Raw genomic sequence first — 57,671 nt, forward strand, 5'->3', positions numbered from 1 at the left:
GTTAATTTATTCTTCTTCGTTAGTTGCAACTGGTGCAGCTACTTCAGCTTTTTTCTCAACTTTCTTTTCAGTTGTTTTTACTTCTTTTTTTGCTGCTGGTGATTTTTCACTTTTAGCATCTTTTTCAGCTTTGTCTGATTTTCTTTCAGCTAAACCATCAGCTACTGCAGAGGTTACTACAGACATGATGCAGTTGATAGATTTAGAAGCATCATCATTAGCAGGAATTAAGTAATCGACTTCGCGAGGATCGGAGTTCGTATCCACCATAGCGAAGATTGGGATATTTAATTTCTGAGCTTCTTTGATAGCGATGTGCTCACGTTTGATATCGACAACAAATAAAGCACCTGGTAAACGTGTCATATCAGAAATTGAACCTAAGTTCTTTTCTAATTTAGCACGTTGACGGTCTACTTGTAAACGTTCTTTTTTAGAAAGCGAGTTGAATGTTCCGTCTTTCTTCATACGATCAATCATAGCCATTTTCTTAACAGCTTTTCTAATTGTTACGAAGTTCGTTAACATTCCACCAGGCCATCTTTCAGTAATGTAAGGCATGTTTACATTTCCTGCTTTTTCAGCAACGATGTCTTTAGCTTGTTTTTTTGTAGCAACAAATAAGATTTTCTTTCCAGAGGCAGCAATTTTGTGAAGTGCTTCTCCTGTTTCTTGAATTTTTGCTTGTGTTTTGTAAAGGTTGATGATATGGATACCGTTACGCTCCATATAAATGTAAGGCGCCATGTTTGGATCCCATTTTCTTGTCAAGTGACCAAAGTGTACACCTGCTTCAAGTAAGTCTTTTACTTCTACTTTTTCCATGTTGTAATTGTTTACGTTCTATTAAATTAGCAATGATCAAGTGGTTGCTCTCGAAAATCGAGATTCAATTACTTCTTTAGTTGTATTGAAAGTAACTTGCTCGCCTTCATCATTTAGATGCTAAACTGTACCTGAACTCGTTCCAGGATTTTTTTATTGTAAAGCTGTTCTGAAATAATACTTCAGAACAGCTTTGAGATTTTTATATTCCGAAGAAAATTCAGAATAATAAAAAAGGTAAGGATTAACGTTTCGAGAACTGGAATTTTTTCCTTGCTTTCTTCTGACCGAATTTCTTACGTTCAACCATTCGAGGGTCTCTAGTTAATAATCCTTCTGGCTTTAATATTAGTCTGTTTTCTGCATCAATCTCACACATAGCGCGAGATAATGCTAAACGGATCGCTTCGGCTTGACCTGTAATGCCACCACCAAAAACGTTTACTGTAATATCAAAGTTGCCATCGTTGTTAGTCATAGCTAAAGGTTGGTTTACTTTGTACTGCAATGTTGCAGTAGGAAAATAAGCCGCTATGTCCTTTTTGTTAATCGTGATCTTGCCTTTTCCTTCAGCAAGGTACACACGTGCAACAGCCGTCTTTCTACGGCCGATTTTGTGAATTACTTCCATTAGTTAACTTTTGTTAAGTCAATTGTTTTCGGTTTTTGAGCCTCATGTTTGTGCTCAGAACCTACAACAACGTTTAAATTACGGAATAAATCTGCACCTAATTTGTTTTTAGGGAGCATTCCTTTTACTGATTTTTCCACGATTCTTGCTGGATCTTTCCCAAACAATTCATTCGCAGTTAAACTTCTTTGACCACCTGGATAACCTGTGTGACGAATGTACGTTTTGTCATTCCACTTGTTTCCTGATAAGTTGATTTTTTCAGCATTGATAACAATTACGTTATCGCCACAATCAACATGTGGTGTGAAGTTAGGCTTGTGTTTACCTCTTAAAAGTATTGCTACTTTAGAAGCTAAACGACCTAGCGTTTGATTTTCAGCATCAACTAAAACCCACTCTTTGTTAACAGTAGCTTTGTTTGCTGAAATCGTTTTGTAGCTTAATGTGTCCACACTTATTAATATTAGTTGCCTGTACACGACAGACGGTTAAACTTTCTCTCTCGAAAAGAGTTTGCAAATTTACGATTAAATATTTGATTACCAAATCCTAATTAGGCATAATTTTATAAAGACTAAAAATAACTGTAGTTTGCTAACTTAGTGATGTTTAGCGCATGCATCAAAATTTTACTTAACCTGATCTGTATTATTAAAATTTATGTCCGAATTTTTAAATCTGAAAACAGGTCCTTAATCCAGATGTATAATTGTTTTGAGTTTAAAATCAGGTGATTACATTCGTTGCTTACGTATTTATACGCATTTTGATATTGCGGCATAAACTCTTTATGTACTGCTCGACTCCTGTATTAATTTTACAATGAATTCATTATCAAGTTATTCTGAATAAAGAATAGCATACAGAATCTGTAGAAAAAAAGGGAGGTATCCGAAAAGCCTAATTAAAAAAGAGTAGGGAAAAAATATTAAAATTATGGAAGCTCAAGTATTAAATTTTCATTTGGTTGTTCCTCAGGAACACTTATTAAACGTTGGCGAGTATGCAATCCAGCAGCATGGTAAACTTCAAGCTTATAGTGGTACACAAGCTATTAAGCAATTTGGAATTGATGTCGAAGGTTCTGGTGCTACTGCCAAAGGGCATTTAAATGGTAAAATTACCTGCTACGATTACAAAGCCATATATAAAGTATTTCAGTTAGACGATTCTGAATCTGCAGATTATTGGTTTGTAACTTACAAGAAAAGTACAAGTCATGACGAACTTAAGCTCGTCAACAGTAATACAACGACAACAACTGTAAACTACGATTTAGATTTTACTTTACAAGGAAACGATTGGGGACAAACTGCTGTTTATATCACTTACAAAGTGATTAGATTAACCGTAGATGGTGTCAATAAAGATTATGTGGTCACTAATAACGCAAGTGCAGGAGCCAATAATTCTGATGGTAGCAAATACCAGGGTGGGTTTAAAGCACAATAATTACTACAGCTCCTTATATATTATATAGCAAAAAAAGGCCAATTATATTGGTCTTTTTTGCTTATTTACGCTCTCACAGTCGCGCGTTGTAATCTGTCGTTGATTGATTTTCCTAATCCGAAATCAGGAAACCGTTCTGCGATGATAATGTCTAAATCGTGTTTATCCAGCTGGTGTAAGGCATCATACAATTTTGAAGCCGCTTCCTGTAAGTCGGTTGCTTCTGATAGTACAATTTGAAATGCAATACCATCATCTTCGGAAGGGCTGTTAATTGCTAAAATACCAATGCGTTTGTCTTTGTGTTTTTTTATCGCTTCGGAAATATCATCCACCAAAATAGTTTCCGTTTTAGGTGCATAATGGCGATCTAACATTCCAGGCGCATCAGGAGCGATTTGCTTTCTGTTTTTTACTGAAATAGGCCCAACTATATTTTCAATTGCTTCAACAGAGGTCGAGCCTAATCGATAAATAATTGGTTCGTCGTTTTCAAAGCCTATAATAGTCGATTCAATACCGCGTTGACATGGTCCGCCATCAAGTACCATCTCTATCTTGTCTTTAAAATAATCATTGACATGTTGTGCTGTGGTCGGACTGATACTTCCAAAGGGATTAGCGCTTGGTGCAGCTAAAGGAAAGTCTAAACGTTGAAGCAATTCTAAAGCTACAGGATGATTCGGAATACGAACAGCAACCGTATCTTTTCCTGCGGTTATGATATCAGGAATTCCTGAATTCTTTTTTAAAACTAAAGTTAAGGGTCCAGGCCAAAAAGCATCAGCTAATAGTTGTGCTTTTTCAGGAATGTAGCTTACAATGTCTGGTAATACATCAACCGAAGGAATATGCACAATCAACGGATTAAAAAATGGACGTTGCTTGGTTTCAAAAATAGACTTAATTGCTTTTTCGCTAAAGATATTTCCAGCGAGTCCATAAACAGTTTCTGTAGGAATGGCCACTAAGGCATCCTTATTTAAAATAGCAATTGCTTTTGACAGGTCTGTTGATATGATACTCATATTAGGTTTTTCACTGCAATATTAGTTCAAAAAAATGAAATATTAATTTGAAAAGACGAATGCGCTTTTACTAGTTTTGCAACTTTAAAAGAAGAACGATGATTTCAGTAGATAATTTAGCAGTAGAATTTAGTGGTCATACCTTGTTTAGCGATGTATCTTTTACCATAAATGCCGATGATAAAATTGCCTTAATGGGAAAGAATGGTGCCGGAAAATCGACCATGATGAAAATTATTGCTGGTGTTCAAAAGGCAACGCGTGGTCATGTAAGAACGCCTAAAGATGCCGTTATAGCATATTTGCCTCAGCATTTATTAACGGAAGATAATACGACTGTTTTTGATGAAGCCTCTAAAGTTTTTAGTCAGGTGTTTGCCATGCGTGATGAAATGGACGCCTTAAACAAGCAGCTGGAAACCCGAACCGATTATGAATCGGAGGATTATATGAAAATCATCGAACGCGTATCTGATTTAGGAGAGAAGTATTACGCTTTAGAAGAAGTGAATTATGATGCCGAAGTTGAAAAAGCCCTGAAAGGACTAGGGTTTAAGCCAACCGATTTTACCAGACCAACCAGCGAATTTTCTGGAGGCTGGCGTATGCGGATTGAACTGGCCAAAATTTTACTTCAAAAGCCAGATTTGATTTTGTTAGATGAGCCTACCAATCATATTGATATTGAATCGGTAATCTGGCTCGAAGACTTTTTAGTGAATAAAGCCAATGCTGTTGTTGTCATTTCGCATGACAGAGCATTTATTGATAGTATTACCAATCGTACGATTGAAGTCACTATGGGACGCATTTACGATTATAAAGCCAAGTACACTCATTATTTACAATTGCGTGAGGAGCGTCGCGCGCACCAGATTAAAGCCTATCAGGAGCAGCAAAAGATGATTGCCGATAATATGGCATTTATCGAACGTTTTAAAGGTACGTATTCTAAAACCAATCAAGTAGCATCACGAGAGCGCATGCTTGAAAAATTGGATATTATTGAAATAGATGATATTGATACTTCGGCTTTAAAGTTACGTTTTCCGCCCACACAACGTTCGGGAGATTATCCTGTAACGGTTAAAGACGTGTCTAAATCCTATGGCGATCATGTGGTGTTTAACGATGCGAATATGTCGATAGCTAGAGGCGAGAAAGTCTGTTTTGTAGGTCGTAATGGTGAAGGGAAATCGACCATGATTAAAGCCATTTTAGGTGAAATCGATGTGGAAGGGACTTGTACCTTAGGACATAATGTAAAGGTTGGGTATTTTGCACAAAACCAAGCCGCTTTATTAGATGAAAGCTTAAGCATTTTTCAAACGGTTGATGAGGTTGCTAAAGGCGATATCCGAACGCAAATCAAAAACATCTTGGGACGCTTTATGTTTAAAGGTGACGATATTGATAAAAAAGTAAGTGTATTGTCTGGAGGTGAAAAAACCCGATTAGCGATGGTGAAGTTATTGCTTGAACCTGTGAATGTATTGATTCTCGATGAACCAACAAACCATCTGGATTTAAAATCGAAAGACGTTTTAAAAGAAGCGCTTCAGGATTTTGATGGCACACTGATATTGGTGTCTCACGATCGTGATTTTCTGCAAGGTCTGGCTAACAAAGTTTTTGAGTTTAAAGACAAGCGTGTGATTGAACACTTTGAAACGATTGATGCGTATTTAGAGCGTAATAAAATTGAGAGTATTAAAGCGCTTGATTTGTAGTTTTCTTCTTTTTTCTATTCATTTTGCCTTGATGCAAATTGCGAAGCACATCATGAGCTCCATAAAATGAGTATAGGCGAATAAACGAATCAAAAAATCAAAACGATTTATTAGGAAATTACTCATTGATTTTTATTGTGTAATATGGTATTCGTGAATACTTTGTATTTGCTAAAGCATCATTCGTTTTTAAAGCTACATGCCTGAAGCTGCGCTTCGCACTTCCGCTTTTTCACTCATTATTTCTTAAAATCGTTGTTTCCGACTGTGTCGGAATTTGGGACATCCACCTATATGGTGTTTGTGTCTTACCAATGGTAATTTCTATTTTATTAACGACTTACTGCGTTAGCGATTGCAGCGTAAAGCCCACAGTGAGGTACGAACGAGGACTTGCAGTGGAAAGCGCGACCTAAGCGATCCTGCAAGGTTTTGAAAACCTTGTAGGGATGAGTGTGGTAACGCCCAACACATAATCTTAGTTAATTCGCGTCATACAAATAACTAAGCGCCAATTTTTTGACTACTTTTGCAAAGTCATGCAAGAAGAATTAAGACTTTCGAGTTGGTTGCCTACCACAAACAAAGAGGTGAAAATACGCGGATGGGAAGCGCTAGACGTTATCCTGTTTAGTGGCGATGCCTATGTAGATCACCCTACGTTTGGTCCGGCAGTTATTGGGCGTTTACTAGAAAGTATGGGCTTGCGTGTGGCGATTGTACCACAACCGAATGTCAATGATAATCTTCAGGATTTTGTAAAACTTGGTCAGCCACGCTTGTTTTTTGGTGTGACAGGCGGTTGTATGGATCCGATGATTAGCAATTATAATGCTAATAAAAAGCGTCGTGATAAAGATGCTTATACGCCTAATGGTGATATAGGTTTTAGACCTGATTATGCTTCAACGGTGTATTCTAATATTTTAAAGGAAAAATGGCCAGACACACCAGTTTTAATTGGTGGTATTGAAGGTTCCTTACGTCGTGTGACGCATTATGATTACTGGAGTGACAAGCTTATGCCAACCATTCTGGAGACGTCTAAAGCTGATATGCTGGTGTATGGAATGGGCGAACAACCGCTTCGTGAAATTGTTCGTTTGCTGGAAAAAGGCGTGCCGTTTCAAAGTATCAATACGGTAAATCAAACGGCAGTACTTTTAGATAAACACGATAAAATTCCGAAAAACAGCAATTGGGAAGATGTTGAAATTGCGTCTCATGAAACCTGCTTAAAGGATAAAAAGCAATACGCTTCTAATTTTAAAGTCATCGAGCAGGAATCGAATAAGCTGGCAGCGCGACGAATTTTTCAGAAAGTAGGTGATAAGACCTTGATGATTAATCCGCCCTATCCAACCATGACTGAGGCCGAAATTGATGCCTCTTTCGATTTGCCATACACGCGATTGCCGCATCCGAAATACAATAAACGAGGACCAATTCCTGCGTTTGAAATGATTAAGTTTTCTATCAACATTCATAGAGGCTGTTTTGGTGGTTGTAGCTTTTGTACGATTTCGGCACATCAGGGAAAATTTATTGCATCCCGAAGTCAGGAGTCCATTTTAAAGGAGGTTGATACGGTTGCAAATATGCCCGATTTTAAAGGTTATTTATCTGATATTGGTGGTCCGAGTGCCAACATGTATCAAATGAAAGGGAAGGTACAATCGATTTGCGATAAGTGTGTGGCGCCGAGTTGTATTTCGCCAGTAATTTGCAGTAATCTCGATACGTCTCATAAACCGCTAACCGAATTGTATCAGGCGGTTGACAGTCACCCGAAAGTAAAGAAATCGTTTATCGGTTCTGGAATTCGTCACGATATGCTGGTACCAGAATTTAATAAAAATGCCGACCCGAAAGAGCTGGACGATTATACCGAAGAGGTGATGACCAAGCATGTGTCTGGTCGCTTGAAAGTGGCGCCAGAACATACCAGTGATCCGGTGTTAAAGCTGATGCGTAAGCCGTCGTTTACCTATTTCCATAAGTTTAAGGAGCGCTTTGATAAGATTAATATTAAGAAGGGGTTGAAACTTCAGTTGATTCCGTATTTTATTTCGAATCATCCGGCTTGTGAAGTTGAGGATATGGCGAATCTCGCTGCCGAAACCAAAGATATGGGCTTTCAGTTAGAGCAAGTGCAAGGCTTTACACCAACACCGATGACTGTAGCGACGGTGATTTATTATAGTGGGTATCATCCGTATACGCTTAAAAAAGTGAACACGCCAAAAACGCGTAAGGAGAAAGATGAGCAGCATCGTTTTTTCTTCTGGTATAAAGATGAAAATAAGGCGTGGATTAGAAAAACCTTAAATAAATTGGGTCGCCAGGATTTATTAGACGTTTTACTTCCTGCCAAAACCGAAAAATGGCGTAAAAATAAACCGAAAGGTGAGGCTAAAAACACCTTTAATGATGCAGTGCCTTTTAATCAGCGGAAGACGAAGGTAAAGTATAAGGGAAAGAAGAGGAAGAGGAAGTAGTTATAATTTTATCTTTTTTAAATAGATTTCATCCCTTACATAACTTGCATTAAACCAAAAACAATGTTTTGTGTATTCAGTCAATCCTGTCAATTTATCTGTAACAGGTAAATCATAAGTATCTGCTGCATTTCTAGCGTGAGGTCTAACGTGGCTTATTCTGTTTGCACTTTTCTTTGGAAAATAAGTTTTTCTTACTCCTTTTTTAGTTACTTCTTTTACGATTTCTCCACTTAAAACTGTCTTTACCATTTCTTGCCAAACTTTTTTTGCTTCAACAATATCAGAGTAGGGCATATTCCAAAACTTCACTTTTCTTAAAATCAGATTTTCTCCCTCAAATTGATAAAACACGAAGAAAAACTTACTTTCCAAAATGTTCTTAAAATCTGAATCTTCCCAATCTGTCTCTACAAGTTCTTGATATTCAAATGTTGGAAATGAAATATCTTCTTTTGGTAGATTATTTTCTTTAAGTCGGATAGTTTTTACTTGAATATCGGCTTTTTCAAATTCCTCAATTTTTTGACCGAGTTGAAGTCCAAGGATTGCATTTGTAAGATTTGCAAAATAGCTTTTTGCATTTTGATTTAATTCTAAACCCAACTCTTTCTCTATTTGTCCTGCTGATTTGCCATAAAATGGATGAAATTTTAAAATTACTATTTCCTCAATTGAGCGAACTTTGTCTAAAATTTCAGGTCGTTCAATTATTTTTCCATAAACTGCAGTTTCTTCTTGAGCAATGTTTGCAATTATGTGATTTACATATCCTTGTTTTAAAGAATATGCTCTTTGTTTTGCTTGTTCTTTATTAAACGGTTGGTCTCTAAACGATTTTAGAGCAGTTGAACCTTTTGTACAAGCTCCAAGATAGAATGTGTCTCCTTCTGATAATTCGTGAGCTTTTCCGTCTTTAATTTTTTGATTTATTAATTCCCAATCTTGTTTAATAATTTTTAAGTCTTCATTGGGATATTGCCAGCCTTGAACTAATTTTATTATGTAATCAAGTAAATCTAAATCTCTATCGTGAAGATAAAATACCAAAAGTAAATGTGCGTTTTTCTTCCAAAACGAACTTGTTTCAAATTCTTCTTTATGAACTTCTAAATAGTTGATAATGTTTAAGACCAGCCTTTCTTTTGAACGATATTCTCCGTTTTTGAGAGTCTTTAAAGGACTTGTTTTTAATTCAAGACCAGCTTCCAAAAAATCAGGTTCTGCATCAGAATTTGGTTCGTAACCAAAATAGAATTTCTCTAATATTTGACCAAAATTTCCTTTTCCTTTATAACCGTGTTTTTCTATTTCTGAACCACAAGCTTGTCTTAAAGTTTGGTTTTTAAGTTGTTTTGCAAATTCAATAATTGAATCAGCCGAAGTTATATCAAGCATATTCAAATTGGTTTATCTGTTTATAAAGTTCTTCTCCAATTTTTTCAATTACTCCAACAACTAAAGCATTTCCCATAAAAAACGCTCGTTTTGTATCTGTAATCCCCTCCAATTTGGTATGATTATCTGGAAACATATTTAACCTTTCTAACTCTATTGGCGTTAATCTTCTCAAACCTCTATCAGAAACAATTACGTGCTTAAATCTTGAAGGTGATTTTCCACCTTCTCCTGTTATAATTGTTCTTGAAGCATTGTCTAAAGCATCTGGATAAATCATTCCACCTTCTGAATATTTGTAAACAAAACCATCTGGTGATTTTCGTTCAATGGTTTTTGCTCCTTTTAAATATTCCCATTTTTCTTTATCTTTTTCATCAATGAAAAATTCAGGTGTTACTTCTCCATTTTGCAATACATCTGCTAAAACGGTTTTCTTTCCATCATAATTTGGTTCTGTTTTGGTAGTATAAACTTTACCTTTAATTAATAAACCCGTATTTTGAAAAGGCGACAACTTTCCGTTTTTATTAAAATTGTTAGTTATTTCTACTAAATCTCCTTTTAATTCTAATTCTTGAATTGAATTTGTTTTAGCAACAGGAAAAGCGTTTGCAATAGTTCCTTCTTCTGTTAGCCAATTTGTTTTATTTGATTTTTGAAGTCTTTTGTAAATTTCTGTTGATTTATGATAGCCGATAAAGAAAACCCTACGTCTTCTTTGTGGCATTCCGTATTCAGCTGCATTTATAACACGCCATTCTACAGCATAACCTAAATCATTTAAGCTTTGAAGCATAACTGCAAAATCTCGACCTCTTTGTTTTGCAGGAGATTTTAAAAGTCGATCAACATTTTCTAAAAACAAGTATTTAGGTTTGTTCTTCTTGTTTTCTAAAATTTTATGAATTGACCACCATAAAACGCCTTTTTTACCTTTTAGGCCTTTAGAATTATGTAATGTAGTGGCAACAGAATAATCTTGACAAGGAAATCCACCAACCAATAAATCGTGATCCGGAATTTCCTCTACATTTCTTGTTACAACTTCATTTATGTCTTCGTTTGAGTGATTTTCCTTACCAAAACGAGCTTCATAAACTTTAGAAGCGTGTTGCATTTTGGTTGAAGGTTCCCATTGATTGCTCCAAACAATTTCGTAGTTACTTCTTTCAAGTCCAAGACGAAATCCACCAACTCCAGCAAATAATTCTGCAACTTTCATTATCTTATTTTTCATTTTCTTGAGCTTTATAATATTTAATTTTTTCTTCTGCCACTTTCAGTATTTCGGAAGTAGATTCCGTATATTTTAGTTCGTCTGCAATTTTTTCCGAGTACCAATTTATTATTAATTCACTTTCGGGAAGTCCATAAAAATTGGCGAGTCTTACGATTTGTTCCATTGTCGGTTTTCTTTCGTTTTTCTCGAATTTGCTTATCAGAGATTGGTCAATATCTACTTTAGCCGCAACTTTTCGAAGTATCAATTCTTTTTCCTCTCTGGCACATTTTAGAGTGTCGCCTAGTGTTTTCATTGGACAAATTAATTTTAGACAATAATTGTCCAAATATATGTATATATATTTAATTTATTAAGGTTAGTGATAAAATATTTATTCAATGGATTATTTAAAAAGATATTCTAGCCTTATTTGGTAGTAAAAGTAAATAAAGAATATTCTTTGGTGGTCAATTTAAATTAACTTTAAATAGTTTATATTTTTGAACAAACACTTAACTTTAAGAATACTGCTAAATTATATGGGTCACACAGCTAATATTATAATTAACGAAATCTATAATCTACTAAGAGAAAAAACTATAAAAGATATAATTGATTTAGAAACCGATAATATTTATAATAAATCTGCAGTATCAGTAATAATAAAAAGATACATAGATAAAAATTCAATATATAATTTAGATGTATTAAAAGATTATAAAATTGTTGTGAAGTTTATTCCGGTTGATTTAAAATATAATTGTTTTGAAGCAATGTCATTTTCTTCTACATCATTATATAATATTCTCTTTGAGAATTGGGATAGCCCAGATGTTTTAGAAAGAGCCTCATTGAGAAATCAATTAAATTTTAATTATCTTTTTATTCCAATAGTAAAAATTAAAATAAAAGGTGTTTATAATAATTACTATGATTGGGAAATTGGTGATTTTACTTTTTGGGAGCCAACTAGGAATGAATTAAATTTGATTAGCGCAGAATGGAATCAAGTTAAAGAAGTAATAAAGAACGGTGTAGTCTTGAGAAAAGTTAAATATGGAAAATCATTTAGGACAACTAATAATTTACCTAAACAATCGAAAACTAATTTTATACATTTAAGACCACATGCTAAGAATAGTTTTGATTACGATATACCATATTTGAAGTATACAAATGGGGCTGTTGAAATAACTAAGCAATCCTTTTGGTTAAATAAAAAATTTATTAATCAGTTATTAGAAAAGTACAAATGGAAAAAGATTTTAAAGGAAGAGTGATTTTTTCTGACAATTATAAAACTACTATTGATTCAATAAAATTAATTAATAAATCGTTTACGAGCCGTGCTAAAATAGTTAAGTCTAGTGCAGAGTCATTTGATCTTTCTGATAGTTCTGACATTAGAGTAATTGAAGGTTATGAAAATGTTACTCAAATATTATCAGAAAATTTAAAACAAGCAGAGATTTTATGTGCTTATGATGAATCTATTTTAGAACTTAATTCTTTAGAGGGGAAAGTAAGATGTACTGTCCATAATTCAGTAATACAAAATAATGAAGAATATATTCCTGCAGCTTATGTTACTTTAAAATTTTTCACTAAATCTAATCTGATTTCTGGAAAAGCAACAGAATTTTCAGATATAATTAGAACCGATGACGTAGCTGTAGATTTAGCAAAGGAATATGTTAAAGAACGAGCATACTTTTTATCTAAAGCTGCTCCATCTAATTCTTTGATTTTTATAGATGGTTCAATGTTTTCTGGTGCTTCAACTAATGGCAACTTTTTATTAATAGATTACTTGCTTTCAAAGGACTGTAGACCTGTTTTTTTTGTAAAGAATAGTGAGAGTACAATTATAACAGAACGATTTGATTTTGCTAACGGATATAATTCTGATTTACATTGGGCATATGTAAATCTTAAACCAGGTAATGTTTCACCTGTATTTGCATATACCTCTAAAGAAGGAAGAAGTAAAGCAATGTGCTTTATGAAAGTTTTCGATAACAGAAGTCCAGTGCGAATAGAATTCCCTTTAAAAGCCTTTGAAGAAGGCTGGTATGGTGATGAGGTGTTTGATTTTATCTATTATCAATATCTAGCTAATGGAAGCTCTAATAACGTTCAGCCAAGAATTATTCAAGTTTCCGAAATGTATGCTAGAGAAATATTGAAATCAACAAATCTATATAAGGAAATTGAAAGAATGGGATTAACAAAAAGTATGAATGAGGAAAGAGATATGTATTAGCCCATTAATTCCTCTATAATATATTTATTAATTAAAGCAGGCATTTCTCCTAAATCACTAGATATTTTAAAAGAAAGATCTTTTAAAACATTATAAAATATTTCATTAGCTATAAGCCGTTGTTCACCTTTGTAATTATCTAAAATTAAATCTAATAAGTATTTTGCATTTTTTCTTTTGCTTAAATCTAAATAATATTGATAAGATCCTTTTTTAAAATATAATGAGGTTTTAGGTAAGTCGACATTATTTGTAATAAATTTTCTGAAAACAGAGTCTTTGCCAGTTGTCCATCCTACTTTTTTACCTAAACTAATATCTTTTTCTTCCATTTCTTTTTCTATAGAAATAAAAAATTTATGATAATTGTTTAGTTTTTTTGTTGATAAACCTTCTGTATTAAAGCTATTCTCAAAATTATCTGCACCAAAAAGCACTAAGAAAACGCACCAGATTTTTTCTTGAGTTTTTAGTGATAATTCCTTTCCTAGTTTAAAGTTATTAGTGTCAAATGCTTTGAACACTTCCTGAATATTATAATTTTTAATTGAATATAGCTTAAACATTCCATTGGCGCCTATAAAGACTTTATCATTATTTATTAAGTTTCCTTTTATGATATAATTGGATTTAAAACATTGATCGATAAGTTCTCTAGTAAAAAGGTATTTTAATTCATCCATTGAAATGGAACCTTCTAGCATTAATTTGTTTAAATCATTATTGTTTTTTTTCAAAAACATCAAAGTTTTAAAAACATCTATTCCTTCACTATTTTCAAAATGGTAAATTTCTTTTGTTTTTAAATTTTCTTTAAATGCAGAGCTAAGACTATTGAATAATTTAACTAATAATTCTTCCATTAATATTCTATAATTTTAATACCATTTGAATTTGGTCTAGTAAATACAGCTAAAACTAACCTATTTTGATTTTCAAGTTTTTTAATTGATTCAATTACTGTATTCAATGCTCCTTGAGCCATGTTTCCGATTTCGTCAAGTAAAACAACGATATATTTACCTTCAACATTTTCTATTCTTTGTTTCAAATAATTAGCACTAGCTAATCCAGTTGACACATCATCTTTTTTTATAATGATATCTTTTTCGCAATGGAATTCTTGTTTAATCATGTCATAAAATTTTAATTGAACAAATCGACCATCAGCTCTTAATAATTTGTTGTCCATAGAGTGTGCTATTATTTTACCAGCTAATTCTATGAAATTTACATCTTCAATTGCTGTAAACTTAGACAGGTTACCGGTTTCTATTTCAGAGATTAATTCACCATAGGGACCTAGGTTTGCATTGATTCTAGTTAGCATAAGTAAAAAATTCTTTATTTTGTTTTTTTGGATATCATTATATCTTGATGGTTTTTTTGCTTTTTCCATCCCTAGCGACCTTTCTTTTAATCTATAGTCTGAGTCTAAATCATTTAATCTATCATGTAAATCTCTTAATTTTTTTAAAATATCCGTTTTAGATGAGCCTAAATTTTCCATCAATTGTGGATTTGCAATTTTAGTTTTAGCGTTATATTGTAATGCAGATATTTTATCGAGAGAATCAAACCTACTTAAATCTGATATTTGTAGGTCATTAGCACAAGTTGCACAGGTTAAATCGAAGCTATTTTTAACTGATTTTAATGTCTGTTTTAGTTCTTTTAACTCAGCTTCAGATTTATAATAAGTACTATCATCATCGTTAACAAGTTTCTTTTTGTTTTCTTTATTAAGTTGAGTCTTAATCCTCATAAATTGGCTGATATAACCTTTGATAGGTTTTAAATCTAATTTTAAAAATGATTTCAAGGATTCATAATTTTTCACTTTATGTTCATTAATAATAGATTCAAGACTTCGCTTTAGTTTTTTCGAGTCAACTGAAGTAGCGTTCTTCAGAAAATGATCTATTTCATTTGCCATTAACTTTTCTAGTAAATCAATTAAATCTTTATACGAGTTGTGAATTATATAAGCTTTATCATTCTTTTTTTCCGAAATAAATCGAAGTATTGTGTCTTTGATGTACTCAATACTTTCGCTGAATTTATTTTGCATTTCAACGTAATCTACTCTTTGAAAAATATCATTAATTTCAGTTTCTTTAATCAAATCATAATGCCGTACGTTGATTTCGTTATCAACAATTAATTTTTCTAATTCGGAATCGCTATTGATTTCTGAGATTAACTTATATATTTTTTCTTTAAAATTCTTCTCTAAAACTGCTAATTCATTGTTTAACTCTTTAATTTTTAATTCATCTTTTTTTTCTATTTTAGACGGTTTTTTTAGGAGCTTAAATGCTTTTTGTTTTTTTAATATTTTAGATTCTAGTTCCAATTGTTTTTTACAATATAGACTTAGATTATTTAGATTGTTATATCTTTCTAATTCAGTTAATATAGATTGCTTGGATTTAATTCTTTTTTCAATATTTTTTATTTTCTCTTTGATTTCCTCAGTATCTTTTTCTAACTTTTTAATTTTATCATCATTTCTAACACTATCAAATTCTTTTGAAATATCACTAAAATATTTTGCTATTTTAATAATTTTTACTCTTAACTTATCATTCCAAACACTTAAGTCTTTTATTACTGCGTTTAATCTTTCACTTGGATTTGTTGGAACATCATAAATAACAGTGAGGTCTTTATGTAAAATTTTATAATTAATTGGAGCTCCTTGGTCTATCTGAATTATTTTACCTCTTCCTTTTATTTTGGATAGAGATAGCTCTTTATTGTCTGGTAATTTTAAATTAATTTTATAATTTAATTTATAAGAGGCTTCATCATCGTAACGGGATATAGCATCTTTAATAGATTTTAAAATTCTTTCGTCATCAAGTTTGTCAGCTTCTAAGGCATAAGCTAATAGATTTAGAACAAATGTTTTACCGTAGCTATTGTCTGCTGTAATCTCAAAAATCCTCTTTTTTGAATTTACAATTGGTTGAATGAACTCTTCTCGAGGATTATAGGTTTTTTTCTCACCTAATATTTCTAATGTGTAATCAATATTATTCATTACTAGTTAACTTGTCTAGAATTTCTTCCGCATTTATATTTTCTATGTCTGCTAAAAAAATTTCTTTTATTAATTTTAAAGTTAGTTCATCATCTGAAATTTCTTCAAGGTCATATTTAAAAAGTTCAATCAGTTCTTTTCTATATTTATCTTCTTTATCTATCATAATACTCCTGATTTTGAGAGTGGAAATTTTGCTAATTTTAATTGGGGTAATCCATGGATATTTGTGACGCAATATCCAGCTTTCATTGACTGTATGTCATCTGGGCTAATACCATTAGTTTTTTTGTTAATCTCATCAGTTTTAAACATAAATTTTGTGTTAATTACTGATGTTAGGCCGTTTGGAATGTCATTAATATTTTGTGAAGAAAAAACTACCCCTATTTTTTTACTCCTACCAATCCTACAAATAGTATCTAAATCTCCTAACGCATTTCTAGATGCAGATGATTTGTAAAATTGATGGACTTCATCTATAATTATCAGAATAGGTATATCATTATTGTTTTCAGTCTTTTCAACTACTATTCTATTTAATAAATATCTTAAAACTATAGAGCCGAATTCTATGCTTCGCGCTACATCTATTACTGTCATTTTACCTTCCTGTAAAATCGAATCAGCATCTATTTCATTTCCTTTCTCATTTTCAAAATATTTATTAGCATTTTTCAATCTAGATATCATAGCATTTGCTGTACCTGGGTTTAATCTAGTAGTTCCATCTCTTTCTGCTACATCTCTTGTGTTGAAGTTATAATCTTGCTCTTTACAATCCTCTAAAAAATCTAAAAATTGAGAAAAACTTCCATTAGGGTAGTTTCTCTGCCAATATCTAAAAACATCAGGAAGAGCTTGGGTTGCTAATTCTGTTAAATTTTCTACTATTCCAAGTAAAGACTCTGGGTCAATTTTACTAGCATTAAGTGTTATTGGTGTGCATAAATCTTCGCTAACCCCTTGAGAAATTAAATTATTTAAATTTTCATGAGCACTATATAGAATCTCGTAATTTTGAATGCCTTTAGGTTCAAAGTTTAATGAAGTCCACTCTCTCTTCGCTTCCATATTGCTGGTTTGAGTTTGTTTATCCATATTAAGGAAATCTACATCCTTAACGTTGATAGCTAAAACACAACCATATCGATTAATTTCATCAGCTGTAATCTTATTCTCAATAAAATGTTGTGCCAAATATTTGGTGGCAACAGTTTTTCCTGACCCTGTTTTTCCAGTTATTTGTATTTGATGCCAGTAGACATCTTCAGGAATTTTTAGTTTTACAGGTTGGCCATTCACATCATTTATTTTTTGACATCTTGAGGTGTGAACCGTTGCAGGAAATAAGAATGGACCATTATTGTTTCCTGCATCTGTTGCTTTTAATATTTCTTCTTCAGTAGAAAGTCTTGCAAGAGCTTGAGGTTTAATATAATCAACCAATCCATCTTCTCTTTGAGTAATATCGTAAACTCTATGAGCAGTAATTTGATTTTTGCATTCCCTATCTGCTTCTTGTAGACCTAAGTTTAAATCAGCAAGAAGGGGGCTAGGTGAATATATAGACGTTTGCTCACTTTCTTCAACTCTGAGGACAAATTTCCTTTTGTCTTCTGTGTCTCTGTTGTTATCCTCTAAATCTCCCTTGAGTGTCATATCTACTGTTAGATAGCTTCCCTTTGGTAATAGCCCAGAATTAGAATTCTTTTTTGATGTTAGGACAATTTTTCCTGATTTTTCATACAATACAATCCAATTCATATTTTTTTAGAAGTTTTTTGTTATAATGTTTTATTTATTTTAAAGATAGAAATAATAGTTAAATTAACTTTCTTTAAAATGGATTCAAAAAAGGAATTTTTATAAGTTAAATGTCTCCTAATGCGCCTCCAACCAATTATCACCAATATCTAAATCGACATCTAAAGGCACCTCTAATTTGTAGGCATTTTCCATTTCGGTTTTGATAATGGTTTTCATGGTCACGAGTTCGGGTTTGTAGATGTCAAATACCAGTTCATCATGGACTTGCAGCAACATTTTTGATTTATAATCGCCTGCCTGGAGCTGTTTATGAATATTAATCATCGCAATTTTGATGATATCGGCAGCGCTTCCCTGGATTGGTGCATTCACAGCATTTCGTTCGGCAGCACCACGAACCACAGCATTTCGCGAATTGATGTCTTTTAAATAACGACGCCTGCCTAAAACGGTTTGTACATACCCATGGTCTCGCGCAAAATCAACCTGCTCATGAATATAACTACGTAGCTTCGGATAGGTTTCATAATAGGTGTCGATGAGTTCTTTAGATTCACTACGCGATAAATTGGTTTGATTGCTTAAACCAAAGGCAGACACGCCATAAATGATTCCGAAGTTGACGGTTTTGGCATTGCTTCGTTGCTCGCGAGTGACTTCAGAAATAGGCACGTTAAACACTTTTGAAGCCGTCGACGCGTGAATATCTTCCCCATTTTTAAAGGCTTCAATCATGGTTTCTTCCTGACTTAAGGCTGCGATGATTCGGAGTTCTATCTGCGAATAATCGGCAGCGAGTAAGGTGTACTCGTCGTTTCTCGGAATAAAAGCTTTTCGAACCTGACGACCACGTTCGGTACGTATCGGAATGTTTTGTAAATTCGGATTGTTACTACTCAGTCGTCCCGTTGCAGCAACCGTTTGCATATAATCGGTATGTACACGTCCTGTGTGTGCTTCAATCTGTAAAGGCAAGGCATCGACATAGGTGCTTTTTAATTTTGACAAGCCTCTGTAGTCTAAAATTTGCTGAATGATTGCATGCTCCTTTGCCAAATAACTCAGTACATCTTCTGCGGTTGAATATTGTCCGGTTTTAGTTTTTTTAGGCTTATCGACCAGTTTTAATTTTTCAAATAAAATAACACCCAATTGCTTTGGTGAGGCGATATTAAATTCTTCGCCAGCAGCTTCATAAATACTTTTTTCAAGGTTGGTAATATCTGTATTGAGTTGCTCTGATAATGAATGTAGAAAATCCTGATCCAGATTGATACCTTCCAGTTCCATCGTCGCTAAGACACGAAGCAACGGAATTTCAATCTCGTCAAACAATTTTTGGGTATTGGCCTCACCGAGTTCTTTTTCGAAATGCTCTTTTAATTGAAGTGTAATATCGGCATCTTCAACGGCGTATTCGGTTTGTTTTTCTAAGGGAACCTCACGCATCGACAGTTGGTTTTTGCCTTTTTTTCCTAAGAGTTCGGTAATTGAAATCGGTGTGTAATTGAGATAAGTTTCAGAAAGCACATCCATATTATGTCGCATATCTGGATTGATGAGGTAATGCGCTAACATGGTGTCAAAGAGTTTGCCTCTGACTTCAATATTGTATTTAGCGAGGACTTTAATATCATACTTTAAATTCTGACCAATTTTTTCGATGGCTTCATTTTCAAAAAATGGTCGCAGGATTTCTATGAGTTCTTGCGCAGCCTCTTTGTCCTCCGGAAATGGAACATAAAAGCCTTTTCCGGCTTCCCATGAAAAGGCGATACCAACGAGTTCAGCTGTGAGCGGATTAAGCCCTGTAGTTTCGGTATCAAAACACACCGATGTTTGATTCATCAGGTTACTGACAAACAATTTGGTTGCCATTCCTGGTGCGATACTCTGGTAAAAATGAGCGGTGTTTTCAGCCGTTTTACGAGTATATTCTGAAGCAGTTTCAGGAGTTGCCGAAGCATCACCTCCAAACAATGAAAATTGTCCGGCTCCAGCCGATTGTTGTTCTTTTGGTGTGGCTTTTGACTTGGTTTCAGTTTGAGAGCTTGTCGTGGTTGCAGCATCAGGAACTTCAGTAGCAAATGTTTTTAAGAAATTATCGGTTAGACGTCTAAATTCTAAATCGGTAAAAATTTGCTTGACTTTTTCAACATCAGGATGATCGAGTTCAAAATCTTTCGCATTAAATGTCACAGGAACATCCAGCATAATGGTTGCCAGTTTTTTTGAAAGTAAACCAAGTTCGCCATTGGCTTCAACTTTTTCTTTCATTTTTCCTTTAAGCTGGTCGGTATTGGCTAATAAGCCTTCCATACTTCCAAATTGAGCGATGAATTTTTTAGCCGTTTTTTCACCAACACCTGGAAGTCCCGGAATATTATCACTTGAGTCGCCCATCATGCCTAAAAAATCAATGACTTGCATGGGATCGGTCACTTCAAATTTCTTCTGTACTTCAGGAATACCCCAAGTTTCGTAGCCACCACCAAAAACAGGTCTGTACATAAAAATGTTTTCGGTAACGAGTTGCGCAAAATCTTTATCGGGAGTAACCATATAGGTTTTATAGCCTTCTTTTTCGGCTTGACGCGACAAGGTGCCAATCACATCATCGGCTTCGTAACCTTCTTTGACCATGATTGGAATGTGCATAGCTTTAAGAATTTCACATATATACGGAATTGCAGTTTTAATGCCTTCTGGAGTTTCATCACGATTGGCCTTGTAGGCTTCAAACATTTCGACGCGGTCTGCGCTTCCACCTTTATCAAAACAAACGGCTAAATGATCTGGTCGCTCACGTTTGATGACATCGAGCAAGGAGTTCATAAAGCCCATAATGGCTGAAGTATCTTCGCCTTTGGAATTGATTCTCGGGTTTTTTATAAAAGCGTAATACCCACGGAAAATAAGGGCGTAGGCATCGACAAGAAATAAGCGTTTTTGATCTGACATGTTATATCATATTTTATTTAAGTAAGCTTCAAAAAACGACCTTTTTTCAGTTCTGATTCAAAATAAAAATGAAACCTAACTAGGGCTATGTTTAATTTTTCTTTTTTACATAATCTAAAACATCATCATTTTCACCTAAGCTAACCTAAACAAAAAATGATATTGAGGATTTTTTTGAAGTTTATAAAATTACAAAACTTAAATCTTGATATGAAACAATGGTTTACTAAATAATAAACGAAAAGAAAGTCGGTCCCTACTCCGACTTTCTTTGCTCAAAAATATAATTGAAGACAATCCAATTATGTTATAAATGTGATGCCATGCCGACCACATATTTCTGAAACCTTTTTAAAGTCTGGAGGACCAGCGGGTAAATCGGCTAATTCTTTAAACATCAGTTCAATTCCGGCAGGAAAGGCACTAGTTATCATTTTGGCTTTTTCTGTGCCTACGACTTTCCAGGAGTGAGGTATATTTTTTGGAGCATAGGCTGTATCACCAGCTTCTAGGACAGTAGTACTACCATTTATCATGATTTCTATTTGACCTTTAATAACTCTAAAAATTTCATCTTCTTTGGTATGAATATGAGGCGGAATGCCAACACCTGGTTCTACATCGTCTACCCATTCTACGATTTGATTGTTGGTTTCACTGCCCATCAACTTATGAGTTTGTATGTCACCTATGACATTTAAGAGTTCACCTTCTTTATCTCTGATGATTTTTGATTTTAAGTCGCCCTTAAATTTGGATGGTATCTTAGCAAAAGCACTTTGAGGTAGTAAAGTTAAAATGCTTAAGCCACTTAGTGACTTTAAAAAATGTTGTCGTTTCATTGTGTTGTGATTTTTATAATTGTTCAATTTCAAAAAATGTTCCTCTACCATTTGCCAATATTGTGGCACCTGCTGCTGGTCTAGAAAAAGAGACGTCTAGAGTTTGTCCGGCTGTAAGGTTTATGATTGAGGTTACCTGACGAACTACCTGTCCATTACCATGATGGTTAAATTCTTGTCTGCGTTCTTGAGTTCCATTTACACGGATTCTTACGGCGAATTGGCCAGTTCCTGTATTATCATCCATAGTGATTTGTGAAGTTACACGATATAGACCAGTGGTTGGTACTGTAAAACGATCTGTTGTGGTATTAAAATTTCCGTTAGTATCGAAATCTACGGTGTCAAAATTTACTTTTACAGTCCCACTTCCTGTTTCAGTTTGTGCTGTACTCATAGTGATACGAGCAATAGATTTAGTTGGGTTAAGGCTAGATAGATCTACGGTTTGTGGCACTTGGCCGTCATCTTCTATTTCAAGGGTTAAGATATTAGTAGACGAGTTGAAGTTGAATGTGTCTATATGTTGGTTGTCAGTATTTACAGTTTGAAGACTGGATAGATCAACTGTTTGAGCAGGTTGTCCATCGTCTTGTATTTCAAGAGTTAGAATATTACTAGATGTATTAAAACTAAATGTGTCAATTTGTTGATTGTCTGTATCGATTGTAGGATTTTGAAAAGTAACATTACCTGTACCATCCGTCGTCATTACTTGACCATTTATACCATCTATTAGTGGCATATTGTATTGGTCATTAATATTCATTAAACCACTTTTGTATATAATAAGGGCATTTCCACGTGCTAGATCTGAGGTTCCATTGCCGATACTAAAGAGCCTATCATTATTATTTGCTGCTGTGCTATTTACAGGAACATAAGTAGTATTATAATGTCCTATACTGGTTTCAGCATAAGATGGTGCTTCAGTCAAATGTCCCATAGCTGTTGACAAACGGCCTGAAGCTGTTGTTGAGCGACCCAATGCTGTAGAAGTATCTCCAGATGCATCTGTGTTATTTCCAAGGGCAACACTATAATTGCCACTAGCCTCAGCGCTATTCCCTATAGCTACGCTTCCAATGCCTATAGCTCGAGTAATTATACCCATAGAAACACTATTTTCACCTGAGGCGAGCGCATTTAAACCTGCTGCAAAGGAATTTTCGCCAACATTAGCTTCGTCCCATACATTTGAATTGAATAAGCCAAAGTTTCCTCTCACTTCACCCACTCTAAAAGCAGACTTATGTGGATTAAAGAACATACGAGAACCATTACCTGACAAAGTTATTGGGTCTCCTGCTCCATTGGTGCCAGTAACTTCAAAGCCATCATTACCACTAACTCTAACGGCTCCATTAGTAGCGTTAATTATTCTGCCATTTCCAAGACCACCTTCATCATAAGCTTGGTCTAATGTGTTTTGGGTATTTCCATCTTGCAAGCTAGATAAATCAACAGTAGTTGTATTGCCAGCTTCAGTAATTTCTAAATCTGTTCCGTTTAATGTTGCTGCAGTAATTACTTCATTACTCGCATCTGTATCATTATCATTAGCGATATGATTATTTATTGCAGTAGTATTACTCGCAACAGCCGTAGATTGATCTAATGCTGATAAATCTACAGTATCAGAATTACCATTTTCAATGTCAACAGTTAAAATATTACTACCATTAAGACTCAGGTTTTCTATGTTTTGATTGTCTGAACCAGTGCCATCTTGTAATGCTGATAAATCTATATTAGTTGTAGTACTAGCCTCAGTTATTTGTAAGGTAGTTCCACTGAGAGAAGCTGCAGTAATTACTTCATTACTCGCATCTGTATCATTATCATTAGCAATATGATTATTTATTGCAGTAGTATTACTCGCAACAGCCGTAGATTGATCTAATGCTGATAAATCTACGGTGTCAGAATTACCATTTTCAATGTCAATAGTTAACATATTACTACCATTAAGACTCAGGTTTTCTATGTTTTGATTGTCTGAACCAGTGCCATCCTGTAATATTCCCAAATCAATAGAAGTTCCTGTACCGTTTTGAATCCCTAAATTTAAAGTTGTGCCTGTTAATGAAGCGGCTGTTAAATTCTGATTGTCTGTATTTGTGAAAACTGTACTAGGATCAACCCAGTTAGCATCACCATTAGCATCAGTACTTAAAATGTAACCTAAAGTTTCATTTCCATCGGTATAGCGAAACGTTGAAGCTACTTCTAATAAATCATTGACATATACATTACCCGAACCATTATTACCTACAATACCAAAATGACCTGCCCAATTGATTGTTCCTCCAGTAGCAGTAGCTAATACACCAGTATTAACGATACCACCTGAAGTTGCAGTAAATAAACCACCTATATTTTCATCACTGGCACCAGATACTGTGGCATAGATGCCTGTGTTATTGTCACCACTACCACTAACTGATGTAGAAACCCCAATATTATTATCTCCATTTGCAGTATTTGAAAGCGATGCGGCAATTGATGTTGATGATGAGTTTGAATTTTGAACTATTACAGCAGAACCTATGATGGCAGATGTACTTGATGTTTCTGCAGTGATATATTGCCCATAACCACCAGTTGAAGAGGTTTGTGAATAATCTATATTCATACCACTAACTTGAGCGCCAGAATAGTTTATGTCTAATGCAGCAATTGGTGTAGTATCACCAATACCAACATTACCTTGAGTAAATATATTGTCATTTATATCATTTGGGTTTGCTGAGGTACCTTCTTCATGCCAATCGGCATCACTTGTTTGGTTTTGAAAACTAATATTACCAGCACCATCTGTGGTCATGACTTGTCCAGATGTTCCATCAGTTAAAGGCATGTTATATGCATCGTTAATATTCATTAAGCCATTTTTGTATATGGTTAGAGCGTTGCTTCTGAGGGTATTTGATGTACCATTTCCTACTACAAATAAGCGGTCATTTGCATTAAAAGCAGTTGATGAATTTTCAGTATAATTGGTATTGTATAATCCAAATACGGTTTCAGCATAGGATTCGGCATTTAAATAAGTTCCCATAGTTACAGAATTAGCTGCATTTGAGTTGGAGTATTCTCCAAAGGCAAACGAATAGTCAGCATTAGTAGCATTTTGTGAACGACCAAAGGCAAAACTATAGTCACCTCTTGCAAAAATATTATTACCAAAAGCAAAAGATCTATCTCCATAGGCTCCAGAATTATTTCCGCTTGCAAAGGCATAATTTCCGTTAGCATCATTATCTAATCCAGTGGAAAAACTATAGTTTCCTGTAGCTGTAGATTCAATACCAAAAGCTATTGCATAATTTCCACTAGCTTGGGTGTCATTACCAACTGAAAAGCTGTAATCACCAATATTGGTATCATCCCAGCGTCCTCTATCAGCAAAACCAGCTCTAAGTGCACCTTTTCTAGGATTAAAAAACATACGCATACCATCACCAGTAATTTCATCGTCTATAGTATTTCCTGACCCATAAGTTCCTGTAATTAATAAGCCGTCTGTTCCATTAATTGTCACTGCTCCATTGTCTGCCATAATATCTTTACCAACACCAGCACCACCTTCATCATAGGCTTGGTCTAAGGTATTTTGGGTATCTCCATCGCCAATTACATCCTGAAAAGTCACATTACCGATACCATCAGTAGTCATGACTTGGCCATTGGTGCCATCTGTTTCTGGCAATATATAGCGATTGGCATTACCTATTCCAAATGAAGTTTTACCTATGAAATAACCAGCATAGCCATTGGTGTTTCTAACGTCTGAGTACATACCATAATGAGTACCAGAAAGGGGTGAAGCGATTAGTATTCTATAACCATACTTGTCTCCTGTATTTGTGTTAGACCCTACAGGAAAACTGATATTCGCCCCATAAAGATCTCCTGGTCCTGACACACCTCCAAAATTTCCACTGTAAAGATTTAAGTTGCTATTAGCATTAATATTAATGGCATTAGCTCTAAATAGATAACTGAAATCATTAATGTTTCCAGTAATTTGACTGTAAATTCCAGTTACTCCAGCTGTCCCAGATCCATTTAATGTTAATGAAGATGATAAACCTCTTAGGGAACCTGCATTATTTGTAATATTTAAAGGTCTAACTAAGGAGATTCCATTAATGTTTGATACATTTTCATCTACTACTAAAAGTTTGTTACCACTAATATTAGGATTCCCTATTCCAACCCTTCCTTGTCTATAGATATTATCATTGATATCATAAGGAGCTGTTGTAGAGACTCCTTCATACCAATCTGCATCTTCTGTATGGTTTCCAACTGTTATCCAAGATGTGGCTCCATTATCCCAATAATAAAAACCTTTAGTCGGAGTTCCGTTTCCGGTAACAAACACCATCATGCCATCTTGATCTACTGTTGGGTTTGTCGTTGGGAAATTATCTATACGAGGTATTAATATACCATCAGCATTGGTTGGACTTGCCAAATTAGACGCACTGACATCTAAAGTCGCTTTTGGGTCTGTATTACCAACACCAACTTGGGCAAAACTTGGTAAAGAACAAAGTAGTAATAGTAGGGAGAGTTTAATTGTCTTCATAGTAAAATAATTTTGAGCCATTAGCAGATTAAAGTTTTACGTCGACATCAAAGGCATTTCTAACATCTCTGATTATAGTGTGGACGTAGTAGGTAACTGCAAGAAAAAGTTCACTTCCGCCTAGAATAAATGGGTTAAGGTTTCCCATCAACTGAATGGATACATGACCTGCCAAAAAACTTGAATTAATAATTAATAGGGAGACGAGAAGCGTAGACGTTTTCATCTGAAAAATGGTTTATGATTAATAGCATCACAAACCTATTGCTAAACGCTAAAAATGGTCTTGATTATTTTTTCAAAAGCAAGGAGTATTTTGTCAAAATGATGAAAAATGACATGGAGTATTTTATCAAATTAAAAATAAAATACTGAAAATCAGTTAATTACGAAATTCAGACGGACTTTGCTCAAATTCGTCCTTAAACGCCTTAGAAAACCAGTTGGGATCGTTAAATCCTGTGGAATATGCAATTTCAGAAACGGATAAATCTGTGGTTTTTAGTAGTTCTTTACCTTTTTCTAATCGTACTTTTCTAATAAAAATTGCTGTGCTTGTATTAGAGACAGCTTTGAGTTTGCGGTAAAGCTGTGAGTCACTCATTGCCATAAATTGTGCTAATTCGGTAGCTCCAAATTTGGAGTCATCCAAATGTGTATGAATACCTTCAATGACTTTATTTAAAAAGATGATATTTTTATCACTAGCTTCCTTTTTATGTTTTGTTGTTTCAACAATTGTTTTTACCGAATAGCGCTCTTGGAGTTGCTTTCGTTTGGCAATGAGCATGTGGATGCGTAGTCGTAATTCTTCTTTTTGAAAAGGTTTGGTCAAATAGGCGTCTGCACCACTGGTAATTCCTTCTAATTTATCCTCTTGCATGGCCTTAGAGGTGAGCATTACTATTGGAATGTGGTTGGTATTAGTATTGGCTTGTAGCTTTTGTGTTAATTGAAAACCATCCATAACAGGCATCATTACATCGGTTATAACAATGTCTGGGATGGTTGTTTCAGCAAGTGTTAGGCCTTCTTTACCATTTATTGCATAACTTACTTTGTAATCGGGCTGTAAGCAGGAGGCGATGTAACGTGCCATATCAGCATTGTCTTCAACAATAAGAACTGTATTAGAATCATCATCTGAAATGGTTTCATTGAGTTGAGGCACAACAGTACCTAATGGTATTTGATGATCACTCAGAGTGATATGTTCTTTAGGTGCAGAAGTTGTTATTGGCAGTGTGATTGTAAATGATGTTCCGATATCTAGTTTTGATTCAACAGTTATGATACCATTGCACAATTCGACGAGTTCTTTTGTTAAAGCGAGTCCGATGCCTGTACCTTGCGATACGCTATGTTCGTTGTTTTCTACTTGATAAAACCGATCAAAAATATGAGGCAAAGCGTCTTCAGAAATTCCGAAACCTTCATCAGTTATTTGAATTTGTAATGTTGTAGGGTTTAACTTATTTACAGAGATTTTTAGTTCAGAATTTTCCGGAGAAAACTTTAAGGCATTAGAGATCATATTCGTTAGAATTTGACGCATTTTCTCGGCATCAAAATCCATCATTATTTCATCTTGGTTAGTGTTGAAATGGATGCTAATATGTTTATCTGTAGCAATACTCAAAAAACCAGCTACAATATGATTAGAAAATGCAACAATATCATTTTGAATAAGATTTAAATTAAGCCGACCCTTTTCGAGCTTTGCTAAATCCAGCATTTGATTGACCAGATTAAGAAGGTTATTGCTGTTTTGTTCTATGGTATTTAGTGACGTATTAACATCTTCTGTATCAGAAAATCGTTCTTTTAAATTACCAATATAACCCAGAATAATGGTTAACGGTGTTCTAAATTCGTGCGTGATGTTAGTAATGAACCGAGACTTTAAATTGTCTAAATCTTGTAATCGTTTAGATTCCTGACCAGCAATTTGGCGTTGGAGACTAATTCTGTAAAAGGTGTAAACCAAGCTTAAAAATAATGCTAAGTAAATGAGGTAAGCAACATTGCTTTTATACCAAGGCGGAGTAACATTGATATGTAATTCTAAAGGGTGTTTTTGCCATAAGTCGTTTCTCGATTTACCTTGTATTTGTAAAGTATATGATTTTGAAGATAAATTTAAAAGCTGAATACTATGTTTGCTGTTTAGGGTATTCCATTCTTTATCATCTGGCAAAAGTTTGTAAACATATTTGATATTACTATTAGGTCTGAAATCTAACGCCGAAAAATCTATATTTACAGGGAAATCATTGTAATTTAAGTTGAGACTTTTGGAATTAACGATACTAGTTGATAATGCATCTGAAATTCCAGGAGACATATAATGGTCTTTTATTTTTAAGCTGGTAAATTTTATGTTTCCTTCCTGATCTAATTCTCCAATTCGATGTGGATTAAATATGTTTAAACCATTTATACCACCAAAATACAAATATCCATTGCTTTCATTTTTAAAAGTTGCACCAAGATTAAACTCAGTACTTTGAACGCCATCCTTTGGGTTGTAATTTGTAAATTCTTCGGTGGTTTTATTAAACTTAAATAAACCGCCATTTGTTGATAACCAAAGGTTCCCTAAGTCATCTTCATTGATATTATATACAAACGTATTACTTAGTCCTTCGCGTTTGCCGTAAGATGTGAAACTATCGGTTTCAGAATTGTATTTATTTAGTCCTTTTCTGCTGGCAACCCATAGTGTATTGTCTGTATCAATAAATGAACTCAAAACACCTCTGGTAGCTAGACCATTTGACTCGTCATAATTTTTTATTGCGATTAATTGGTCAGCTTCAAAGTTAAGTTTTGACAATCCTTTTTGGGTAGACATCCAGTAATTATTGTTATGGTCTTCAACCATCGAAAGTGTAAAAACTGAAGCCAGTTCATTTGAACTATAATTTTTAAAACTAAAATCAGAATTGGCAACATTGCCAATAAATTTGCAAAATCCAGCATTAAATGTTGTCACCCATATATCTCCAGATTTATCTTTGAAAATATGCCTTATATTTTCTGATGGTAGTTTTGAATTGTCAGAAGCATCAATAGGAACTGCTATTATTTTAGGATTATGGATGTCTAGATTTTGTAAAGGAATTACAAAAACACCTTTATGATTCACAAACCAGACATTGTTTTTAGTATCTCTGGTAATTCCTCTAATACGATTATGACTGTCAATTAATTTGAATTGAGATTTGTCATTATTATTTGAAATAATGAGTCCGCTTGAAGACCCAATAAACAAATAGTCCTTAGTGTCGTAAACAGCAAATACTGAAGGATCATCTAATGAAAAGTCATTTGTTGGCTGCTCAAAAACATTTTGGGTTTCAATGGCAGTAATGTCGAGATTAATATTTCCTATAAATAGTAAATTATTAGCAATAAATAATTCATTAATTGTATCAGAATTTATAGTCGAACTATCGTACTTTTTGTTGGCCTTATAATGGTTAGAAATTATGAGACTATCATTTGAGTACTTAGCAATATAAAGTCCGGATGATGTCCCCAAATAATAGATATCATTTTTAAAGGTTAAAGTATTTATATGAAGGTTAATAAGGTTTTTGTCCTTAACAACTGGAATCATAGCTATTTCAGATGTCTTATGATTCAGTTTGTAAATACCGTTGGTAGAAGCCACCAAAATCTCATCGTTTATGGTTTTAAGGTTTGTAATATTAGTATCGAGTTTGGTAAGTAATTTGAAATTTAAATCGATTCCAGAATCCATTACATTAGTTAATGAAGCACTGTAAATATGACCATCATGAGTGCCTACATAAAGTTTGTTTTCAAAGGTTGTGATACCGGTAATTCGAAGCGGAAGTTTGTCAAGGCTATCATTAAGATAATAGTAGTTTGCCCCATCAACTATAACTAAGCCACTATTGTAATAGGCAGCAATCACTAAATTCTTGTGCTTTATGATCCTTGTACAATTGGTATTAGTTTCACCAATATGACTTATAGACTCGTCAAGCGTGTTGTATCTAAGCAAGCCATGTTGTCCAGTGCCAATGTGTATGTCATTATCATTGGTTAAAATAGCACCAATTCTATAACCTGCAATATCTAATCCAGAAGAGCTGTCTGGCTGAGGTGTAAAAAAAGCATGACCATCATACCTGACGACACCATCAGAAGTCCCTAACCAAATAAAACCATTGATATCTTCGTCAATACAATGAATGGTTTCTTGAGGTAAGCCTTCATCTAAGCCAAGATGCGAAAAGGTTAACTTTTGAGCACTAGAAATTAAGCTGACTAAACATAAAAGCAGGAAAAGGTTAGTTGTACTTAATCTAGAAAAATAAATATGAATTTTATTTGTCATCAACGATTATAGTCAAACACTAAAATACTAATTCTTTAACTTATAGGGAAATACTTACTATTAATTGATAAGCAATTTGTAATTTTCCGAAGTAAAAAAAGAATGCATGAAAAAGTTTTCGATAGCCATTCATGGTGGTGCAGGTACCTTAGTAAAAGGCATGATGACCCAAGAATTAGAAGCTAAATATAAAAGTGATTTAAAAGCGGCTTTAGATCAAGGTTATGCAATTTTAAATGAAGGCGGAACGGCTTTAGACGCTGTTGAGGTTGCGGTAAAAATTTTAGAAGATTCGCCCTTATTTAATGCAGGAAAAGGTTCGGTGTTTACAGCAACCGAATCCCACGAAATGGATGCGAGTATTATGGATGGAAAGACCTTAAATGCTGGTGCCGTGAGTTTAATTACCGGAATTAAAAACCCAGTGAGCCTAGCGCGTGATGTCATGGAACAAAGTGACCATGTGTTTTTAGCAGGTGAAGGCGCTATGAAATTTGCAAAAGAGCTAAATTATACGCTCGAAGACGATACATATTTTTATGATGAATTTCGACACAAACAATGGCTGGAGATAAAAGATACCGATCAGTTTCAGCTGGATCATTCTACCAAAAAAGATTCTAAATTTGGTACTGTTGGTGCTGTTGCCTGTGATCAAAACGGAAATATCGCTGCAGCGACATCTACAGGCGGCATGACCAATAAAAAATGGGGACGCGTAGGTGATAGCCCGATGATAGGCGCCGGAAATTATGCCAATAACAAAACCTGTGCGATTTCATGTACTGGCAGTGGTGAGTTTTTTATTCGAGGTGTTGTTGCGTATGACGTGGCTTGCCTCATGGAGCATAAAAACATGAGTTTACATGACGCTTCTGAAGAAGTCATAAATAAACGAATTCTTGAAATTGGTGGTGATGGTGGATTGATTGCTGTTGATGCCAAAGGCAATATTGCAATGCCTTTTAATACTGAAGGTATGTATCGTGCAAGTAAAACTTCAGAAGGAGAAGAAGCTATTTCTATTTATAAATAAGTCATGACTGTTAGACATTTAGGACATACAGATTTTAATACGATAATGTCGTGTTTTCTATCGGCGTTTGAAAACTATTTTGTTCCAATGCCTACAGATTATAATTTTTATAAGAAGCGTTGGGAAGCGGCTAAAGTTAACTTTAATTGGTCTTATGGGATGTTTGATGGTAATACATTAGCTGGTTTTATAATTCATGCCATAGATGAACGCCATGGAGAACATATAGCATTTAATACAGGAACAGGTGTCATCCCAGAATACAGAGGACAAAAAATTGTAAAATCCATTTACGAGTATGCTATTACAGATTTAAAACGTCATGGAATTACCAAAAGTGTACTTGAAGTCATTACCAAAAATGAAAAAGCTATAAAAGCTTATCAAGGTGTTGGATTTAATATTAGTAAAACGTTTAAATGTTTTGCAGGTAATTTATCAATAGATGAAGCTCAGATAACGGTTAAGAAAGTGCCTTTTTTTGAGATTGACTGGGATCATATTCCAAATCAAGATACCTACTCATGGGATTTTCATTCTAGGTGTTTAGAACATGGAAACTCTGATTATTATTACGTGTATCATGATGATAAAATAGAATCATTTTTTGCAATTAATGCAGAAAATGGAACTATTAACCAACTCGAAGTTCTAATAAATCAAAACGAAAATTGGAAAAGATTATTTCAGGCTGTTCAGTCCATTAGAAAACAAGTCAGAATTATTAATGTTGATGACAGGCTTGAAGAAAAACTTCGTGCTATCGAAGATGTAGGTTTATTAAATACGGTAAATCAATATGAAATGGAATTGTATTTAAAGTCATAAGTTTTAGATCTAATCTAAACTGAAAAAAACATCAAAAAAACTAGATAAAAGGCGCCTCTATAGGTAGAACCGTTACTTTTCTGTTTTTTATATCGTATTGATCACCATTAGAAAGGACATGAACTGTAAGATTGGCCATGGTCATAGGAGTTCCCTCTTGAAGTACTTTTTCGTTGTTATGAGTTAAACTACTACCATCAAAAACAATCACCATTCCCGAACCAATAACTGTACAGTCATTTCCATTTTTGATGATAAGACCAGTGTCTTCTGCAAGACCTAAGCCAACTAAATCAGGATGTTTTGCAATAGCTTCACTTTGTCGTCCAAAACGACCACGTCTTATAAAATGGGTATCAATAATTAAACTCGGAATTAAACTTAAGCCTTTATACATTGTCACTGCGCCTTTAATAAAAGATTCAGCGGCACTTCCACCAGCAATCATTTCATTAGACATCGCCATAGCACCAGCACTTGTACCAGCAATGACGAAGCCTTCATCATTTTTATAACGGTCAATGAGAATATTATGAATACTTGTGCCTCCTATTTTGTTTGTGATTTTAGACTGGTTTCCACCAGAAAACATCACGCAATCGGCAGACGCTATAAGATCAATCGATTCTTGTTTTTCAGAATCTTTTTTACTTCTAATATCTAATACTGTAACGTCAGAGCAGCCCAAAGTTTTAAAAGCTGAGAGGTAATTATCTCCAACCTCTTTAGGTATGCTCGATGCAGTTGGGATAACCACAATTTTAGAATCAACACCACCTGCCTCTTTTACAACATGATATAAAATTCCTTCATCAATGAATTCTAAGGTGTATAATTCATTTTCTTCTAGCCCTTTATCTTCGTTTCCTCCAATAGGAATAAGCGTTCCTTTAACCTTCTGCATAAAACTTTTCTGTAGATTGAATATTGGACAAAAATAAACTAATTTTTTTATTGAAAAATGTTATATTTATAATCTTTCACTTAAAAATCAACCTATGGATATACGCAGTATAAATGCAATGAGAGGACCAAACTACTGGTCTGTAAGACGACATAAATTAATTGTCATGGTTTTAGATCTAGAGGACATGGAGCAATACCCCTCAAATAAAGTCGATGGTTTTTATGAACGTCTTAAAACAATGTTCCCAGGAATGTATGAACATCGTTGCTCTGTGGGATCTCCAGGTGGTTTTTTTCAGCGTGTTGAAGAAGGCACTTGGATGGGACATATCATCGAGCATATTGCATTAGAAATCCAAACCTTAGCAGGAATGGATGTTGGCTTCGGAAGAACTAGAGGCTATGGTGAAGAAGGGGTTTATAATGTTGTTTTTGCTTACATGGAAGAATCTGTAGGTCGCTATGCAGCAAAAGCATCAGTTAGAATTTGTGAAGCTTTAATTTCAGGTGAGGACTATGATTTATCTGAAGATATTCAGCAAATGCGCGAATTGCGTGAAGCCGATCGTTTAGGACCAAGTACAGGCTCTATAGTAGAAGAAGCTGAATCTAGAGGCATTCCTTGGATTCGATTAAATAAATATTCACTGTGTCAATTGGGATATGGTGCTAATCAAAAGCGAATTCAGGCAACAGTTACAAGTGAAACGAGTAGTATTGGTGTAGAATTAGCTTGTGATAAAGAAGATACAAAATACTTACTGGAACAAGCCGAAGTTGAAGTGCCTAAAGGTGATATCATTCGTCGTGAACGTAGCTTAGAAGAAGCATGCCGCTATGTTGGCTATCCTTTGGTTATTAAGCCTATTGATGGCAATCATGGTCGTGGTATCACAGTTGATATTCAAAATTATGAAGACGCGCTTCAAGCCTTTCATCATGCTAAAGAAAGTTCTAAAAGCGGAGCGATTATCGTTGAAAAGTTTATTAAAGGTGAAGATTATAGATTATTAGTCATAAATAACAAATTAGTGGCTGGAGCTATTCGTACGCCTGCTCATGTTATAGGTGACGGAACATCTACGGTACAAGAGCTTATAGATAAAGTCAATAGTGATCCCAGACGAGGTTTTGGGCATGAAAATGTTCTGACGCAAATCTCTGTCAACGAACTGACCAAAACCATTATTAAAGATGCTGGTTATACTTTAGAATCTGTAATTGCTGAAGGCGAACGCCTGGTTTTAAAAGATACGGCTAATCTTAGTACAGGAGGAACAGCCGAAGATATCACAGATATTATTCATCCAGCAAACGTGAGTATGGCTGAGCGGATTTCCAAAATTATAGATTTGGATATTTGTGGTATTGATATCATGACTACCGACATCTCTAAACCACTATCTGAAACTGGTGGTGCTGTTTTAGAAGTTAATGCTGGTCCTGGATTTAGAATGCATTTAGCACCAACAACAGGTTTGCCTCGTAATGTAGCTGCTCCTGTAATTGATAAATTGTTTCCTCAAAAAGGAGATACAGGACGTATTCCTATCATCGCCACTTCTGGAACTAACGGAAAAACGACTACGACACGTCTTATTGCACATATCGCCAAAATGAAAGGCTATCGTGTTGGTTACACGACAAGTGATGGTGTTTATATACAAAATAGATTACTCATGACTGGTGATTGTACTGGTCCATCGAGTGCCGAGTTCGTACTTAAAGATCCAACTGTGAATTTTGCCGTTTTAGAATGTGCACGAGGTGGTTTATTACGTGCCGGATTAGGGTTTAAAAAATGCGATGTAGCTGTTGTCACCAATGTAGCTGCCGATCATCTAGGTTTAAAAGGAATTCATACCATAGAGCAGCTTGCTAAGGTTAAAGCGGTTATTCCAGAAACTGTTTTACCCGATGGCTATGCCATATTAAATGCCGATGATGATTTAGTATATGATATGCGACGTAATGTCGAATGTAATGTCGCTTTATTTTCTATGGATGAAAATAACCCAAGAATTAAAGCCTTACAACGTCTTAATGGTATCACTGCAGTGTATGAAAATGGTTATGTAACCATATGTAGAGGTGAATGGAAAATGCGTTTGATGAAGGCTGAAGATATCCCATTAACCTATGGCGGAAAAGCGAAGTTCATGATTCAAAATGTACTAGGTGCTGTGCTTGCGGCTCATGTTCAGGGTATTAGTATCGAAGATATGAAAGCGGCTTTAGAAACCTTTATTCCTTCGGCTTCGCAAACACCAGGACGCTTAAATCTATTTAAGTTTAACGACTTTAGCATCTTATTAGATTATGCGCATAATCCTGCAGGAATGAGAGCCCTTCAAAAGTTTACCGACGAATTAGATGCCACTGTAAAAGTGGGAATTATTGCAGGAATTGGCGACAGACGTGTTGAAGATAATAACGAAATGGGATCGATTGCTGCCGAAATGTTTGACGAAATTATAATCCGTCAAGACAAACGTTTAAGAGGGAAAACAGAAGAAGAGTTGATTAAAATGCTCAATGATGGCATTCAAATGAAAGATCCGAATAAGAAAACAACGATCATTCCTTCTGAAAAAGAAGCCATAACCTATGCTGTGAAAAATGCAGTTAAAGGCTCTCTGATTATTTTGTGTAGTGATGTGATTCCTGATGCTCTAGATCTGGTAAAACAATTTAAAGAGCAAGAAGCTAATGGTACATTGACCTTTTCATAAATGATATGAACTCTAAACAAAAAAAATCCGAAACTCAAGTTTCGGATTTTTTTATGATTTGTATGTTTTGATTAGCAAAGCTTAATTGTTTTTACTTTAATCTGTAAACTTTTTCTATACGCTTTAATGCTAATAATTTCAGATGTTTTCTTTCTGTTTATTTTTAATAGTTGCGCTTTAGCAGCAGAACTTGAAGTCGTCTCCTTTTTAATTTTTGGAGTTTCTACCTTATTTTCAATAACAGTTTCTACAGTATCGTTATTTTTGATATCTACATTAGTTTCCTGTCCCATTGAAAGTAAAGGTAATAATGTAAAGGCTAATATGGTTAATACTTTTTTCATAATTGTTATTGTGGTATTTTGTTTTAAACTCAGTTCAAAGAAACACAACATTCGAGGCGAAAATGAATATATTAGATAAAGCGGGCGATTTTTAGTTAAGATGAAAACGACCGCAAAAAACATCGATGAAATGCACAAAAACGGCTTGCAGCCCAATAAAAACGTTACGGATTAAATGACAGATTATTCAGATAACAGGTATTTTAAACTATTTGAGAAGCAAAAATCTCATCAGTTTACTATAGGAAATACATCCTGTAAAACACGAATTAAAAAATTAAAAAGCCTAAAGCATGCTTTAGAAGTAACTTATAAGGATTCAATTCGAGAGGCTTTGTATACCGATTTTAAGAAACCTTATCTTGAGACCGATCTCACTGAGATTTATCCGGTTATTGATGAAATTAATTTTGTAGCCTCTAATTTAAATACTTGGTTAGCTAAGCAAAAGGTTGATACACCTATTGCTTTATTAGGAAGCTCTTCGTGGATTAAAAATGAGCCTAAAGGGGTTTGTCTTATCATATCTCCATGGAATTTTCCTGTAAATCTCACTTTCGGACCATTAGTATCTGCTATTGCAGCAGGAAATACAGTTATTTTAAAACCAAGTGAGATGACACCTCATACGTCGAAAGTAATGAGTGATATAGTAAATGACATTTTTAATGACCATGAAGTTGCTCTTGTAGAAGGAGAGGTTGAAGTCTCTCAAGAACTTTTAAAACTCCCTTTTAATCATATCTTTTTCACTGGGTCGCCACAAGTGGGTAAAATTGTGATGAAAGCCGCTTCAGAGCATTTAACTTCGGTAACTTTGGAGCTAGGCGGAAAGTCGCCAGTCATAATTGATGATACTTCAAATTTAGATAAAGCGGTTAAGAAAATTATCTTTGGAAAGTTTCTCAATGCAGGTCAAACTTGTATTGCTCCCGATTATGTGTTTATTAACGAGAGTATTAAAACTGAATTTATTCAGACTTTTAAAACAACACTTAAAACGTTTTATTCGGAAAAGCCTTCCGAATCTGATTCCTTCGGAAGAATTGTAAATCAGAAACATTTTAAACGATTGAAATCCTACTTAGATGATGCATCCACAAGAAATGCAAGTATTGAAGTTGGAGGAGTTTCAGATGAAAAAGACAATTATATAGAACCCACTTTAGTGTTTGATGTTTCCGAAGACAGTGAACTGATGCAAAATGAAATTTTCGGACCCATACTTCCTGTAAAAACCTATAAAGCGATTGATGAGGTCATAGATTATATCAATTCAAAAGAAAAGCCTCTGGCACTTTATATTTTCAGTAAAAATAAAAAACGTACAACACAAATTATTAATAATACTAGAGCAGGAAGCACATGTATTAATCATAATTTGTTGCAATTTCTCAACCACAATTTACCATTTGGAGGTTCTAATAATAGTGGTATTGGAAAATCGCATGGCTATTTTGGGTTTTTAGAATTTTCGAATCAGCGCTCGGTTTTAAAACAGCATACACTTGGCGCAGTGGATTTATTGATGCCGCCTTATAACAATTTCAAGCAAAAAATTGTCGATTTAACGATTAAGTGGTTTTAATAAAAAAAAGCCGCTCCCTACAAACGACTTTTTCTTCTCAAAATATAATTGAATTACATTTTCAATTAAAGATTATGGATGTGGGTATTCAATATTTTATACAATAAATGACAGTAATATTGACAGGTCTGTTTTCGGTTGATCCTGTGAGTTCTGAATTAAATGTTGGCATATTTAATTGATGATTATGATTTCCATTAGCATTAGTGTTAAGTGAGGGTATATTTATAGAATGATTATGATTTCCATTAGAATTAGTATTAGAAGCTGGAATGTTAACAGTGTGGTTATGTCCACCAGAACTTAATGTATTCATAGTTTCGGGTCCTGTATTATTTTCATCTATTAGAAATGCATCATCTGATCCAAAAGTTGACGTATTTGCATTCACACGCTCTCCTCTGAGCATATGGGTATGAGATGAAATATAATTTGTGGTTGCCGAACTTCCTGGTATATTGTGATAATGATTACCAGAAGTATTTGTGTTTAAATTTGTAGTATAGGTATTATGCGAATGACTGCCATCGGTGGTTGATATCACACTAGGTGGAACATTTTCGTGAAAATGACTAGACATTTCATCATCTTGAGTGGTTCCAACATAATCACCAGTTGTTCCATCACCTCTATCTTGTCTGCTTGCAGCATCAGGATCATTTCCTGCACCATTGTCGTAGCCTCTTAAAAACTGACCTCTATAGTCTGGTAAGTTAAATGTGGTAGAGCCATTACCAGCGCCATAGGTAGTGCCTAAAACGGCAAACAAATCTGCATAATTTGTTCGGCTTACAGCACTGCCATCACAAACTAAATAGCCTGTAGGTATGGTCGCCATTGGAAATGTAAATATCGACCCAGTTGGTATGGCATCTTTCGATTCTTTTAAAGCTCTATCCCAAGACCCAAGCGTCGAATCATAATAATAAAATCCTTTAACATCATCGGTTTGATAAACCATTAATCCATCAGCTATTGGAGTTGCAATAGTTAAACGCTCCGAAGCTGTCATTCTTGGGATTAAAATACCTTTGTCTGTAGAGACAACATCTAAAATAGAGGAAACATCCGGATTTGTGGTACCAATACCAACTTGTGCGAATGAACCATAGTAGAGTGTCATCGCTAATAAACCTAAAAGAATTGACTTAGTTTTCATAACGTATATTTTGAGAGATACCAGTAAACTCTTAAAAGGTTGTGTAAGGAAACGAGATTACCAGTATTATAATTAATAGCTGTTATAAAACTAATTTGCAATTAGTGTTTTACGAATATATTTTTAGTGAATACAAGCGTTTTTTTAGTAGAAACAGATAATCTTAATTATCTGCCCTTTAATTTGCTTAGCATTAAACTTTTTTGTGAGGCACTTATTGGAATGGATGTTGTTTTTATAATTAACGAATTACGATCTAAGGCATCTACATGGTTGATGTTAACCACATACGAACGATGACACTTCTTAAATATGTCCTGATTAAGTTTTTCACTTGTGTGTTTTAAGGTATGAGGTACCAAATATTGTTTGGTAGTTGTGTGAACATAACAGTAATTATCAAAGGCTTTGAGAAAAAGAATTTGATTTTGATTGATTTTATGTAGCCTGCCTTCAGACTTAATCTCTAATATATCAGAATGTTCAGTTTGATAGTTATGCCATGCCAATTCGATATTCGTCTGAAGCCCATTTTCTGTAAATGGTTTTACAATATAACCCAATGGATTGGTTTGTTTTACTCTGTTTATAGTGCTGGAATCAGTTTGCGATGAAATGAATAAGTAAGGTAATTCAATTTTATCAAGTTCTATGGCTAAATCGATACCAGTTAAATCACCTTCTAATTGAATGTCAATTAATACCAAGTCTGGTTCGGTAAGTAAAATTGAATTTTGAGCCGACATAACGTCTTCGGCATCTCCAACCACTTGATATCCTTTTTTACGCAAGGCAACTTCTATAGTTGAGGCTATTAGTGGTTCATCTTCTACTATAAAAATTTTTAAACTTTTCAATTGACTTTAATTATAATTCGTTAAATTTTCTAATGGTTAAGGTTGCTGTAGTTCCGAGATTTACAACAGAATCATAGTCTAAAGTCGCTTTTAATTTTTTTGAAAGCGCTTTCATTAAGACAATTCCAAAGGAATTACTATCGATTTCACCTTCAAAACCTTTTCCGTTATCAGTGACTTTAAGAAGTAAAATGTTATTCTTTTTGTAAAAAGAAATTGTGATTTTATTTTCAGGTAAAGCCTCTGGAAATGCATGTTTCAACGTGTTAATTATAAGTTCGTTTAGAATTAATCCAATAGGAGTTATGGTTTCAATATCTAATACTATAGCATCAACATCTAAGTCGTATGGAACAGGTTCAGATTTAAACTGATGACTTTCAAAAAGATCTCGCACTAAATCATGAAAATAATCTGAAGTATTAATCCCAACTAATTCGTCTTTATTATAAAGCTTTTGATGAATCAATACCATAGAACGCACTCTGTTTTCAGCTTCTTTAATTGCTAATTTAGCTTCCTTATCTACTGCATTTTCAGATTGTAAGTACAACAAACTTGATACAATTTGAAAACTATTTTTAACACGATGGTGGACTTCTCTCAACAAGATGTTTTTTTCATCAACTGTTTTTTCAAGAAGAGACTTTTGTTTTGCTAAAACTAAATTTCTCTGTTTATTCTTGTAACCAAAAAAGCCTAAAAGTCCTGCAATACATAATCCAGCAATGGCCAAGATAATGTAGATACGATTTTGCTGTTCTTTTTTTTCGGTTTCAACTTTTAATAGTTTGAGTTCCGTGTCTTTTTTTTCAGCTTCATATTTTTGCAGTGCCTCAGAAAGGTTTTTATCTTTTTCATCTGAAAATATAGAATCTGTTAGTTTTTGATATTGATTGGCAATTATTAACCCATTTTTGTATTGACCATTTAGTTCGTATGCTAAGATTAAATCAGGCATGGTCGCTAATGCTTCGTCAAAAAAACCAGAGGATTTTAATTTTCTATATGCCTTCTCCATTTTTTTCAATCCTTCTGAATAATTGTCTCGTTCTAGTGCAACATTTCCCAGTCCCCTTAATGATGCTCCGTATATGTATATGTCATTAATGGTATCTACAGTTGTGAGAACTTCTTCAAATAGTAGTGTGGCATGGTCATAATCTTTCAGTTCTACATATAGGTTAGCAAGATTTAATGTTAACGAGTGGATATATTGTAATCGATTAGTGGTCTTGATTTGTTCTACAGCTTGTTCCATATGCAGTTTTGCATTAACAAGGTCGTTTCGGTATTTGTAAATGTTTCCTATGTTCGTTAGCGCTATGGCACTACGTCTTAAATCTCCTATTGAAAAACTAATTTCCTGGGATTTTTTAAAATATTTCAACGAAAGAGAATCATTACCACTGTTTTCATAGGCAGCACCAATACCATTAAATACTGAACTGAGTCTCGCAGAATCTTTTGCCTTCTCAAAATAATTGGCAGATTTTAAATAATGATTTAAAGCAATTTCAAAGTTACTTGAAACAACATTGGCATTTCCTAGATAAAAATTTCCTAACGCAATATTGAAGGAATCTTGAACTTTTTTGGCTGTTTCTAAATATTGCTCAGTATAGAGTTTAGATCGATTTGGATTAGAATAATACGTCGCTCTTCTTAAATTATTATAGGTTAGCATCTTGATTGAATCATTCTTGGTGGATTTTATTACTGCTAATAAACTATCCACTTCAGAACTATTCTGAGAAAAACTTACAAACGAAATGAGAATAAAAAAGCTAAGTAATAGTGTTTTCAAGAGGCTATAACAAAATTTTCTTCGAACAAGATAAGTATTTTAAGATTTATGATAGTAATTAGATTGTATCTGCTCATTAACACCATTTTGAAATTTAGTCATACTAAACCATTGGTGAATCGCGTAACTTCCTGTTTCTCCTTTTTTGTTGACAGCAATGTATCCAACCTGAAAATTTTTATAGTCACTGTTAGGTTTGTTTACAATCCTACTAATTGCTTCCTCACAAGCTTCTTGAGGCGATTTGCCTTGCCTCATAAGCTCTACAACCAAAAAACTACCAACCGTTTTTACTACTTCTTCGCCTAAACCAGTAGCTACACAAGCACCAATTTCATTGTCGACAAATAAACCTGAACCTATAATTGGCGAATCTCCAACACGACCACCTAATTTATAAGCTAGTCCGCTCGTTGTACAAGCGCCAGAAATATCACCATTTTTATCGATAGCAAGCATACCAATGGTATCATGATTTTCAATATTGATAATAGGTTTGTATTTGGCTTCTACTTTCCATTTCTCCCATGCTTCTTTTGAAGCCTCTGTTAACAAGTCTTCAGGCTGAAATCCTTTTGACATTGCAAACTGTTTAGCTCCTTCTCCAGCGAGCATAACGTGAGGTGTGTCTTCCATCACTTTTCTAGCTACAGAAACTGCATGTGTAATATTCTGAAGATAAACCACCGAGCCACAATTTCCATGCTTATTCATAATACAAGCATCGAGTGTTACATTGCCATCACGATCGGGTAAACCGCCTTTGCCAACCGACTGGCCTTTTTCGTTTGCCTCTTCGACCATGCAACCTTGTTCTACTGCATCGAGGGCATTACCTCCGGATTGTAAAACTTCCATGGCTTTAGCGGTTGCATCCATAACATGCCAGGTAGCGATAACCAATGGTAATGATGCAGGTGAAGCTGCGATAGATGTTTTGTCTTCGGAAGGTGTTTCAGCACAACCAACCAGAGCGCTTCCAACGGCCAGACCTACACCTGTGAGCGAAGCGTTTTTTATAAAATGCCTTCGTTTCATATTTCAACTTGTTTTTTAGAGTTTATAAATCCGTAATACAAAATATAACCATAACAGCCAGTGATAAATAAAAATGCCAGTTTAAATCCTAATACATCAATTAAATTTCCACAAACGAGAGGAATAATTGCACCACCAACAATAGCCATACATAGCAAGCCAGAGCCCTTAGGTTTCAACTCACCAATACCATCAATAGCCAGAGTAAAAATGGTAGGAAACATAATTGAGTTGAATAATCCAACAGCAAGAATACTCCACATACTAATTAAACCAGTTGTACTGATAGAAATAACAATTAAAGCTATAGCAATCGAGGCAAAAATACCTAAGACTTTTCCTGGTTTCATAATCTTAGTGAGATAAGAGCCTACAAAGCGACCTATCATTGCTCCAGACCAATAGAAAATTACAAAAATGCCTAATAGTGCCTTATCATCAGCACCATCTAAGGATTTAAAAAATAGTTTAGCTACAGTATCTGCTATATGCATTAATGTCGAATTTTCCCGTATTAAAGGGACCATATTCATATCTTGAAAATAGTTGACTAAAAAGCTTCCTATGGAGACTTCTGCACCAACGTAAAAGAAAATTCCCAGTACACCTAACATTAAGTTTTTTTGCTTAAATGCTTGTGAATAAGTACCAGTGTTGGTTTCACTAATTAGTTTAGGAAGTTTAGCGAAAAAGAAAATTCCAGCAATTAAAATTATAAAAACAGCAAGCCCTAAAAAGGGTTTTTGCACAGCAGAAGCTTCACTGGCTAAATACAATTCACGAGCTTCACCTGAGAGACTTGTTATCTCTGTTTCCGTTTTAATAGTATCACTTAGTATAAATAGTGCACCAACTGCTGGTGCAATTGCTGTTCCTAAAGAGTTGAAGGCCTGTGATAAATTTAAACGACTCGAAGCACCTTCTTCGCTTCCCAAAACTGCAACAAAGGGATTGGCAGCAACTTGTAAAATTGTGATGCCTCCAGCTAAAATAAAATAAGCCAGAATAAAAATACCAAAGACACGATACGAAGCTGCTGGATAGAATAATAAACAACCCAGAGCCATGGTAAGCAAACCTAAAATGATTCCTTTTTTATATCCGATTTTTGAAAGAATATAACTGGCAGGAACAGATAACACAAAATAAGCACCAAAAAACGCAAATTGAACCATGATGGCTTGTGCATAGCTAAGTGTAAATAGTTCGCGAAGTCTGGGAACTAATGAATCTACCAAAACGGTTATAAATCCCCAAAGGAAAAATAGCGTTGTAAGCAAAATAAAAGACGAGCGATACGATTTGTGTTGGTTCATTGTTTAGTGAGTATTTATTGAATTGAAATTTCATCAGAAAAAATCCAGCTTCTTCCATCATGCGGATAACCTAAATGCCAGGTTGGGAGTTCCCCCATTTTTTTGGCGACAATTTTGACATAGCGATAACTTTCTGAGTTGATATCGAACGCCATGTTTTTGATGAGGACGTCATCATTTTTGGTTGCTGTATCAATTGTGATGGTTTTCATACTTTTAAATTGTTTACCATCTTTCGAAACGAGACATTCAACTTCAGTTGGATAAAAAATCCAGGCACCTTGATCTTGTAAAAAGTTTATACTCACAGTTGAAATTACTTTCTGGCTACCTAAATCAACGGTTGCAATCAAGTCTTCATCATGATAACCTTGCCATGTGCCAGTTCTGAAATCTTGAGTTCCTAAAATACCGTCGATAAGCGCATCGTTTCCACCAGCATTATATTGGTTAGCATACTTGCTGTCTAATTGAATGGATAAATTTGGATCTATCTTATAGAAATTAGTTTCTACAGCAGCACTTTTGATATCATTTTTTTCTGAATAAGTTGTCAGTGACATAGCTTTCTCAATGGTAAACGGAGTTTTATACTGTTTAAATTCGCCTTTATATCCCAATCTGTAGTAAATAGTAGCTTCTTCATCTATATTGTTGAGAGTAACCTGTGTTTCACCTTTAAAAGCCACATCACCTTCAGCAATAAATGGGACAGGAACAATGAGGTGTTCATTAATTTCGGTTTTAGGAAGTTGATGTTCGCGGCTTCCCCAAACGGCTGGATTATCATTCATGTAAAATTCTAAAACACCACCTTGAATAATGTCGTTATGCGTTATATAGCTTCTGTCTAATTTTTCGCCATTGAGATAAACATATTCGATATATTTGTTTGTGGTGCTTAAATCGTAAGCCTGAATGGTAAATTGGTTGCCACTTTCCAAATTAATGGTTGCTTTATCAAATAATGGAGTACCTATGATATATTGATTTGAACCAGGTGTTACAGGATAGAATCCCATAGACGAAAATACATACCAGGCACTCATTTGTCCGCAATCTTCATTTCCGGAGATACCGTCAGGTTCATTGGTATAGAGTTCGGTCAATATCTGATGCACCTTTTCCATAGTTTTATGCGGTTTTCCAGCAAAACTATACAGGTAAGCCATATGATGACTCGGTTCATTGCCGTGAGCATATTGTCCGATTAGTCCTGTAATATCCGCCTGGTTACGACCTGATGTTTCTGTTTCTGCTGTAAATAATTCATCGAGTTGCTCTTCTAGTTGATCTTTTCCACCTAAAAGATTAATAAAACCAGAAATGTCCTGTGGTACATAAAAACTGTATTGCCATGAATTAGCTTCGGTGTAGTTGAAATTCACTTCATAAGGATCAAAAGGCGCAAACCAGGTATTTCTGAAACGACCACGCATAAATTTACTTTCTGGATCATAGATGTTTTTATAGTATTGTGCTCTTTCGGTATAGGTTTTAAAATCTTCATTCTTTCCCATGGCTTTTGCCATTTGAGCGATGGTCCAATCATCGTAAGCATACTCTAATGTTTTTGAAACCGATTCGCTTTCTTCTTCAACAGGAATAAAACCAAATGTTTTATAAGATTTAAGTCCGAGTTGATCTCTTGTTGCTGAATGCTTCATCGCTTCAAAAGCTTTTTCGGTATCGTAATTTCTAATCCCTTTTAAATACGCATCAGAAATTACCGGAACCGCATGATAACCAATCATACATCCCGTATAATTAGCACTCAAATCCCAAATTGGCATTATACCACCTTCGTCATATTTAGCTAAAAAGGTGTTGATAAAATCATTGGTTTTTTCTTGTTCGATAATGGTATACAATGGGTGAGCAGCGCGATAAGTATCCCAAAGAGAAAAAACAGTATAATAGTCAAACTCTTGTGTTTCATGTATATCTAAATCCATACCACGATAGCGTCCGTCAACATCTTGATAGAGGTTAGGAGCAATCATAGTGTGATATAAGGCGGTATAAAAATTTGTTTTGTAGTCATCGTTTTGAGATTCAACAACAATTTTTTCAAGTTGAGTTTCCCAGGTGTTTTGCGCTTCGGTTTTAACCTGTTCAAATGTTTTAGCTCCTATTTCTTGTTCTAAGTTGCGTTGTGCTCCAGCCACATCTACAGCTGAAATCCCAACCTTAACATAAATAGGGTCGTTTTTTGGGTTATTGAATTCTACAGCGGCTTGTTTGCTTTGGTATTTATAATTTTTTGAAATGGCTGTGCCATTTTCTTGATAGGTTACCGACTTAATAGGTTTGGAAAATTGTATGGTATAAAATAAACGTTGGTCTGTCGCCCAGGCTTTTGAATGTCTAAATCCTGAAATGGTTGAATCGTTTACTTTCTGAATTTTATAATCTAATAATTGATCACGATGATCTAAGTCTAAAATTACAACTTGTTCCTTTTCAGATGGGAATTGATATTTATGAATACCACTACGTTTTGAAACCGTTAGTTCTACTGTGATATTAGTGGAATCTAATAAGACTTTGTAATAGCCAGGTTGAGCTACCTCATTATCATGAGAGAAATGTGCACGATAACCAGGCTGGTCATTACTACCATTATTAAAATTAATAGTATTGGTAGGCATTAAAAGAATATCTCCGTAATCGCTAACACCAGTTCCACTTAAATGCGTGTGAGAAAATCCATAGATATATTGATCGCTATAATGATAACCAGAGCAACCATCCCATCCATCGAGTCGGGTATCTGGGCTTAATTGCATCATGCCAAATGGCATTGTGGCTCCTGGATATGTATGACCATGTCCGCCAGTACCAATGAAGGGGTTGACATAATTGATAAGTAGTTGGTCTTTTACGGCATTTTCTATTGGAGGAGATTCGGGCTTACAATTTGTAAATAATAAAGCGGTGATAACAATAGAAAAAAGATGTTTCATGTAAGGTTCTTTAAATCGATTGAAAAGATACTAAATCTTAACGTATCGTTAAATATATTTTAACACCTTCGTTCCTTTTTAAAATGAGTTATCTTTGAAAAAACTTCATTATATGGTACGTTGGATTATATTTATTTTAATCTATAGTCTTTTATCAATTTACGGATTTCAAGCCATTAAAACAGTTACAAAGATTAACTGGTTACATTACCTGTTTATAGCTGTTGCTATTATTATAGCTGGTAATTTTATTTATCAGTTTTCAATAGGTTCTGAAGGTCGTGTTCTCAACCCAGCAAAAAGTTATGCGTTTGGATTTTTGTTGGCATTTATGTCATTAAATCTGGTTATTGTTCCTATTCTTTTGGGAGAAGATATTGTTAGAAGTGCATTAGGGTTGTATGATAAACTGGTAACAAAAGAATCATTTTATATGCCTTCGAGACGAAAGTTTATAAGTCAGGTCGCACTTGGTCTGGCGGCTATTCCTTTCTCGTCACTACTCTACGGAATGTATAAAGGAAAATACCGTTTTAGGGTTTTAGACTATACGCTCCATTATGAAGATTTGCCAGAAGCCTTCGATGGATACCGTATTACTCAGATTAGTGACATTCATTCTGGAAGTTTTGATAATCGAAAAAAGATTGAATATGGCATCAATCTCATCAATGAGCAAGCGTCGGATGCGATTTTTTTCACAGGAGATATGGTTAATAACAAGTCCTCTGAAATGTTGCCTTGGGCAGATATGTTTAGTCAATTAAAAGCAAAAGATGGTGTGTATTCTGTTTTAGGGAATCACGATTATGGTGATTATATCGATTGGCCATCACCTGATGCTAAAGCGCAAAATTTAGCAGATTTGGTAGATTTACAACGAACGATGGGATATGATGTACTGCTTAATGAAAGCAGGTTTATAGAACGAGACGGACAACGAATTGCCATTATGGGCGTTGAGAATTGGGGAAAGGGCGGATTTAAAAAAGCAGGTGATTTACAAAAGACGAAAGCCAATGTAAATCCTGATGATTTTAAAATAGTACTGTCGCATGACCCAAGTCATTGGGAAGCAGAGATTCTTAAAGACGACTACCATTATCATCTCACTTTAAGTGGTCATACTCACGGAATGCAGTTTGGTATTGAAATTCCTGGTTGGATTAAATGGAGTCCGGTTAAATGGCGTTATAAGCAATGGGCAGGTATTTATGAAGAATTAGGTCAGTATATAAATGTCAATAGAGGATTTGGCTATTTAGGATATCCTGGACGTGTTGGCATTTGGCCAGAAGTTACAGTTATTACGCTTAAAAAAGGCTCAAATAATGCGTAATATAGCGGAAATGTTATATTTACTTTGAAATTGCTTATTTTTATAAATAAGTCAGAGTGAACCTACTAGATATAGTAATTTAAAGTATTACCAAAAAAAATGTGTAGGTTTGTATAACAATGTTTGATTAAAAGTTTAAACGTATGTCAAAATTTGGGGAACTTATTGATGTTGATATTCCTGTTTTGTTAGATTTTTTTACAGAATGGAATGAGCAATCTACTGCAATGCATCCTGTAATGAGAGATGTAGCTGCTGCTCTTGGTGATAAAGCTAAAATCATTAAAATAGATGTCGATAAAAACAAAGAATTAGCCGAAGCTTTACGTGTTAAAGGTTTGCCTACACTCATCATTTATAAAAATGGTGAAATGAAATGGCGACATAGTGGAGAGCAAGATGCTAATACGTTAATAGCCATAGTACAAGAATACATCTAAAATTCCAGTGCTTTAAATTTATACCCTTCTAGGCTAAATTTCTCTAATACTTTTGGGAGTGCATACATCATGTTTTTTGATGCTTTTATACTATCGTGAAAAACGATAATGCTGCCTGATTTGCTTTTCGAAATGACATTCTCTAAACATTGTTCTTCGGAAATATCTTGGTCCCAGTCAAAAGACAATACGTCCCACATGACAATTTTATAACCTAACTCAATCAACTTTTTTCCTTGTTGTGGTTTTATCTGACCGTAAGGCGGCCTGAAGAGTTTAGTTTTTTTGGTATGTAACTTAGTACCTATCGAATGTTCTGCCAGAGCAACATTATCAATATAAGCATTCGTTTTTGTAGCCCAGCCTTTAATATGGTGCTGTGTGTGATTGCCAATGGAGTGACCAGCTTCTATAATGTTTTGATATATGTCGGGATGTTGATCTATATTTCCTCCAACACAAAAAAAAGTTGCTTTAGCATTATAATCATCTAGTGTCTTTAGAGTCCAGTTTGTAATATCGGGAGTAGGACCATCATCAAAAGTTAGAAACAACTCCTTTGTTGTAGTAGCGATATCCCAAATATAATTTGGAAACATTTTCTTCGCTACTACAGGTGTTTTTACAGGTGTTAATTTCAAAATCTAAGGTTGTTGAATCCCTAAAATACTATCTATAGTATCACTTACCATATCTCTGTCTTCTCTTACAGGAGGTGCAGTGTCGTCAGTATCTCCCATAAAATGTTTAAAGAGTTGTAGATAGTTGTTGAATTTTTCAGTTTCTTCCAAAGCAAAATCCTGGTCGTTATAAATGACTAATAGGTCAACTAAATTTCGATACCATTCGATGTCTGTTACAATTTCATCAAGATAACGTGTTTGGTTCTTTTTAGAAAGGCTACTCCAGTAGGTAAGCTTTTCTTGATATTTTCTTGACACATCAATATACAATTGTCTGGCTTTATCTTTTTTGTCCATTTCATAGTAACCACTAATGTAAGGCTCTAGAAGTGTGTAAAAGCCAAATTTATCAACAGGCATTTTTTCCATTGCAAGATCTGCGATGTTTTCGGCTTTGTCTAATTGGTCTTCATTGATGAGTTGCTCCATCAACCTTGCAAGATTCCCTCTGTAAGTAATACCATTTTTACGGGTTTCCACATCGTGGTAAATGTTATCGCTACCACTATTTCCCCAATCCCAGGACATCACTTTGTCATACATTAATTCGGAATCAACTCGACCCATATCAAACGGATTTGCTCTGTCCACAGGTGTTTTTATAGGAACTAATTTGTAACACAAACCATCTAGCTGAAGGTAATCTTTCATCCAGATATAATCTTCATCACTAAAGGCGCCTCCTGTAAAATAGATAGGACGATTCCAATCGTTATTTGCAATAATATCCAGCATTAATAAGCGATTTTTATACAAAGCACCACCAGTAATTGTAATATCAATATGCGGTTCAATTTTATCGGCATCTTTAGCTTTAACAATGCCGCTTTTTAAGACGTTAGATTTGTCTACAGGAATTCGAACATTAGAGGTTGGCAGGTAATTTGAATTTTGTAATTGTATTGGGTATCCTGCAGGATCCTCGCCTCTACGTTGCATCCCATATTTAAGACTGTATTTTGGATCGTCACTAGAGATGAAATCCATAAAGTCTTTAATCATCATCGTGTCTTTAGTGAGTTCATATTTCATGATATAATCACGAGTTCCAAACTTGTATTGATCGTGGGTCAATTGTGAAGGAATAGGATCACTTTCGTATGCCTTTCGTTTCATTTGATCAATATACCAGTCGGTTTGAAATAAGCTAGTGTTAACCACACGTACATCAGTTCGAACGCCTTCAATTTCCTGAAGATACCAAAGCGGAAAACTATCATTGTCTCCAATAGTAAACAGGATAGAGTTTTGAGCACAGGATTCGAGATACTTACGAGCCATTGCTTTAGCTGTGTATTTTTCTGATCGGTCATGATCATCCCAGTTTTCAGCAGCTAAGATTCCTGGAACAAGGATTAAACAGACTAATGTTATCGCTGGTGCCAGAAATTTGGAGTTGGCATATTTCCGAAGCAAATCAAAAATGGCATAAACACCAAAACCAATCCAGATAGCAAATACATAAAATGATCCTACTACCGAATAATCTCGCTCTCGAGGTTCAAAAGGTCTTACATTGGTATAAAATTGAATTGCTAAACCGGTCATTAAGAAAAACACCAGCATCACCCAAAAACGTTTAGGGTCTTTGGTTAATAGATATAAAAATCCGATGAGACCTAAGATAAGTGGCAACATATAATAGGTATTTCGGGCTTTATTATTAGCAACATCACTTGGAAGATTGTCTTGCGACATTCCTAATCGCCATGAGCTCTCGTCAATAATATCAATACCGCTAATCCAATTCCCATGTAAATCATTATACTTTCCTTGAATATCATCTTGTCTTCCGGCAAAATTCCACATAAAGTAGCGCCAGTACATGTATCCAAACTGATATTCTAACATATAAAAGAGATTGTCACCAAATGATGGTTTTTCAACATCTAAGAGGTCTCTACCAAACTGCTTAAGAAAAGCATTATAGTCTTCGTAATCGATTTTTCCTTGAGCAACATCACTTCTAAATTCATTAACTAACCTTCTAACATCATTATCCATTTGATATTCAGGTTTAATTTTAAATTCCAGTAAACCAGTAAACATCATGTAATTTTCGGCGTGTTCACCACTCCACATTCTCGGTAAAACAGCAGCGTGATCAGAATTATAATTTTGTTTAGCATTTTTCCAATTATTGACAATCACATATTCCCCTTTTTCATAATCTTTCTCATATTTAGGTTTATCGTCTAAATACGGGTTGTTTTCGTCAAGACCAGAATATTGATCTGTAAATAGCGGACCGTAAAACAAGTGTGTTTCAGGATATTGCTCTAAGTTGTAATAGGCTAGTAATTCTCTAGCACTAGATGGGTTATTTTCATTAATAATTACATTAGCGTTGGCACGAATTGGTAACATAATCCATGAGGAGAAACCAATAAAAATAAATAACAAGCACAGCGTTAATGTATTGGCATATTTATGACCTTTTTGACGTGTGTATTTTAAGCCGAAATAGAACGCGGCAATCACAAGTAATCCTGCGATGATAGATCCCGAATTAAATGGAAGTCCGATAGTATTTACAAAGAATATTTCCGACGCACTAAATAATCGAAGGGCATTAGGTAATAAAAGTTTGAATATAAATAATAAGATTGCTGCAGCAATAATATTAGCAAGAATGAAGTTTTTAACCGTAATTGTTTTGTAATTTTTAAAGAAATAAAGCAGGCCTAAAGCAGGAATGGTTAATAAGCCCATAAAGTGTACTCCAAACGATAGTCCGATTACAAATGCAATTAAAATTAACCATCTATGACCTCTAGGTTCGTGCATGTCTTTTTCCCAGCGTAATCCCAGATAAAAAAGGATAGCCATAATCAAAGTTGCCATAGCATATACCTCAGTTTCTACTGCATTAAACCAAAATGAATCAGTAAATGTAAAGGCTAAGCTACCCACTAAAGCGCTTCCTAAAATGGCTACAGAAGCATTTTTAGATATAGGTTTATCATCGGTTCTGACAAGTTTACGAAGTAATATCGTGATGGTCCAAAACATGAAAAGGATTGTAAACGCACTCGAAACAGAACTCATCATATTAAGCATAGCTCCAATTTGTGCAGGTTCTAGCGCAAACATAGAAAAAAATGCGCCAAGCATTTGAAACAATGGCGCTCCAGGCGGATGACCAACCTGTAATTTTGAAGATGTTAGAATGTATTCTCCAGCATCCCAAAAACTAACTGTAGGCTCAATGGTTAGAGCATAGGTTATTAATGCTATGGTAAAAGCAAACCATCCTAAAATGGTATCCCATTTCTTGAAGTTGAAATGTGTCATAAAAATAATCTATTTAATGCGAGCGAATTTAACAATAAATATGGTAAACGCTATGGATTTTAAGTAAACGTTACCATTTTTTGATTATTTTATAAAAAATTATTTGTACAAATAAAACTTTGTACTAAATTTGCATCCTCTTTAAGAGACTGGCCTATGGTGTAACTGGCAACACATTGGTTTTTGGTACCAAAGAGTCTAGGTTCGATCCCTAGTGGGCCAACAAAAAAGCCTTCCTGAATAGGAAGGCTTTTTTTATTTCTGCGATTTTTGTTTTTAAATCTTAAAAGTTATTACTGGTCTTTTGGCATGATTTACTAAGTCTTCACTAATACTTCCATTAAAGAAATGCGCAATACCTTGTCTGCCGTGTGTACTAATTCCGATCAAATCAGCATCAATGTGTTTAGAAAAATTGAGAACACCTTTCTCAACTGATTCATCATTGTAGATGTTAATCGTATAGTTTTTAAAGCTATAATCTTGAATAAAATCATTAATTCTGTCATTAGCTTTCTTAGTTGTAGTAAAATTACTAGCTGTATTTACCATTAATAAATGTAACTGAGCTCCAAAAGCTGTTGCAAATTCTGTGGCTTGAAGATAAGTTTCTTTGTTGTCGTTTTTAAAATCAGAAGCAAAAACAATATCATCAACACTAAAATCATCATGATTATTCTTGATAACCAGAACAGGCACGTCTGAATTTCTAACAGCCTTTTCAGCATTAGAACCTACAAACATTTCTTTAAAACCACTAGCACCATGTGAGCCCATTGTAATCATTGTAATGCCATGTTCTTTGCAAATTTCTGAAATCCCATTAAAAGAACCATCAGCCTTTACAATTTCATGAACGGTAAGGTTGTTGAGGTAATCACTATTCATAATGTCTTCAAACTTTTGGTGTGCCATCTTCATAAAAAACATCACCTCAGGAATCTCGGCATGCGAACTTACAGCGTCGGTTTCTTGCATTGGAATTTCTAACATATGAAGTAAATAAATTTCACTACCATGCTTTTTTGCAATTTGAGCAGCAACTTTTAATGCATGCTCAGCTTCTTCAGAAAAATCTGTTGGAACTAATATTTTTTTCATACGGCTTGAATTGATTTTAGTCTTATAAATTTAATAATAAAAATCGAAACCACCACACTTGTAGAAATCAATAAAAATGTTGTATATTTGCAGCGTTGTTTGAAGAAAAAAGAATAATGAGCGGACGGAAAGTCCGCTCTTTTTATACTAAAAATGTTCAGAGATACCGTAAAAAATTTATTAGACGAAGGCCTAAAACAACGTGAAGACTTGTTTTTAATCGATTTTGATGTGTTAAGTGATAACAGCATTAAAATCATTATTGATGGCGATAATGGTGTTTTGGTTGAAGACTGTATGTTTATTAGTCGTGCGATAGAACATAACTTAGACAGAGAAGAACAAGATTTTTCTTTAGAAGTGTTATCTGCTGGAGCAACGACACCTTTAACAAATAAAAGACAGTATTTAAAAAACGTCGGTAGAACACTTAGTGTAAAAACAACAGATAATCAAACTCTGGAAGGAAAATTGACTCAGGCAGATGAGGATAAGATTCTTTTAGAATGGAAAACGAGAGAGCCTAAACCTGTTGGTAAGGGCAAAGTAACTGTAAAAAAGCAAGCTGAAATAACGTACGATACGATTTCGCAAGCTCAAGTTGTAATAAAATTTTAATTCATAGTAGTTATGGAAAATATTGCGTTAATTGATTCTTTTTCAGAATTTAAAGATGAAAAATTAATCGATCGTGTAACGTTAATGGCGATTTTAGAAGATGTATTGAGAAATGCACTGAAGAAAAAATATGGAGATGATGACAATTTTGATATCATTATAAATCCCGATAAAGGAGATTTAGAGATTTGGAGAAACAGGATTGTCGTAGCCGATGATGAGGTTGAAGAGCCTAATCAGGAAATTGCATTGTCTGAAGCACAAAAAATTGAACCTGATTTTGAAGTAGGTGAAGATGTTGCAGAAGAAGTGAAATTAGTTGATTTAGGAAGACGTTCTATTTTAGCATTACGTCAAAATTTGATTTCTAAAATTCACGAGCACGACAACACTAATATCTACAAGCAATTTAAAGAATTAGAAGGCGAAATTTATTCGGCAGAAGTTCATCATATTCGTCACAGAGCTATTATTTTATTAGACGACGAAGGGAACGAAATCATCCTTCCGAAGGATAAACAAATACCATCAGATTTTTTCAGAAAAGGAGAAAATGTAAGAGGTATTATAGAAAGCGTAGAGTTAAAAGGAAACAAGCCAGCAATTATAATGTCTAGAACTGCACCAGCATTTTTAGAGAAGTTGTTTGAGCAAGAAATCCCTGAAGTGTTTGATGGTTTGATTACCATTAAAAATGTTGTGAGAATACCAGGAGAGAAAGCCAAAGTTGCAGTAGATTCTTATGATGATAGAATTGATCCTGTAGGTGCCTGTGTGGGAATGAAAGGGTCTAGAATTCACGGTATTGTTCGTGAATTAGGTAATGAAAATATTGATGTTATTAACTATACAAATAACCTGCAATTATTTATTACCAGAGCATTAAGTCCTGCACGAGTGACTTCTATTAAATTAGACGAAGAAAATAAACGTGCTGAAGTGTTATTAAAGCCTGAAGAAGTATCTAAAGCTATTGGTAGAGGTGGTCACAATATCAGATTGGCAGGAAAATTAACAGGTTACGAAATTGATGTATTTAGAGAAGGTGCTGAAGAAGATGTAGAGTTAACAGAGTTCTCTGATGAAATTGAAGGTTGGATTATTGATGAGTTCAGCAAAGCAGGATTAGATACTGCTAAGAGTGTATTAGAACAAGATGTTGAAGATCTTGTAAAGCGTACAGATTTAGAAGAAGAAACAATATTAGATGTTATCAGAATTCTTAAAGAAGAGTTCGAAGAATAATACCAATTTACACATTAATGTTAATTTGGTATAAAAGATTTTTAAGTTATATTACAAGCAATTTATGGCTCAAACTAGATTAAATAAAGTATTAAGGGAACTTAACATCTCTATAGATCGTGCCGTTGATTTTTTAGAATCAAAAGGTGTCGAAATAGAGAAGAGCCCTAATACGAAAATATCAGAAGAGGTTTACAAAATTCTTTCCGATGAGTTTCAAACGGATGCTAATAAAAAGGCAGAGTCCCAAGAAGTAAGTGAAGCAAAACTCAAAGAAAAGGAAGAGTTGCGTGAACAGCGTGAGCGTGAATTAGAAGAAAAAGCGCAAAAAGAAGCTAAAAGCCGAGAAGTTGTAAAAGCTAAAGCGGAGTTGTCTGGACCTAAGCAAGTCGGTAAAATCGACCTTAATAAAGATAAGGAAGCTCCTAAGTCTGACGCACCGAAAGAGGAAGCGCCAATAGAGGAATCTCCAAAAGAAGTGACTTCAAAAGCTGAAGCTCCAAAAGAAGCAAAAAAAGAGGCTCCGGTTAAAAAAGAGACTAAAGAGGTTAAAGCGCCTAAAGCAAAAGAAGAGGCTAAGAAAACAGAAGAAACCGCAAATGACGAACCTGTTGAGGAGACTTTAAAAACGCAATACAAAAAACTTTCCGGACCTAAAATTGCTGGCGATAAAATTGATCTTTCTAAGTTCAATAAGCCTAAAAAGAAAAAAGAGGAGAAAAAATCGGATTCCGATTCAGATAATAAAAAGAAAAGACGTCGTATTAGTAAAGGACCATCATCAGGAGGTGATAACCGATCTAATAACAGAGGCGGAAACCAAAGAGGTGGTTACAAAGGTAAAAATCAAGGTAAGCGAACTACTGTAAAAGAGGAGCCAAGTGCTGAAGAAGTACAAAAGCAAGTACGTGAAACTCTTGAAAAACTTCAAGGAAAGTCCTCTAAAGGAAAAGGTGCAAAATACCGTAGAGAAAAACGTGAACAGCATAGAGAGCAAACTGAAATCGATCAGCAAATCGAAGCAGCAGAAAGCAAAGTTCTTAAAGTAACTGAGTTTGTTACTGCAAACGAAGTAGCTACTATGATGAACGTTTCTGTAACCGAAATTATTTCAGCATGTATGTCGCTAGGAATGATGGTGACGATGAACCAGCGTTTAGATGCCGAAACATTATCTGTAGTTGCAGACGAATTTGGATATAAAGTAGATTTTGTTACTGCTGATATTGAAGAATCTATTGAGGTTGTAGAAGATAAACCTGAAGATTTAGTGTCGCGTGCTCCAATCGTTACTGTTATGGGACACGTCGATCATGGTAAAACATCTTTACTGGATTATATACGTAAAGAAAATGTAATTGCTGGAGAATCTGGTGGAATTACACAGCATATTGGTGCTTATGGAGTTCAGTTAGATAACGGACAAAAAATTGCATTTCTTGATACACCTGGTCACGAGGCCTTTACAGCCATGCGTGCTCGTGGTGCTCAAGTTACCGATTTAGCTATTATTGTAGTTGCGGCCGATGATTCCATTATGCCACAAACAAAAGAAGCCATTGCACATGCTCAAGCAGCTGAAGTGCCAATTGTTTTTGCAATTAACAAAATTGATAAGCCTGGCGCTAATCCTGAAAAAGTAAAAGAAGGTTTAGCACAAATGAACTTATTAGTTGAAGATTGGGGTGGAAAGATTCAATCGCATGATATTTCAGCTAAAAATGGAACAGGTATTA

41 protein-coding genes and 1 tRNA gene (1 of these 42 only partly in view) are annotated in these 57,671 nt (G+C 34.6%); 15 read left to right on the forward strand and 27 right to left on the reverse strand.

Going from position 1 to position 57,671, the window contains the following annotated elements:
* Positions 1-6 precede the first annotated feature (6 nt).
* From rpsB to rplM, 3 genes are all read right to left on the reverse strand, one after another.
* Positions 7-825 carry a 30S ribosomal protein S2 gene (gene rpsB, locus H7350_RS05350; protein WP_204344822.1) on the reverse strand — a complete coding sequence of 273 codons (819 nt, stop codon included), beginning with the start codon at positions 823-825 and terminating at the stop codon, positions 7-9.
* Between the two features lie 244 nt (positions 826-1,069).
* Positions 1,070-1,456 (reverse strand): 30S ribosomal protein S9, encoded by a 387-nt coding sequence (rpsI, locus tag H7350_RS05355; RefSeq protein WP_204344823.1) that lies wholly within the window; start codon positions 1,454-1,456, stop codon positions 1,070-1,072.
* Positions 1,456-1,911 (reverse strand): 50S ribosomal protein L13, encoded by a 456-nt coding sequence (gene rplM / locus H7350_RS05360; RefSeq protein WP_204344824.1) that lies wholly within the window; start codon positions 1,909-1,911, stop codon positions 1,456-1,458. The genes rpsI and rplM overlap by 1 nt, the downstream gene beginning before the upstream one ends.
* 484 nt (positions 1,912-2,395) lie before the next feature.
* Between rplM and H7350_RS05365 the strand changes: the two genes are divergently transcribed.
* Complete coding sequence (locus tag H7350_RS05365; protein ID WP_204344825.1) at positions 2,396-2,911, forward strand: hypothetical protein; 516 nt, start codon at positions 2,396-2,398, stop codon at positions 2,909-2,911.
* Positions 2,912-2,976: 65 nt separating this feature from the next.
* Here H7350_RS05365 and H7350_RS05370 read toward each other — a convergent pair whose 3' ends face one another.
* Positions 2,977-3,939, reverse strand: a complete 963-nt coding sequence (locus H7350_RS05370; RefSeq protein WP_204344826.1) for an L-threonylcarbamoyladenylate synthase — start codon at positions 3,937-3,939, stop codon at positions 2,977-2,979.
* A gap of 98 nt (positions 3,940-4,037) precedes the next feature.
* On the opposite strand from H7350_RS05370, the gene H7350_RS05375 reads away from it, so the two are divergent.
* Positions 4,038-5,669, forward strand: coding sequence for an ABC-F family ATP-binding cassette domain-containing protein (locus tag H7350_RS05375; RefSeq protein WP_204344827.1), 1,632 nt, complete (start codon positions 4,038-4,040; stop codon positions 5,667-5,669).
* A gap of 539 nt (positions 5,670-6,208) precedes the next feature.
* On the forward strand, positions 6,209-8,167 hold the full coding sequence (locus tag H7350_RS05380; RefSeq protein ID WP_204344828.1) for a YgiQ family radical SAM protein: 1,959 nt from the start codon (positions 6,209-6,211) through the stop codon (positions 8,165-8,167).
* On the opposite strand, the gene H7350_RS05385 is transcribed toward H7350_RS05380, so the two are convergent.
* From H7350_RS05385 to H7350_RS05395, 3 genes are read right to left on the reverse strand one after another with little or no spacing between them, the layout of a single operon-like run.
* A complete protein-coding gene (locus H7350_RS05385) occupies positions 8,168-9,565 on the reverse strand; it encodes a Sau3AI family type II restriction endonuclease (protein WP_204344829.1) in 1,398 nt (465 codons plus the stop codon).
* Positions 9,558-10,805 (reverse strand): DNA cytosine methyltransferase, encoded by a 1,248-nt coding sequence (locus tag H7350_RS05390; protein WP_204344830.1) that lies wholly within the window; start codon positions 10,803-10,805, stop codon positions 9,558-9,560. Before H7350_RS05390 ends, H7350_RS05385 begins: the two co-directional genes overlap by 8 nt.
* Positions 10,795-11,103, reverse strand: coding sequence for a helix-turn-helix domain-containing protein (locus tag H7350_RS05395; protein WP_204344831.1), 309 nt, complete (start codon positions 11,101-11,103; stop codon positions 10,795-10,797). The genes H7350_RS05390 and H7350_RS05395 overlap by 11 nt, the downstream gene beginning before the upstream one ends.
* 226 nt (positions 11,104-11,329) lie before the next feature.
* Here H7350_RS05395 and H7350_RS05400 point away from each other — a divergent pair, with 226 nt between their 5' ends.
* A complete protein-coding gene (locus tag H7350_RS05400) occupies positions 11,330-12,070 on the forward strand; it encodes a PDDEXK family nuclease (RefSeq protein ID WP_204344832.1) in 741 nt (246 codons plus the stop codon).
* Positions 12,043-13,053 carry a DNA double-strand break repair nuclease NurA gene (locus H7350_RS05405; RefSeq protein ID WP_204344833.1) on the forward strand — a complete coding sequence of 337 codons (1,011 nt, stop codon included), beginning with the start codon at positions 12,043-12,045 and terminating at the stop codon, positions 13,051-13,053. Before H7350_RS05400 ends, H7350_RS05405 begins: the two co-directional genes overlap by 28 nt.
* Here H7350_RS05405 and H7350_RS05410 read toward each other — a convergent pair.
* The 9 genes from H7350_RS05410 to H7350_RS05450 all read right to left on the reverse strand — a co-directional run bounded on the left by H7350_RS05410 (position 13,050) and on the right by H7350_RS05450 (position 30,638).
* Positions 13,050-13,916, reverse strand: a complete 867-nt coding sequence (locus H7350_RS05410) for a hypothetical protein (protein ID WP_204344834.1) — start codon at positions 13,914-13,916, stop codon at positions 13,050-13,052. The genes H7350_RS05405 and H7350_RS05410 overlap by 4 nt on opposite strands.
* Entirely contained in the window at positions 13,916-16,099 is a 2,184-nt protein-coding gene (locus H7350_RS05415; protein WP_204344835.1) for a V-type ATP synthase subunit I domain-containing protein, read from the reverse strand. Before H7350_RS05415 ends, H7350_RS05410 begins: the two co-directional genes overlap by 1 nt.
* The gene (locus tag H7350_RS05420; RefSeq protein WP_204344836.1) at positions 16,092-16,265 is read right to left on the reverse strand and encodes a hypothetical protein; all 174 of its coding nucleotides are present in this window, start codon (positions 16,263-16,265) and stop codon (positions 16,092-16,094) included. Before H7350_RS05420 ends, H7350_RS05415 begins: the two co-directional genes overlap by 8 nt.
* Complete coding sequence (locus H7350_RS05425; protein ID WP_204344837.1) at positions 16,262-17,866, reverse strand: ATP-binding protein; 1,605 nt, start codon at positions 17,864-17,866, stop codon at positions 16,262-16,264. The genes H7350_RS05420 and H7350_RS05425 overlap by 4 nt, the downstream gene beginning before the upstream one ends.
* Before the next feature lie 117 nt (positions 17,867-17,983).
* A complete protein-coding gene (gene polA, locus H7350_RS05430; RefSeq protein WP_204344838.1) occupies positions 17,984-20,830 on the reverse strand; it encodes a DNA polymerase I in 2,847 nt (948 codons plus the stop codon).
* Positions 20,831-21,132: 302 nt separating this feature from the next.
* The gene (locus H7350_RS05435) at positions 21,133-21,672 is read right to left on the reverse strand and encodes a cupin domain-containing protein (protein ID WP_204344839.1); all 540 of its coding nucleotides are present in this window, start codon (positions 21,670-21,672) and stop codon (positions 21,133-21,135) included.
* Positions 21,673-21,685: 13 nt separating this feature from the next.
* Complete coding sequence (locus tag H7350_RS05440; protein WP_204344840.1) at positions 21,686-26,269, reverse strand: beta strand repeat-containing protein; 4,584 nt, start codon at positions 26,267-26,269, stop codon at positions 21,686-21,688.
* A gap of 28 nt (positions 26,270-26,297) precedes the next feature.
* Complete coding sequence (locus H7350_RS05445; RefSeq protein WP_204344841.1) at positions 26,298-26,495, reverse strand: hypothetical protein; 198 nt, start codon at positions 26,493-26,495, stop codon at positions 26,298-26,300.
* 156 nt (positions 26,496-26,651) lie between these two features.
* Positions 26,652-30,638, reverse strand: coding sequence for a hybrid sensor histidine kinase/response regulator transcription factor (locus H7350_RS05450; protein ID WP_204344842.1), 3,987 nt, complete (start codon positions 30,636-30,638; stop codon positions 26,652-26,654).
* Positions 30,639-30,744: 106 nt separating this feature from the next.
* Between H7350_RS05450 and H7350_RS05455 the strand changes: the two genes are divergently transcribed.
* Both H7350_RS05455 and H7350_RS05460 read left to right on the forward strand, forming a co-directional pair.
* A complete protein-coding gene (locus H7350_RS05455) occupies positions 30,745-31,674 on the forward strand; it encodes an isoaspartyl peptidase/L-asparaginase family protein (RefSeq protein WP_204344843.1) in 930 nt (309 codons plus the stop codon).
* Between the two features lie 3 nt (positions 31,675-31,677).
* Positions 31,678-32,502 (forward strand): GNAT family N-acetyltransferase, encoded by an 825-nt coding sequence (locus tag H7350_RS05460; protein WP_204344844.1) that lies wholly within the window; start codon positions 31,678-31,680, stop codon positions 32,500-32,502.
* 40 nt (positions 32,503-32,542) lie between these two features.
* Here the strand turns inward: H7350_RS05460 and H7350_RS05465 are convergent, their stop codons facing one another.
* A complete protein-coding gene (locus H7350_RS05465; protein WP_204344845.1) occupies positions 32,543-33,406 on the reverse strand; it encodes a cyanophycinase in 864 nt (287 codons plus the stop codon).
* Between the two features lie 94 nt (positions 33,407-33,500).
* Between H7350_RS05465 and cphA the strand changes: the two genes are divergently transcribed.
* Entirely contained in the window at positions 33,501-36,140 is a 2,640-nt protein-coding gene (gene cphA, locus H7350_RS05470) for a cyanophycin synthetase (protein WP_204344846.1), read from the forward strand.
* 71 nt (positions 36,141-36,211) lie between these two features.
* On the opposite strand, the gene H7350_RS05475 is transcribed toward cphA, so the two are convergent.
* A complete protein-coding gene (locus H7350_RS05475) occupies positions 36,212-36,484 on the reverse strand; it encodes a hypothetical protein (RefSeq protein WP_204344847.1) in 273 nt (90 codons plus the stop codon).
* A gap of 175 nt (positions 36,485-36,659) precedes the next feature.
* On the opposite strand from H7350_RS05475, the gene H7350_RS05480 reads away from it, so the two are divergent.
* Positions 36,660-38,072, forward strand: coding sequence for an aldehyde dehydrogenase family protein (locus tag H7350_RS05480; protein WP_204344848.1), 1,413 nt, complete (start codon positions 36,660-36,662; stop codon positions 38,070-38,072).
* A gap of 88 nt (positions 38,073-38,160) precedes the next feature.
* Here the strand turns inward: H7350_RS05480 and H7350_RS05485 are convergent, their stop codons facing one another.
* From H7350_RS05485 to H7350_RS05510, 6 genes are all read right to left on the reverse strand, one after another.
* A complete protein-coding gene (locus tag H7350_RS05485; protein ID WP_204344849.1) occupies positions 38,161-39,231 on the reverse strand; it encodes a phage tail protein in 1,071 nt (356 codons plus the stop codon).
* Between the two features lie 167 nt (positions 39,232-39,398).
* A complete protein-coding gene (locus tag H7350_RS05490) occupies positions 39,399-40,088 on the reverse strand; it encodes a LytR/AlgR family response regulator transcription factor (protein WP_204344850.1) in 690 nt (229 codons plus the stop codon).
* 10 nt (positions 40,089-40,098) lie between these two features.
* Positions 40,099-41,895, reverse strand: coding sequence for a sensor histidine kinase (locus H7350_RS05495; RefSeq protein WP_204344851.1), 1,797 nt, complete (start codon positions 41,893-41,895; stop codon positions 40,099-40,101).
* Between the two features lie 39 nt (positions 41,896-41,934).
* Positions 41,935-42,933, reverse strand: coding sequence for a glycosylasparaginase (locus H7350_RS05500; RefSeq protein ID WP_204344852.1), 999 nt, complete (start codon positions 42,931-42,933; stop codon positions 41,935-41,937).
* On the reverse strand, positions 42,930-44,249 hold the full coding sequence (locus tag H7350_RS05505) for a sugar MFS transporter (protein ID WP_204344853.1): 1,320 nt from the start codon (positions 44,247-44,249) through the stop codon (positions 42,930-42,932). Before H7350_RS05505 ends, H7350_RS05500 begins: the two co-directional genes overlap by 4 nt.
* 14 nt (positions 44,250-44,263) lie before the next feature.
* The gene (locus H7350_RS05510; RefSeq protein ID WP_204344854.1) at positions 44,264-47,215 is read right to left on the reverse strand and encodes a GH92 family glycosyl hydrolase; all 2,952 of its coding nucleotides are present in this window, start codon (positions 47,213-47,215) and stop codon (positions 44,264-44,266) included.
* A 112-nt stretch (positions 47,216-47,327) separates the two neighbouring features.
* Between H7350_RS05510 and H7350_RS05515 the strand changes: the two genes are divergently transcribed.
* Positions 47,328-48,554, forward strand: a complete 1,227-nt coding sequence (locus tag H7350_RS05515) for a metallophosphoesterase (RefSeq protein WP_204344855.1) — start codon at positions 47,328-47,330, stop codon at positions 48,552-48,554.
* A 143-nt stretch (positions 48,555-48,697) separates the two neighbouring features.
* The gene (locus H7350_RS05520; RefSeq protein WP_204344856.1) at positions 48,698-48,994 is read left to right on the forward strand and encodes a thioredoxin family protein; all 297 of its coding nucleotides are present in this window, start codon (positions 48,698-48,700) and stop codon (positions 48,992-48,994) included.
* Here H7350_RS05520 and H7350_RS05525 read toward each other — a convergent pair.
* Positions 48,991-49,635, reverse strand: a complete 645-nt coding sequence (locus H7350_RS05525; RefSeq protein ID WP_204344857.1) for a polysaccharide deacetylase family protein — start codon at positions 49,633-49,635, stop codon at positions 48,991-48,993. The genes H7350_RS05520 and H7350_RS05525 overlap by 4 nt on opposite strands.
* Before the next feature lie 3 nt (positions 49,636-49,638).
* Complete coding sequence (locus H7350_RS05530; RefSeq protein WP_204344858.1) at positions 49,639-52,971, reverse strand: glycosyltransferase family 117 protein; 3,333 nt, start codon at positions 52,969-52,971, stop codon at positions 49,639-49,641.
* A 150-nt stretch (positions 52,972-53,121) separates the two neighbouring features.
* Between H7350_RS05530 and H7350_RS05535 the strand changes: the two genes are divergently transcribed.
* A tRNA-Gln gene (locus H7350_RS05535) sits at positions 53,122-53,194 on the forward strand.
* A gap of 53 nt (positions 53,195-53,247) precedes the next feature.
* Here the strand turns inward: H7350_RS05535 and H7350_RS05540 are convergent.
* Positions 53,248-54,072: a universal stress protein gene (locus tag H7350_RS05540; RefSeq protein WP_204344859.1), complete on the reverse strand. Its 825-nt coding sequence runs from the start codon at positions 54,070-54,072 to the stop codon at positions 53,248-53,250.
* A gap of 153 nt (positions 54,073-54,225) precedes the next feature.
* On the opposite strand from H7350_RS05540, the gene rimP reads away from it, so the two are divergent.
* The 3 genes from rimP to infB form a co-directional block, all read left to right on the forward strand.
* Positions 54,226-54,690, forward strand: coding sequence for a ribosome assembly cofactor RimP (rimP, locus tag H7350_RS05545; RefSeq protein WP_204344860.1), 465 nt, complete (start codon positions 54,226-54,228; stop codon positions 54,688-54,690).
* 12 nt (positions 54,691-54,702) lie between these two features.
* Complete coding sequence (gene nusA, locus H7350_RS05550) at positions 54,703-55,935, forward strand: transcription termination factor NusA (protein ID WP_204344861.1); 1,233 nt, start codon at positions 54,703-54,705, stop codon at positions 55,933-55,935.
* Positions 55,936-55,999: 64 nt separating this feature from the next.
* Positions 56,000-57,671 carry the 5' portion of a translation initiation factor IF-2 gene (gene infB / locus H7350_RS05555; protein ID WP_204344862.1) on the forward strand. Its footprint extends 1,049 nt past the window's final position, so only the first 1,672 of its 2,721 coding nucleotides appear in the window; its start codon is at positions 56,000-56,002; the stop codon falls past the right edge of the window.

Origin of the sequence: Psychroserpens algicola (assembly GCF_014526325.1) — a bacterium.
Taxonomy (GTDB): domain Bacteria; phylum Bacteroidota; class Bacteroidia; order Flavobacteriales; family Flavobacteriaceae; genus Psychroserpens; species Psychroserpens algicola.

What these genes read in the sequence shown, in the direction of transcription:
- H7350_RS05510 (WP_204344854.1), bottom strand. Translation starts at nt 47,215, where the DNA reads ATGAAACATCTTTTTTCTATTGTTATCACCGCTTTATTATTTACAAAT.
- H7350_RS05460 (WP_204344844.1), top strand. Translation starts at nt 31,678, where the DNA reads ATGACTGTTAGACATTTAGGACATACAGATTTTAATACGATAATGTCG.
- H7350_RS05505 (WP_204344853.1), bottom strand. Translation starts at nt 44,249, where the DNA reads ATGAACCAACACAAATCGTATCGCTCGTCTTTTATTTTGCTTACAACG.
- H7350_RS05390 (WP_204344830.1), bottom strand. Translation starts at nt 10,805, where the DNA reads ATGAAAAATAAGATAATGAAAGTTGCAGAATTATTTGCTGGAGTTGGT.
- H7350_RS05370 (WP_204344826.1), bottom strand. Translation starts at nt 3,939, where the DNA reads ATGAGTATCATATCAACAGACCTGTCAAAAGCAATTGCTATTTTAAAT.
- H7350_RS05450 (WP_204344842.1), bottom strand. Translation starts at nt 30,638, where the DNA reads ATGACAAATAAAATTCATATTTATTTTTCTAGATTAAGTACAACTAAC.
- H7350_RS05465 (WP_204344845.1), bottom strand. Translation starts at nt 33,406, where the DNA reads ATGCAGAAGGTTAAAGGAACGCTTATTCCTATTGGAGGAAACGAAGAT.
- H7350_RS05540 (WP_204344859.1), bottom strand. Translation starts at nt 54,072, where the DNA reads ATGAAAAAAATATTAGTTCCAACAGATTTTTCTGAAGAAGCTGAGCAT.
- H7350_RS05400 (WP_204344832.1), top strand. Translation starts at nt 11,330, where the DNA reads ATGGGTCACACAGCTAATATTATAATTAACGAAATCTATAATCTACTA.
- H7350_RS05520 (WP_204344856.1), top strand. Translation starts at nt 48,698, where the DNA reads ATGTCAAAATTTGGGGAACTTATTGATGTTGATATTCCTGTTTTGTTA.
- H7350_RS05435 (WP_204344839.1), bottom strand. Translation starts at nt 21,672, where the DNA reads ATGAAACGACAACATTTTTTAAAGTCACTAAGTGGCTTAAGCATTTTA.
- H7350_RS05410 (WP_204344834.1), bottom strand. Translation starts at nt 13,916, where the DNA reads ATGGAAGAATTATTAGTTAAATTATTCAATAGTCTTAGCTCTGCATTT.
- H7350_RS05515 (WP_204344855.1), top strand. Translation starts at nt 47,328, where the DNA reads ATGGTACGTTGGATTATATTTATTTTAATCTATAGTCTTTTATCAATT.
- H7350_RS05380 (WP_204344828.1), top strand. Translation starts at nt 6,209, where the DNA reads ATGCAAGAAGAATTAAGACTTTCGAGTTGGTTGCCTACCACAAACAAA.
- H7350_RS05405 (WP_204344833.1), top strand. Translation starts at nt 12,043, where the DNA reads ATGGAAAAAGATTTTAAAGGAAGAGTGATTTTTTCTGACAATTATAAA.
- H7350_RS05445 (WP_204344841.1), bottom strand. Translation starts at nt 26,495, where the DNA reads ATGAAAACGTCTACGCTTCTCGTCTCCCTATTAATTATTAATTCAAGT.
- H7350_RS05415 (WP_204344835.1), bottom strand. Translation starts at nt 16,099, where the DNA reads ATGAATAATATTGATTACACATTAGAAATATTAGGTGAGAAAAAAACC.
- rpsI (WP_204344823.1), bottom strand. Translation starts at nt 1,456, where the DNA reads ATGGAAGTAATTCACAAAATCGGCCGTAGAAAGACGGCTGTTGCACGT.
- nusA (WP_204344861.1), top strand. Translation starts at nt 54,703, where the DNA reads ATGGAAAATATTGCGTTAATTGATTCTTTTTCAGAATTTAAAGATGAA.
- H7350_RS05475 (WP_204344847.1), bottom strand. Translation starts at nt 36,484, where the DNA reads ATGAAAAAAGTATTAACCATATTAGCCTTTACATTATTACCTTTACTT.
- H7350_RS05455 (WP_204344843.1), top strand. Translation starts at nt 30,745, where the DNA reads ATGAAAAAGTTTTCGATAGCCATTCATGGTGGTGCAGGTACCTTAGTA.
- H7350_RS05500 (WP_204344852.1), bottom strand. Translation starts at nt 42,933, where the DNA reads ATGAAACGAAGGCATTTTATAAAAAACGCTTCGCTCACAGGTGTAGGT.
- rimP (WP_204344860.1), top strand. Translation starts at nt 54,226, where the DNA reads ATGTTCAGAGATACCGTAAAAAATTTATTAGACGAAGGCCTAAAACAA.
- H7350_RS05485 (WP_204344849.1), bottom strand. Translation starts at nt 39,231, where the DNA reads ATGAAAACTAAGTCAATTCTTTTAGGTTTATTAGCGATGACACTCTAC.
- H7350_RS05385 (WP_204344829.1), bottom strand. Translation starts at nt 9,565, where the DNA reads ATGCTTGATATAACTTCGGCTGATTCAATTATTGAATTTGCAAAACAA.
- H7350_RS05365 (WP_204344825.1), top strand. Translation starts at nt 2,396, where the DNA reads ATGGAAGCTCAAGTATTAAATTTTCATTTGGTTGTTCCTCAGGAACAC.
- H7350_RS05440 (WP_204344840.1), bottom strand. Translation starts at nt 26,269, where the DNA reads ATGAAGACAATTAAACTCTCCCTACTATTACTACTTTGTTCTTTACCA.
- cphA (WP_204344846.1), top strand. Translation starts at nt 33,501, where the DNA reads ATGGATATACGCAGTATAAATGCAATGAGAGGACCAAACTACTGGTCT.
- H7350_RS05425 (WP_204344837.1), bottom strand. Translation starts at nt 17,866, where the DNA reads ATGAATTGGATTGTATTGTATGAAAAATCAGGAAAAATTGTCCTAACA.
- rpsB (WP_204344822.1), bottom strand. Translation starts at nt 825, where the DNA reads ATGGAAAAAGTAGAAGTAAAAGACTTACTTGAAGCAGGTGTACACTTT.
- H7350_RS05530 (WP_204344858.1), bottom strand. Translation starts at nt 52,971, where the DNA reads ATGACACATTTCAACTTCAAGAAATGGGATACCATTTTAGGATGGTTT.
- H7350_RS05420 (WP_204344836.1), bottom strand. Translation starts at nt 16,265, where the DNA reads ATGATAGATAAAGAAGATAAATATAGAAAAGAACTGATTGAACTTTTT.
- H7350_RS05375 (WP_204344827.1), top strand. Translation starts at nt 4,038, where the DNA reads ATGATTTCAGTAGATAATTTAGCAGTAGAATTTAGTGGTCATACCTTG.
- H7350_RS05395 (WP_204344831.1), bottom strand. Translation starts at nt 11,103, where the DNA reads ATGAAAACACTAGGCGACACTCTAAAATGTGCCAGAGAGGAAAAAGAA.
- polA (WP_204344838.1), bottom strand. Translation starts at nt 20,830, where the DNA reads ATGTCAGATCAAAAACGCTTATTTCTTGTCGATGCCTACGCCCTTATT.
- H7350_RS05480 (WP_204344848.1), top strand. Translation starts at nt 36,660, where the DNA reads ATGACAGATTATTCAGATAACAGGTATTTTAAACTATTTGAGAAGCAA.